Source organism: Pseudonocardia sp. 2-7 (genome assembly GCF_056341085.1).
Genome location: NZ_CP094507.1, coordinates 675,701 through 730,086, shown reverse-complemented (window position 1 = coordinate 730,086; position 54,386 = coordinate 675,701). Strand labels below are relative to the sequence as shown.

Annotated in this window: 55 protein-coding genes, 1 tRNA gene and 4 pseudogenes (1 of these 60 cut by a window edge); 32 read left to right on the top strand and 28 right to left on the bottom strand. The window is 74.5% G+C overall.

Annotated features, from left to right (window positions below; translation table 11 throughout):
• Window positions 1-84 precede the first annotated feature (84 nt).
• Entirely contained in the window at window positions 85-1,065 is a 981-nt protein-coding gene (locus MTO91_RS03725; protein ID WP_476653804.1) for a zinc-dependent alcohol dehydrogenase, read from the top strand.
• Here the strand turns inward: MTO91_RS03725 and MTO91_RS03720 are convergent.
• Entirely contained in the window at window positions 1,059-1,853 is a 795-nt protein-coding gene (locus MTO91_RS03720) for a GTP cyclohydrolase II (protein WP_476654800.1), read from the bottom strand. The genes MTO91_RS03725 and MTO91_RS03720 overlap by 7 nt on opposite strands.
• Between MTO91_RS03720 and MTO91_RS03715 the strand changes: the two genes are divergently transcribed.
• Window positions 1,755-2,465, top strand: coding sequence for a creatininase family protein (locus MTO91_RS03715; RefSeq protein ID WP_476654798.1), 711 nt, complete (start codon window positions 1,755-1,757; stop codon window positions 2,463-2,465). The two genes, MTO91_RS03720 and MTO91_RS03715, sit on opposite strands and share 99 nt — an antisense overlap.
• A gap of 75 nt (window positions 2,466-2,540) precedes the next feature.
• Here the strand turns inward: MTO91_RS03715 and MTO91_RS03710 are convergent.
• The 4 genes and pseudogenes from MTO91_RS03710 to MTO91_RS03695 form a co-directional block, all read right to left on the bottom strand.
• A pseudogene (locus MTO91_RS03710) lies at window positions 2,541-3,359 on the bottom strand (lysylphosphatidylglycerol synthase domain-containing protein); the annotation flags it as partial.
• Between the two features lie 8 nt (window positions 3,360-3,367).
• Window positions 3,368-4,192, bottom strand: a complete 825-nt coding sequence (locus tag MTO91_RS03705; RefSeq protein ID WP_476654796.1) for an SAM-dependent methyltransferase — start codon at window positions 4,190-4,192, stop codon at window positions 3,368-3,370.
• A gap of 53 nt (window positions 4,193-4,245) precedes the next feature.
• On the bottom strand, window positions 4,246-5,310 hold the full coding sequence (locus MTO91_RS03700) for a glycosyltransferase family 4 protein (RefSeq protein ID WP_312888568.1): 1,065 nt from the start codon (window positions 5,308-5,310) through the stop codon (window positions 4,246-4,248).
• Window positions 5,307-5,705, bottom strand: coding sequence for a 6-pyruvoyl trahydropterin synthase family protein (locus tag MTO91_RS03695; RefSeq protein ID WP_476653803.1), 399 nt, complete (start codon window positions 5,703-5,705; stop codon window positions 5,307-5,309). The genes MTO91_RS03700 and MTO91_RS03695 overlap by 4 nt, the downstream gene beginning before the upstream one ends.
• A 289-nt stretch (window positions 5,706-5,994) precedes the next feature.
• Between MTO91_RS03695 and MTO91_RS03690 the strand changes: the two genes are divergently transcribed.
• The gene (locus tag MTO91_RS03690; RefSeq protein ID WP_179761111.1) at window positions 5,995-6,141 is read left to right on the top strand and encodes a hypothetical protein; all 147 of its coding nucleotides are present in this window, start codon (window positions 5,995-5,997) and stop codon (window positions 6,139-6,141) included.
• A 47-nt stretch (window positions 6,142-6,188) separates the two neighbouring features.
• Here the strand turns inward: MTO91_RS03690 and MTO91_RS03685 are convergent, their stop codons facing one another.
• Window positions 6,189-7,358 carry an MFS transporter gene (locus MTO91_RS03685; RefSeq protein ID WP_476653802.1) on the bottom strand — a complete coding sequence of 390 codons (1,170 nt, stop codon included), beginning with the start codon at window positions 7,356-7,358 and terminating at the stop codon, window positions 6,189-6,191.
• Window positions 7,359-7,474: 116 nt separating this feature from the next.
• On the opposite strand from MTO91_RS03685, the gene MTO91_RS03680 reads away from it, so the two are divergent.
• Complete coding sequence (locus MTO91_RS03680) at window positions 7,475-8,044, top strand: TetR/AcrR family transcriptional regulator (protein WP_179761113.1); 570 nt, start codon at window positions 7,475-7,477, stop codon at window positions 8,042-8,044.
• A 4-nt stretch (window positions 8,045-8,048) separates the two neighbouring features.
• Here the strand turns inward: MTO91_RS03680 and MTO91_RS03675 are convergent, their stop codons facing one another.
• Window positions 8,049-9,377, bottom strand: a complete 1,329-nt coding sequence (locus MTO91_RS03675; RefSeq protein WP_476653801.1) for an MFS transporter — start codon at window positions 9,375-9,377, stop codon at window positions 8,049-8,051.
• A 338-nt stretch (window positions 9,378-9,715) separates the two neighbouring features.
• Between MTO91_RS03675 and MTO91_RS03670 the strand changes: the two genes are divergently transcribed.
• Window positions 9,716-9,788, top strand: a tRNA-Arg gene (locus tag MTO91_RS03670).
• 597 nt (window positions 9,789-10,385) lie between these two features.
• Here the strand turns inward: MTO91_RS03670 and MTO91_RS03665 are convergent.
• The 4 genes from MTO91_RS03665 to MTO91_RS03650 form a co-directional block, all read right to left on the bottom strand.
• Window positions 10,386-10,856, bottom strand: a complete 471-nt coding sequence (locus MTO91_RS03665; RefSeq protein WP_100879564.1) for a hypothetical protein — start codon at window positions 10,854-10,856, stop codon at window positions 10,386-10,388.
• A 183-nt stretch (window positions 10,857-11,039) separates the two neighbouring features.
• Window positions 11,040-11,657 (bottom strand): response regulator transcription factor, encoded by a 618-nt coding sequence (locus MTO91_RS03660; RefSeq protein ID WP_405419518.1) that lies wholly within the window; start codon window positions 11,655-11,657, stop codon window positions 11,040-11,042.
• Window positions 11,644-12,876: a sensor histidine kinase gene (locus MTO91_RS03655; RefSeq protein WP_476653800.1), complete on the bottom strand. Its 1,233-nt coding sequence runs from the start codon at window positions 12,874-12,876 to the stop codon at window positions 11,644-11,646. Before MTO91_RS03655 ends, MTO91_RS03660 begins: the two co-directional genes overlap by 14 nt.
• A gap of 23 nt (window positions 12,877-12,899) precedes the next feature.
• Window positions 12,900-13,145 (bottom strand): hypothetical protein, encoded by a 246-nt coding sequence (locus MTO91_RS03650; protein ID WP_073577552.1) that lies wholly within the window; start codon window positions 13,143-13,145, stop codon window positions 12,900-12,902.
• A gap of 136 nt (window positions 13,146-13,281) precedes the next feature.
• On the opposite strand from MTO91_RS03650, the gene MTO91_RS03645 reads away from it, so the two are divergent.
• Window positions 13,282-13,512 (top strand): hypothetical protein, encoded by a 231-nt coding sequence (locus MTO91_RS03645; protein ID WP_476653799.1) that lies wholly within the window; start codon window positions 13,282-13,284, stop codon window positions 13,510-13,512.
• Window positions 13,513-13,615: 103 nt separating this feature from the next.
• Here MTO91_RS03645 and MTO91_RS03640 read toward each other — a convergent pair whose 3' ends face one another.
• Both MTO91_RS03640 and MTO91_RS03635 read right to left on the bottom strand, forming a co-directional pair.
• Window positions 13,616-15,310 carry an AMP-binding protein gene (locus tag MTO91_RS03640; RefSeq protein WP_476653798.1) on the bottom strand — a complete coding sequence of 565 codons (1,695 nt, stop codon included), beginning with the start codon at window positions 15,308-15,310 and terminating at the stop codon, window positions 13,616-13,618.
• Between the two features lie 32 nt (window positions 15,311-15,342).
• Window positions 15,343-16,656 (bottom strand): MFS transporter, encoded by a 1,314-nt coding sequence (locus MTO91_RS03635; protein WP_476653797.1) that lies wholly within the window; start codon window positions 16,654-16,656, stop codon window positions 15,343-15,345.
• Between the two features lie 327 nt (window positions 16,657-16,983).
• Here MTO91_RS03635 and MTO91_RS03630 point away from each other — a divergent pair, with 327 nt between their 5' ends.
• The 4 genes from MTO91_RS03630 (at window position 16,984) to MTO91_RS03615 (ending at window position 19,996) form a co-directional block, all read left to right on the top strand.
• Window positions 16,984-17,832 carry a helix-turn-helix transcriptional regulator gene (locus tag MTO91_RS03630; protein ID WP_208826505.1) on the top strand — a complete coding sequence of 283 codons (849 nt, stop codon included), beginning with the start codon at window positions 16,984-16,986 and terminating at the stop codon, window positions 17,830-17,832.
• Window positions 17,833-17,993: 161 nt separating this feature from the next.
• A complete protein-coding gene (locus MTO91_RS03625; protein ID WP_062400062.1) occupies window positions 17,994-18,239 on the top strand; it encodes a hypothetical protein in 246 nt (81 codons plus the stop codon).
• A gap of 176 nt (window positions 18,240-18,415) precedes the next feature.
• Window positions 18,416-19,216: a hypothetical protein gene (locus tag MTO91_RS03620; RefSeq protein ID WP_062400060.1), complete on the top strand. Its 801-nt coding sequence runs from the start codon at window positions 18,416-18,418 to the stop codon at window positions 19,214-19,216.
• Window positions 19,217-19,321: 105 nt separating this feature from the next.
• Window positions 19,322-19,996 (top strand): class F sortase, encoded by a 675-nt coding sequence (locus tag MTO91_RS03615; RefSeq protein WP_476653796.1) that lies wholly within the window; start codon window positions 19,322-19,324, stop codon window positions 19,994-19,996.
• Window positions 19,997-20,090: 94 nt separating this feature from the next.
• Here MTO91_RS03615 and MTO91_RS03610 read toward each other — a convergent pair whose 3' ends face one another.
• A complete protein-coding gene (locus MTO91_RS03610; protein WP_476653795.1) occupies window positions 20,091-21,053 on the bottom strand; it encodes a helix-turn-helix transcriptional regulator in 963 nt (320 codons plus the stop codon).
• Between the two features lie 91 nt (window positions 21,054-21,144).
• Between MTO91_RS03610 and MTO91_RS03605 the strand changes: the two genes are divergently transcribed.
• Complete coding sequence (locus MTO91_RS03605; RefSeq protein ID WP_476653794.1) at window positions 21,145-21,726, top strand: GyrI-like domain-containing protein; 582 nt, start codon at window positions 21,145-21,147, stop codon at window positions 21,724-21,726.
• Between the two features lie 118 nt (window positions 21,727-21,844).
• Here MTO91_RS03605 and MTO91_RS03600 read toward each other — a convergent pair whose 3' ends face one another.
• Entirely contained in the window at window positions 21,845-22,672 is an 828-nt protein-coding gene (locus MTO91_RS03600) for a MerR family transcriptional regulator (RefSeq protein WP_476653793.1), read from the bottom strand.
• A 182-nt stretch (window positions 22,673-22,854) separates the two neighbouring features.
• Between MTO91_RS03600 and MTO91_RS03595 the strand changes: the two genes are divergently transcribed.
• The 6 genes and pseudogenes from MTO91_RS03595 (at window position 22,855) to MTO91_RS03570 (ending at window position 26,239) form a co-directional block, all read left to right on the top strand.
• Window positions 22,855-23,148: a nuclear transport factor 2 family protein gene (locus tag MTO91_RS03595; RefSeq protein WP_208826979.1), complete on the top strand. Its 294-nt coding sequence runs from the start codon at window positions 22,855-22,857 to the stop codon at window positions 23,146-23,148.
• Window positions 23,145-23,507: pseudogene (locus MTO91_RS03590) on the top strand (SDR family NAD(P)-dependent oxidoreductase); the annotation flags it as partial. The gene MTO91_RS03595 and the pseudogene MTO91_RS03590, both read left to right, overlap by 4 nt.
• Window positions 23,508-23,544: 37 nt before the next feature.
• Window positions 23,545-23,676, top strand: a pseudogene (locus MTO91_RS03585) (SDR family NAD(P)-dependent oxidoreductase); the annotation flags it as partial.
• A 157-nt stretch (window positions 23,677-23,833) separates the two neighbouring features.
• Window positions 23,834-24,397, top strand: a complete 564-nt coding sequence (locus MTO91_RS03580; RefSeq protein WP_405419557.1) for a zinc-binding dehydrogenase — start codon at window positions 23,834-23,836, stop codon at window positions 24,395-24,397.
• 149 nt (window positions 24,398-24,546) lie between these two features.
• Window positions 24,547-25,200: a HEAT repeat domain-containing protein gene (locus MTO91_RS03575; protein WP_208822228.1), complete on the top strand. Its 654-nt coding sequence runs from the start codon at window positions 24,547-24,549 to the stop codon at window positions 25,198-25,200.
• 25 nt (window positions 25,201-25,225) lie between these two features.
• Window positions 25,226-26,239: a MerR family DNA-binding transcriptional regulator gene (locus MTO91_RS03570; protein ID WP_476653792.1), complete on the top strand. Its 1,014-nt coding sequence runs from the start codon at window positions 25,226-25,228 to the stop codon at window positions 26,237-26,239.
• 59 nt (window positions 26,240-26,298) lie between these two features.
• Here MTO91_RS03570 and MTO91_RS03565 read toward each other — a convergent pair whose 3' ends face one another.
• A complete protein-coding gene (locus MTO91_RS03565) occupies window positions 26,299-26,691 on the bottom strand; it encodes a RidA family protein (RefSeq protein WP_208822224.1) in 393 nt (130 codons plus the stop codon).
• A gap of 89 nt (window positions 26,692-26,780) precedes the next feature.
• Between MTO91_RS03565 and MTO91_RS03560 the strand changes: the two are divergent.
• Window positions 26,781-27,377, top strand: a pseudogene (locus MTO91_RS03560) (helix-turn-helix transcriptional regulator); the annotation flags it as partial.
• Between the two features lie 103 nt (window positions 27,378-27,480).
• On the opposite strand, the gene MTO91_RS03555 reads toward MTO91_RS03560, so the two are convergent.
• Window positions 27,481-28,731, bottom strand: a complete 1,251-nt coding sequence (locus MTO91_RS03555; protein ID WP_476653791.1) for a PQQ-dependent sugar dehydrogenase — start codon at window positions 28,729-28,731, stop codon at window positions 27,481-27,483.
• Window positions 28,732-28,891: 160 nt separating this feature from the next.
• On the opposite strand from MTO91_RS03555, the gene MTO91_RS03550 reads away from it, so the two are divergent.
• Genes MTO91_RS03550 through MTO91_RS03540 form a run of 3 tightly spaced genes read left to right on the top strand, consistent with a single transcriptional unit; the run spans window position 28,892 to window position 32,787 of the window.
• Window positions 28,892-29,977, top strand: a complete 1,086-nt coding sequence (locus tag MTO91_RS03550; RefSeq protein ID WP_476653790.1) for an alcohol dehydrogenase catalytic domain-containing protein — start codon at window positions 28,892-28,894, stop codon at window positions 29,975-29,977.
• The gene (locus MTO91_RS03545) at window positions 29,974-31,590 is read left to right on the top strand and encodes a flavin-containing monooxygenase (RefSeq protein ID WP_346101809.1); all 1,617 of its coding nucleotides are present in this window, start codon (window positions 29,974-29,976) and stop codon (window positions 31,588-31,590) included. The genes MTO91_RS03550 and MTO91_RS03545 overlap by 4 nt, the downstream gene beginning before the upstream one ends.
• A gap of 12 nt (window positions 31,591-31,602) precedes the next feature.
• Complete coding sequence (locus MTO91_RS03540; protein WP_476653789.1) at window positions 31,603-32,787, top strand: serine hydrolase domain-containing protein; 1,185 nt, start codon at window positions 31,603-31,605, stop codon at window positions 32,785-32,787.
• 21 nt (window positions 32,788-32,808) lie between these two features.
• On the opposite strand, the gene MTO91_RS03535 is transcribed toward MTO91_RS03540, so the two are convergent.
• Complete coding sequence (locus MTO91_RS03535; protein ID WP_476653788.1) at window positions 32,809-35,511, bottom strand: winged helix-turn-helix domain-containing protein; 2,703 nt, start codon at window positions 35,509-35,511, stop codon at window positions 32,809-32,811.
• A gap of 68 nt (window positions 35,512-35,579) precedes the next feature.
• On the bottom strand, window positions 35,580-36,815 hold the full coding sequence (locus MTO91_RS03530; RefSeq protein ID WP_476653787.1) for a cytochrome P450 family protein: 1,236 nt from the start codon (window positions 36,813-36,815) through the stop codon (window positions 35,580-35,582).
• 139 nt (window positions 36,816-36,954) lie between these two features.
• On the opposite strand from MTO91_RS03530, the gene MTO91_RS03525 reads away from it, so the two are divergent.
• The 4 genes from MTO91_RS03525 to MTO91_RS03510 all read left to right on the top strand — a co-directional run bounded on the left by MTO91_RS03525 (window position 36,955) and on the right by MTO91_RS03510 (window position 40,191).
• On the top strand, window positions 36,955-37,467 hold the full coding sequence (locus tag MTO91_RS03525) for a hypothetical protein (RefSeq protein ID WP_405419587.1): 513 nt from the start codon (window positions 36,955-36,957) through the stop codon (window positions 37,465-37,467).
• Window positions 37,468-37,534: 67 nt separating this feature from the next.
• Entirely contained in the window at window positions 37,535-38,380 is an 846-nt protein-coding gene (locus tag MTO91_RS03520; protein WP_476653786.1) for a DUF4097 family beta strand repeat-containing protein, read from the top strand.
• 39 nt (window positions 38,381-38,419) lie between these two features.
• Window positions 38,420-39,370, top strand: coding sequence for an ATP-binding cassette domain-containing protein (locus MTO91_RS03515; RefSeq protein WP_476653785.1), 951 nt, complete (start codon window positions 38,420-38,422; stop codon window positions 39,368-39,370).
• Window positions 39,367-40,191, top strand: a complete 825-nt coding sequence (locus MTO91_RS03510) for an ABC transporter permease (RefSeq protein ID WP_476653784.1) — start codon at window positions 39,367-39,369, stop codon at window positions 40,189-40,191. Before MTO91_RS03515 ends, MTO91_RS03510 begins: the two co-directional genes overlap by 4 nt.
• A gap of 3 nt (window positions 40,192-40,194) precedes the next feature.
• Here MTO91_RS03510 and MTO91_RS03505 read toward each other — a convergent pair whose 3' ends face one another.
• On the bottom strand, window positions 40,195-41,475 hold the full coding sequence (locus MTO91_RS03505) for a cytochrome P450 family protein (RefSeq protein ID WP_100879515.1): 1,281 nt from the start codon (window positions 41,473-41,475) through the stop codon (window positions 40,195-40,197).
• A 133-nt stretch (window positions 41,476-41,608) separates the two neighbouring features.
• Here MTO91_RS03505 and MTO91_RS03500 point away from each other — a divergent pair, with 133 nt between their 5' ends.
• The 3 genes from MTO91_RS03500 to MTO91_RS03490 are packed head-to-tail and all read left to right on the top strand — an operon-like array spanning window position 41,609 to window position 43,789.
• A complete protein-coding gene (locus MTO91_RS03500; RefSeq protein ID WP_476653783.1) occupies window positions 41,609-42,595 on the top strand; it encodes a DUF808 domain-containing protein in 987 nt (328 codons plus the stop codon).
• Window positions 42,596-42,609: 14 nt separating this feature from the next.
• Entirely contained in the window at window positions 42,610-43,077 is a 468-nt protein-coding gene (locus MTO91_RS03495; RefSeq protein ID WP_405419603.1) for a cupin domain-containing protein, read from the top strand.
• 7 nt (window positions 43,078-43,084) lie between these two features.
• The gene (locus MTO91_RS03490; RefSeq protein ID WP_405419606.1) at window positions 43,085-43,789 is read left to right on the top strand and encodes a YwaF family protein; all 705 of its coding nucleotides are present in this window, start codon (window positions 43,085-43,087) and stop codon (window positions 43,787-43,789) included.
• On the opposite strand, the gene MTO91_RS03485 is transcribed toward MTO91_RS03490, so the two are convergent.
• Window positions 43,746-44,684, bottom strand: coding sequence for a LysR family transcriptional regulator (locus tag MTO91_RS03485; RefSeq protein ID WP_476653782.1), 939 nt, complete (start codon window positions 44,682-44,684; stop codon window positions 43,746-43,748). The genes MTO91_RS03490 and MTO91_RS03485 overlap by 44 nt on opposite strands.
• A 104-nt stretch (window positions 44,685-44,788) precedes the next feature.
• On the opposite strand from MTO91_RS03485, the gene MTO91_RS03480 reads away from it, so the two are divergent.
• Window positions 44,789-45,862 carry a tartrate dehydrogenase gene (locus MTO91_RS03480; protein ID WP_251786960.1) on the top strand — a complete coding sequence of 358 codons (1,074 nt, stop codon included), beginning with the start codon at window positions 44,789-44,791 and terminating at the stop codon, window positions 45,860-45,862.
• 47 nt (window positions 45,863-45,909) lie between these two features.
• On the opposite strand, the gene MTO91_RS03475 is transcribed toward MTO91_RS03480, so the two are convergent.
• Entirely contained in the window at window positions 45,910-46,326 is a 417-nt protein-coding gene (locus tag MTO91_RS03475) for a hypothetical protein (protein ID WP_476653781.1), read from the bottom strand.
• A gap of 38 nt (window positions 46,327-46,364) precedes the next feature.
• Between MTO91_RS03475 and MTO91_RS03470 the strand changes: the two genes are divergently transcribed.
• A complete protein-coding gene (locus tag MTO91_RS03470) occupies window positions 46,365-47,255 on the top strand; it encodes an alpha/beta fold hydrolase (protein WP_476653780.1) in 891 nt (296 codons plus the stop codon).
• A 10-nt stretch (window positions 47,256-47,265) separates the two neighbouring features.
• Here the strand turns inward: MTO91_RS03470 and MTO91_RS03465 are convergent, their stop codons facing one another.
• Window positions 47,266-48,987, bottom strand: a complete 1,722-nt coding sequence (locus tag MTO91_RS03465) for a sigma-54-dependent Fis family transcriptional regulator (protein ID WP_251786957.1) — start codon at window positions 48,985-48,987, stop codon at window positions 47,266-47,268.
• Window positions 48,988-49,126: 139 nt separating this feature from the next.
• On the opposite strand from MTO91_RS03465, the gene MTO91_RS03460 reads away from it, so the two are divergent.
• The gene (locus MTO91_RS03460) at window positions 49,127-50,599 is read left to right on the top strand and encodes a flavin-containing monooxygenase (RefSeq protein ID WP_405419622.1); all 1,473 of its coding nucleotides are present in this window, start codon (window positions 49,127-49,129) and stop codon (window positions 50,597-50,599) included.
• Window positions 50,600-50,633: 34 nt separating this feature from the next.
• On the top strand, window positions 50,634-51,443 hold the full coding sequence (locus MTO91_RS03455; protein WP_073577504.1) for an alpha/beta fold hydrolase: 810 nt from the start codon (window positions 50,634-50,636) through the stop codon (window positions 51,441-51,443).
• A 39-nt stretch (window positions 51,444-51,482) separates the two neighbouring features.
• On the opposite strand, the gene MTO91_RS03450 is transcribed toward MTO91_RS03455, so the two are convergent.
• The 5 genes from MTO91_RS03450 to MTO91_RS03430 all read right to left on the bottom strand — a co-directional run.
• On the bottom strand, window positions 51,483-52,418 hold the full coding sequence (locus MTO91_RS03450) for an AraC-like ligand-binding domain-containing protein (RefSeq protein WP_476653779.1): 936 nt from the start codon (window positions 52,416-52,418) through the stop codon (window positions 51,483-51,485).
• A 22-nt stretch (window positions 52,419-52,440) separates the two neighbouring features.
• On the bottom strand, window positions 52,441-52,911 hold the full coding sequence (locus MTO91_RS03445; protein WP_476653778.1) for a CBS domain-containing protein: 471 nt from the start codon (window positions 52,909-52,911) through the stop codon (window positions 52,441-52,443).
• On the bottom strand, window positions 52,908-53,882 hold the full coding sequence (locus MTO91_RS03440; protein WP_476653777.1) for an NAD(P)/FAD-dependent oxidoreductase: 975 nt from the start codon (window positions 53,880-53,882) through the stop codon (window positions 52,908-52,910). The genes MTO91_RS03445 and MTO91_RS03440 overlap by 4 nt, the downstream gene beginning before the upstream one ends.
• A complete protein-coding gene (gene fdxA / locus MTO91_RS03435) occupies window positions 53,879-54,193 on the bottom strand; it encodes a ferredoxin (RefSeq protein ID WP_405419633.1) in 315 nt (104 codons plus the stop codon). Before fdxA ends, MTO91_RS03440 begins: the two co-directional genes overlap by 4 nt.
• An 82-nt stretch (window positions 54,194-54,275) precedes the next feature.
• Window positions 54,276-54,386, bottom strand: partial view of a molybdopterin-containing oxidoreductase family protein gene (locus MTO91_RS03430; RefSeq protein WP_476653776.1) — the 3' portion only. 2,049 nt of this gene lie beyond the right edge of the window; 111 of the gene's 2,160 nt are visible here — the last part of the coding sequence; the start codon falls outside the window, past its right edge — the gene reads right to left on this strand; it ends in the stop codon at window positions 54,276-54,278.

The following is a 54,386-nucleotide window of genomic DNA, read 5'->3' as shown; positions in this document are numbered from 1 at the left end:
CTCCGCGCACCGGGCAGGCGCCCGATACGTCCGGATACTGTCAGGACCGTCGGCGCGCCGGGCGCCGGGATCGGGGACGGTGGAGTGGGGCACGAGGCACGGGCGTTCTGGCTGGCCGCGCCGGGGCACGGCGAGATCCGGACGGTGCCGGTGCCCGACCCCGGGCCCGACGAGGTGCTCGTGCGCACCCGGTACACCGCGGTCAGCCGGGGCACCGAGACCTTGGTGTTCCGCGGCGAGGTCCCGGAGTCCGAATACGAGCGGATGCGTGCCCCGTTCCAGGACGGCGGCTTCCCCGCCCCGGTGAAGTACGGCTACCTCGCGGTGGGCGAGGTCGAGCAGGGCCCGCCCGGCCTCGCCGGGCGCACCGTGTTCTGCCTGTACCCGCACCAGAGCCTGTTCGTGGTGCCCGCCGACGCGGTCACCGTCGTCCCCGACGACGTGCCCGCCGCGCGGGCCGTGCTCGCCGGCACCGTCGAGACCGCCGTGAACGCGGTGTGGGACGCCGCCCCGCTGGTCGGCGACCGGATCGCCGTCGTCGGGGCGGGGATGGTCGGGGCGTCGGTGGCCGCGGTCCTGGCCGGGCTGCCCGGCGCGCGGGTGCAGCTCGTCGACCCCGACCCGGACCGGGCCGCCGTCGCCGCGGCGCTCGGCGTCGGGTTCGCCTCTCCCGACGACGCCGAGGGCGACCGGGACCTCGTCGTGCACGCCAGCGCCACCCCGGCCGGGCTGGCCCGCTCGCTGGAGCTGCTCGCGCCGGAGGGCGAGGTGGTCGAGCTCAGCTGGTACGGCACCCGCCCGGTGCCGCTGCCGCTGGGCGGACCGTTCCACAGCCGCCGACTCACCATCCGCGCCAGCCAGGTCGGCACGGTGTCCCCGCGCCGGGCGCGCCGCGGCTACGGCGACCGGATGGCGCTGGCGCTGCGACTGCTCACCGACCCCCGGTTCGACGCCCTGGTCGGCGGCGACTGCACGCTCGACGAGCTGCCCACCGTGCTCGCCACGATGGCGGCGGGCGGGCCGCCGTCGCTGTGCCTGCGGGTGTCGCACCACGGGGGTCAGTAGCCGGTCGCGGTGTGGCCGCGCGGCGCGTCCGGCGCGGCGTCGACCTGCGGGAGGACGTGCCCGAGCCGGTCGCGCTTGGCCGTCAGGTAGCGCACGTTGTGCTCGTCGGCGGGCTCGAGCACCGGCACCAGCTCGGTGACGACGATGCCGTACCCGGTGAGCGCCTCGACCTTCGCCGGGCTGTTGGACAGCAGCCGCACCCGGCCGATCCCGAGGTGACGCAGCACGACGGCGGCGGCCCCGAAGTCGCGCACGTCGACCGGCAGGCCCAGCGCGACGGCCGAGTCGATGGTGTCCAGGCCGTCCTCGTCCTGCAGCACGTGCGTGCGGATCTTCGCGATCAGGCCGATGCCGCGGCCCTCGTGCCCGCGCAGGTAGACGATCACGCCGCGGCCCGCGCGGACGACGGCGTCGACGGCGATCGACAGCTGCGCGCCGCACTCGCAGCGACGCGCACCGAAGACGTCGCCGGTGAGGCACTCGGAGTGCATCCGCACCAGCGGCGCCTCCACGTCCGTGGGGTCGCCGTGCACCAGCGCGAGGTGCTCGGGACCGCCCTCGTACTCGCGGAAGGCGATCGCACGGAACTCCCCGTGCCGTGTGGTCAACCGGGACTCGGCGAACTCGTGTCGGTCGTCGTGCACCGTTGCTCCTCCATGATCGGGCGGGGCCGTGAGAGCCTCGCCTGCGTGAATCCCCTCCCGGCCGACACCACCGAGGACGTCCGGGAGCGGGGTGCCTCCGTGGCCCTGCTCCCGGTCGGGAGCCTCGAGCAGCACGGACCGCATCTGCCCCTGACCACCGACACCCTCGTGGCGTCCGCGGTGGCCGCCCGGATCGCGCAGGCCCACCCCGTGCGCGTCCTGCCACCCCTGACGATCTCCTGCTCCCACGAGCACGCCGCGTGGGCGGGCACCGTGAGCATCTCCGCCGCGACGCTCGGCGCGGTCGTCTCCGACGTCGCCGCCTCGCTGCGCGCCTCCGGCACCACTGCGCTGGTCCTGGTCAACGCGCACGGCGGGAACCACGTCCTGCGCAACGTCGTCCAGGAGGCCTCGGTCGGGCCGCTGCCCATGGCCCTGTTCCCCGTCTCCGAGGACTGGACCGCCGCCCGCCGGGCCGCCGGGTGCGAGACCTCCAACACCGCCGACATGCACGCCGGGGAGCTGGAGACCTCGATCCTGCTGCACACCGCCGCCGACCAGGTCCGGCCGTCGTACCGCGCCGCCGACCACGTCGCCGACGAGCGGCCGCACCTGCTCACGACCGGGCTCGCGGCCTACTCCGCCACCGGTGTGGTGGGACGGCCGTCGCTCGCCACCGCCGAGAAGGGCCGGGGCCTGCTCGACGCGCTCGTGGTCGCCTTCGAGGGCCACCTGCGGGTGCTCGCCGGGCGCTGACGGCGCGGTCGCCCGGGCCGCGCGGCGGCGCCGCAGCACCACGAGCGCGCCCGGCGCGACCCCGGCGAGCGCCAGCACCCCGTAGGCGACGGCGGCGGCGAGCCCCTCGGCGGCCGGCAGCCCGACCGCGGCGAACCCGGCCGCGGCGGCCGCCTCGCGCGGCCCCCACCCGCCGACGGTGAGCGGGACCGTCATCGCCAGCAGCGCGACCAGCAGCAACGGCAGCAGGACGGTGAGCGGTGCGGTCGCGCCGGCCGCCCGCGCGGCCAGCACGAACAACGTGAGGTGGCAGGCCAGCGCTCCGGCCGAGGTCAGCACCACCCCGGCCGCGGTGCGCGGGCGCAGCACGGTGCGCGCGTCGGACCACACCCGGCCGAGCCGGGCGCGCAGCAGCCACCCGGCCCCGCCGAGCGCGGCCACGACGGCGAGCACGGGCAGCGCCGCGCCGCCCGGGACCGCCCCGGCCGCGGCCCGCAGCAGGTCCGGCTGCAGCGCCAGGACGAGGGCGACGGCCACCACCGCGACCAGGTGCCCCGCGACCCGTTCGAACACCACGGCCCTCACCCCGGCGCCGAGGTCCCCCTCGCTGCGCCCGTGGCTGACCGCGCGGTGGACGTCGCCGAGGACCCCGGAGGGCAGCAGCGAGTTGAGGAAGGTGGCGCCGTAGCAGTCGGCGACGGCGCGTCCCGGGGTCAGGCCGAGCCCGATCGAGCGGGCGACCATCCGCCACCGCCACGCGCTGAGCACGGTCGCCACCGCGCCGAGCAGCAGCGCGGCGACGACCGCCGCCGCCCCGACGCCGCGCAGGCGCTCCAGCACCGGCCCGGCACCGACCTGCACGACCAGCACGGCGAGCAGCCCCACCCCGGCGAGCAGCCGCAGGACCGGACCCACCCGACCAATCACGACCGCTCCCCCGGCACCGCCAGCAGGTCCGTGTGCCCGACCGAGACGGTGAGCTCCCCCGCGTCGAGGGCGCGCTCGCGCCGGTCGCGGTAGGCGCCGGCGTGTGCGGCGAGGCCGGGACGCTGCGCGCACGCCGCATCGAGCCGTCCGGCCAGCCACTCGCGGAGCAGCGCGGGCCGGTCGGGGCCGAGCCGCCACGGCGAGTCGGCGGTGCGGACCCGCGCGCCGTGCCGGGCGAACGCGGCCGCCGCGGCGGCGGGGGCGTCCGGCCCGAGCATCCGGCGGCCGTTCTCGTCGCGGCGCTGGTGGTCGTCGAAGGCGGCGCCGATCTCGGCGTCGAGCGGGTCCTCGGGGTGCAGCCGGACCCGGCCGGACACGGTCAGGGTGAACAGCACGGGGCAGCCGGCGGCGGTGCAGGCCGCGGCCAGGGCGTCCATCTCCTCGGCGGTGAGCAGGTCGAGCAGCGCGGATGCGGTGACCAGCGACGTCCCGGCCAGCGCGTCGGCGCCGAGCCCGGTGAGGTCGCCGGGTCCGGCCTCGGCGGTCACCCCGCCGGGCAGCGACGCGACGGCGTGGGAGAGCACGACGGGGTCGCGGTCGTGCAGGACCCAGTGCTGGCCACCGGGCCGGTCGAGGCGCGGGGCGAGCCAGCGGCCCATCGACCCGGTGCCGCAGCCGAGGTCGCGCACCCGCAGCGGGCCCGGCGGCAGGAGGTCGCGGACGGCGTCGGCGAGCGCGGTCGAGCGGGCGTCGGCGTCGGCGGGCTCGCGCAGGGCGAGCCACTCCGGCGGGCAGACCGGGTTGCCCGCCGCACCCTGGATCGGGACGGCGGTGTGGTCGACGCGGTGGCCGGCGGGGTGGTCGGCGGCGGCGCTCACGGCAGCACCGCGCAGAGGGCGCGGGCGGTGTCGGCCCAGCCGTCGAGCCGGTCCCGGCGGTCCCGGGCGGCGGCGCGCAGGTCCGCGCGCATCCCCGGGTCGGTCAGCCAGGACCGCAGCGCGCCGGCCAGCGCGTCCTGGTCGCCGGGGTCGACGAGCAGCCCACCGTCGCCGAGCGCCTCGGACACCCCGCCGACCGCAGCGGCGATCACCGGGACGGCCCGGGCCAGCGCCTCGGTGACGACCATCCCGTAGCTCTCGGTGCGCGAGGGCAGCACGAGCAGGTCCGCGGAGGTGTAGGCGGCGTCGAGGGCGGGGCCGGTCAACGGGCCGGTGAGGGTGATCCGCCCGGCCAGGCCGTGCCGGTCCACCGCCGCGCGCACGGCCGCGGCGTGCGCGGGGTCGCGGTCGAGCGGCCCGGCCAGGCGCAACGTCCACTCCCGGTCGGCGACGCGGGCGAGGGCCTCGACCAACAGGTCGTGGCCCTTGGTCGGGGTGAGGGCCCCGACCGCGAGCAGCCGGGTACCGGCCGGGTGCGCGGACGTCATCGGGGCAGGGTCCACCCCCGGCGATGCGACGTGCACGCGGGCGAGGGGCAGCTGGTGCAGACGGACCACCCGCCGTGCCGTCCATCGGCTGGTGGTGACGACGGCGGCCGCCGCGTGCAGCGCCGCGCGCTCCCGGCCCCGGCGGTCCGCGACGACCGCCGCGGCGAGCCCGTGCTCGTCGCCCAGCGGCAGGTGCACCAGGACGACCGCGCGTACCCGGCCGGTGTGACGGGCGAGGACCCCGGGCGCGGCGCAGGCGACGAGCCCGTCGAGCAGCACCGACGCGCCGTCCGGGACACCCGTGAGCGCGGCGTCGAGCCGCTCGAGGGCGGCCCGGTCCGGATCCGGCCAGCCGCCCGCGACGGCGATCTCCCGCACCGGGCGGTCGAACGCGGCGCAGACACCGCGGTCGTAGCGGTTCCCGCCGCTCGGGGAGCGCGGGTCGTCGATCCCGGCGGGGACGACGACGTGCACCGCACGCCCCGTGGTGCGGGGCGGTGCGGGAGCCGTCACAGGTCCCGCTCGTAGCTCGCCCACGCGACGTGCGACTCGTGCAGCGTCACCGTCAGGCCGGTCAGCCCGCCGGCGTTGCCGCCGAGCTTGCCCGCACCGATGCGGTCGGCGAGCCGGTCCGCGATCGCCCGGGCCAGGAACTCGGTGGTCGTGTTGACGCCCGCGAACTCGGGGTGGTCGTCGAGGTCGCGGTGGTTGAGGTCGACGAGCGCCTCCGCGAGCTGGGCGGTGGCCAGCCCGATGTCGACGACGATCCCGTCCGGGTCCAGCTCGGGGCGCCGGAAGGTGGCGTCGACGAGGAAGGTCGCGCCGTGGCGCTGCTGCGCCGGTCCGAAGACCTCGCCGCGCAGGCTGTGCGCCACCATGACGTGGTCCCGGACGGTGATGCTGAACAAGCGGTCCTCCTGCGCGCGGCGCTCGCTGAACCGGTTGTCCAGACGAAAAGCGGGCAATGTTCATGAAAGCACCACGCCGGTGCCGCGGCGAACGAGCCGCGTCACGGGAGCGGCCCGCGCTGGTCACGCGTGTGCGCCCGGCTGCTGCGGCCCGTCACCGGTGTTGCTCCGAGCGGATGAGGCATGACACACGATGGTCACCGTTGAGGCAGCGATGTCTCAGAAGCTACTCTCGTGGTGCGAGTCGGACGGAGCAGCTTCCGAGTCGACCACTACGAGGAGGTAGCCGATGACCACCCACGAGACCCCGATGCCGTCCTGGCCCGAGACCCTGCGGGACGCCGGCCGGCGCACCGGGAACATGCTCCGCGCGATCTGGGTGGGCATCGACACCTGGAGCGCCGTCACGCACGGCCGCACCCCGGCCCGTCGCTGACCCCCGTCCCCCGGCGCGGCACGTCCGTACCGGGGGGACGCCGTCGTTCAGTCCCGGTCCGCGTCCGGCGGCGCCAGCCGCGGGTGCAGCTGCGCCCAGGCCAGCAGCCCCAGCGCGGCGGCGACGGCGAACGTCCCCGCCGTCCCGATCCGGCCGGCCAGCGCCCCGGCCAGCGGTGAACCCACCGTCTGACCGACGCCCAGGGCGAGGCACGCCCACGTCACCGCGCGCGCGGGAGCGCCCGGGAGGATGTGTGCGGCCCACAGGATGCACAGCCCGGTCAGCCCGATGTAGCCGGCGCCGAACAGGCCCGCCGAGACGACCGCGCCGGTCAGGCCCGGCTCCGGCAGGGCGAGCAGGGCGATCCCGGCCGCGAACAGGGTCCAGACGACGAGCCCGACCGTCCGCAGCCCGTACCGCTGCGCCGCCCGTCCCACCGCGCCGCCGAGCACGCCGACCACACCGATCGCACACCAGGCGACGGTGCCGACGACCGGCCCGGCGCCGAGCTCGTCGAGCCGCGCGGTCGAGAAGGTCCAGTACGGCGCGCTGACCAGCCCCAGCAGCCCGGCGACGGCCAGCAGCGGCAGCACCCGGCCGCGCCCGCGCTGCGTGGGCGCCGCCTCGGGGACCCCTCGCGGCAGCAACCACGCGGCGGCAGCGGTGACGACGACCGCGACCAGACCGAACCCGAGCCAGACGGCCCGCCAGTCCCCCGGCAGCAGCGGCGTGAACGCGGTCAGCGCGAGCCCCGCCCCGGTGCCGGTGTTCGCCCAGGCCTGTGCCCGGGTGCGCGCGAGGCCACCGACCGTCTCGACGACGAGCTGCGCGACCCCGGGTGTCGCGATGCCCGCCCCGGCCCCCGCCACCACGATCGCGGCACCGAACACCACCACGCCCGGTGCGAGGGCCATGAGCAGCAGCCCCACCGTCGCGGAGACGGCGGCCGCGATCGTGGCACCGCGCGCCGACCGCGCCGACAGCGCCGGAGCGGCGAGCAGCCCGAGGACGTAGCCGGCCGTGGAGAGCCCGCCGAGCACGCCGACCGCGGCCGGGGTCAGGCCGAACGTCTCGGTGAAGCGAGGCACGAACAGTCCGTAGGCGTAGCGGGCGACGCCGTAGCAGAGCGCGATCACCCCCGCGCCGAGCAGCGCGGTGGTCCACCAGGGCCGGTCGGTGGCGGGTGCAGGTCCGGGCCGTTCGCAGGTCGCCGTCATGCCGGTAGTGAACAGACCTGTCTGTTTGTTTGCAACTCGCGCCGACGGACAGCATCGTCTCTGCTGCTAGAGTCGCCTTCTCGGAACAGACCGTTCGGTTCATTCCAGGAGGACGCATGGCACGCACACGGCGCGGCGACGCCGGGGCGAAGGTGCTCGACGCCGCGTCCCGGCTCTTCTACCGGGACGGCATCAACGCGGTCGGGGTGGACACCGTCGCCGCCGAGGCGGGCGTCACCAAGACGGCGCTGTACACGAACTTCGGCTCGAAGGACCGGCTCGTCGTCGCCTACCTGCGGGACCGCGACCGCCGGTGGCAGGACGACGTCGACCGGATCACCGCCGACCACGCGTCGCCGCGGGACCGGATCCTCGCCGTCTTCGACGCCTACGAGACCTGGCAGTCCCGGGAGGGCTTCCGCGGCTGCGCGTTCCTCAACGCGACCTCCGAGCTGCCGCGCCTCGACCACCCGGCCCGCGAGGTCGTCCGGCACCACAAGACCGCGCTGCGCAGCTACCTGCAGACCCAGGTCGAGCGGCTGGGGACGGCCGAGCCGGCCGCGGCGCTCGCCGGGACCCTGATGATCCTCCTTGAGGGGGCGGCCGCGATGGCGGTGGTCGAGCACGGGGCGGGGCCGATCCGCGCGGCCCGGGAGGTCGCCGACGGGCTGCTCCCGGCGGCCTGAACGGTCACACCGGGACGGGTCCGTGCGGGTGCAGGTCGTCGACGACGAGCCGGTGCGCGTGGGTCCAGCCGTGCACCGAGGGGCTGGCGGTGACGACGTGTGCGTGGTCGGCGTCGTGGTCGTGGCAGTGCCGTACGAAGTCGGCGCCGGCCGTCGGCCAGACCGTGACCGCCACCCCGAGCGCGACGACGGCGAGCGCGGCGAGGACCGACCAGGTGACCGTCCAGCCGGCCGAGACCGCCAGCCAGCCGGTGAGCGGGTAGGTGAGCAGCCAGCAGGCGTGTGAGAGCGAGAACTGCGCGCTGAACAGGGCGGGCCGCTGGCCGGGCCCCGCCGAGGTGCGCAGCAGGCGACCGGTGTTGACCATGATCCACCCCGGCCCGAAGCCGACCAGCGCCCACGCGAACGCCGCGGTCGTCCACGACGGTGCGGCCGCCAGCAGCAGGGTCGCGCCGGCCGCCAGGCAGGAGACCGCCGCACCGGCCAGCATCACCGTCCGGACCGGGAGCCGCCGGGCGACCCACGGGGAGGCCAGCGCCGCCGCGGCCGTGCCCGCACCGGACACCGCGAGCAGCAGCCCGACATCGGCCTCGGTGCCGCCGAGCAGGTCGCGGACGACGTTCACCGTCGTCACCAGCGACACCACCCCCACCGCGGCGACGACGACGTTCAGCGCCAGCAGCCCCCGCAACTGCGGGACCGCCCGGAACAGCCGGACCCCGAGCAGCAGCCGGGTCGCGAAGCCGCCCTGGGCGCGGCCCGCGACCGGCGGGACGGCCGTCGACGCCACGACGACCGCGGAGAACACGAACCCGGCACAGGTGCCGACGAACAGCGTCGAGTAGCTCGTCACCGCGACGGCCGCCGCGGCCAGCAGCGGGCTCAGCACCGTCTCCGCGCTGCTCGCGAGCTGCGAGGCCGACAGCGCCCCGGCGTAGTCCCGCTCGTCGGGGACGACGTCGGGGATGACCGACTGGAACACGGGGGTGAACGTCGCCGAGGCGACCTGGAGCACCGCGACCAGGACGAACACCTGCCAGATCCCGGTCACCCAGGGCAGGACGAGCACGACCGCCGCGCGGACGACGTCCGCGCCGACCATCAGCATCCGTCGCGGGACCCGGTCGGCGACCGCGCCGACGACCGGCCCGACGACGACGTAGGCCGCCATCTTGATCGTCAGTGCCGAGCCGAGGACGAGCGCGGCCCGCTCGCCGGCCAGGTCGTAGGCGAGCAGCCCGAGCGCGACCGTCGTGAGACCGGTCCCGACCAGAGCGACGACCTGGGCCGTGAACAACCGGCGGAACCGCGTGTTCCGGAACAACGATCGCACTGGCCCTCCCCGTCGGCTGCGGGGACCGTAGAACGATTTCCCGATCGCCCCAACGGATCAGTTGCCAGCGGGGAGCAGCAGCCTCCCGGCGTGAACTGCGAGGTGGCGGCGATATCGTCCCCGCTCCACGAATCCGCAGGTCAACGCGCCTCGTGGCACCGTTCCGGCTGCGAGGAGGTCGCTGTCGCCGTGCACTCGCAGAAGCCTTCCGGTGTCGTAGTGGGCGACGTCACGACGACGATTCCCGGATTCCGCGCTGACGACGGATCCGCCGTTCCGCGGCGCGGCGGGCGGCACCGGCGGTCCGGCGGGGAGGCGTCCGGGTAGGCTCCTCTCAGGCCCTCGTAGCTCAGGGGATAGAGCACCGCTCTCCTAAAGCGGGTGCCGCAGGTTCGAATCCTGCCGGGGGCACTACACCGTGACCAGCGGCAACGCTGTTCGCGATCGCGAACGACTTCGCGCCGTGGAACGAAACCCGCCTACGCTGCGGCGGGGAAGCGCAGGTCACGGGGACACATCGAGGAGCTGCCGAGCGGCGCGTCCCGAGCCATCGTCGTCGCGGGCGTCGATCCGCTGCCGGTGCGCAGCCGCCGGCTCAGGGAGACGGCGCGGACCCGCACGGAGGCCGAGAACAGCGCTGAACTCGTGAGTCGGGCGGGGAACGGGTCCGCGGGCGCGGCCGGAACCGTGGTGCCGTGCTCGGCCCGTGTGTGCCGACCCGATCGAGCAGGCCGGGGACGCCGCGATCCTCGACACGCTGCGGTCCTGCGGCTGGGAGACGAAGGCTGCGGCATCGTCGACGGCCGCGCTCGGGGTTACCGCACGAGTTCGCCGCGGGCACCACTCACGGCAAGCACGGGTACGACTGCGTCACCTGCCTGCCGCCCGAGGCCGGCGACACCGCCGGCCGGTCCCTCGGGGAGCGGACCGGCGTAGCCGATCGCCGGTTACACCCCGTCCGCAGTGGCGGACACTCGCGACGACGTCTGCTCGGCGTGACCGAGGCGGTCAGTCCCTCTCGTGCGGTCGCGCGGCGTGGCCGGGGCGCCCGCGCGTGCGGCGCTGCTCCTTCATCTCCGCCTCCATCAGATGCCGCCGCCCACCGACCAACTCGTCGCGCACCGCGCGGTCCAGGTCCAGCGTGGTGCGGTAGTAGCCGTCGTCGTACTCCTCCACGACCTGGAAGCTCCACCGCCCCGCGACGACGTTCAGCCCGATCAGCTCGGTGGTGATCCGGTCCGCCAGGTCGTCGCGACCCATCCCCCGCAGGCCGCCGACGACCTCGTCGAGCATCTCGTCGGCGTACCCGGTCATCTGGTGGAAGGCGTAGAGGTGCCCGCGGGCCCGTTCGATCGTCTCGACGGCCTCGGCCAACTTGCCCACCGTGGCCACCGCCTCGTCCGACACACCGTCCGGTCGGCGGTGCTCCGGGGCCGGTCGGTCGTCGTCGCGGCGGTCCTGCTGGTGGTTCTCGGACATGCGGGGGTCTTCCCGGTTCCAGCGGCCGGGAACCGTCCTGCCGACTCGAGCAGGGACCGTCATCGCTCCGTCCAGACGAATTGCCCGGACCGTTCCTGCTGGTCGCGAGGCTGAACTGCGTGCGGCGGGCCGGACGGGCCGACGCCGGTGCCGGGGGGGCCGCGGTCCGGCGTCCAGCCGGTGTCAGAGCCAGCCGCGTTCGTGCGCGTGGCGCGCGGCGTCGTGGCGGGTGGCGGTGCCGGTCTTCTGCATCGCGCTGGACAGGTAGTTGCGAACGGTCCCGTGGGCGAGGTGCAGCCGGCGGGCGATGTGTGCCACGGAGTAGCCCTCGCGGGTCTCGGCGAGGGCGTCGATCTCGCGGTCGGTGAGCGGGCAGTCGTCGATCACGGATGCCTCGAGGACCTCGTGGGCGATCCACCGACGCCCGGCCCGCAGCTCGTGGACGACCGCGACGATGTCCTCGGGGTCGGCGCTCTTGCTCATGAACCCCTGCACCCCGAGCTTGAGCGCCCGGCGCAGGACACCCGGGCGGGCGTGCCGGGTGAGCATGAGCACCGCCTGCCCGGGGTGGTGTTCCCGGATCCGCGCGACGGCGTCGAGGCCGTTGGCCCCGGGCATCTCCAGGTCGACGACGAGCACGTCGGGACGGTGCTCGAGGGTCTCCCGCACGGCCCCGTCGCCGTCCTCGGCCTGGGCTACGACGACGATCGTCCCGTCCTGGGGCAGCAGCGCCGCCATCGCGGTGCGCAGCAGCTTCTCGTCGTCGGCCAGCACGATGCGGACGGGCTCAGCGCCGGTCATGGTCCCCGCCTCCCGTCGGTCGGGCCGCGCCGCCACCGCGCGTGCCCGCCCCGGGGCTCGCGAGCCGGGCCGCGACGGTGAACGTCGTCGGGGTGGTGGTCACGTCCAGGTCGCCGCCGGCCGCGGCCAGGCGGTCCCGCAGGCGGGCGAGGCCGCGCAGCTCCGGCCCGGCGTCCGCGGCGGGGGCGACCCCGTCGTTGGTGATCTCGACCCGGGTCGCCGACGTGGTGATGCGCACGGTGCTCGGGCGGGCGTGGCGGAGCAGGTTGGTCGTGGCCTCGCGCAGCACCTGGGCGAGCAGCGGGTGGGCGGGGGCGGCGCCGGGGTCGTGGTGGACCTCGACCGTGATCCCGGCGGCCTCGCCCAGCCGACGGGTGTTCTCCAGCTCGGCGGTCAGGTTGAGCTGGTGGCGCGCGTGGGCGAGCTCGCGGGTCCGGGTGAGGGCGTCGTCGACGAGTCCCCGGATCTCACCGAGCTCGGCGACGGCCGTCGCGGCGGCGTCCTCGCCGCCGCCGCGGACGAGGGTCTGCGCGTAGGCGGCCTTGAGTTTGATGACGTGCAGCGAGTGTCCGTGGATGTCGTGCAGGTCGCCCGCGAACCGCATCCGCTCGTGGGCGATCGCCAGCTCGCGCTCGGCCTCGCGGGCCCGTTCCAGACGACGCACGACGACCCACGCGTACTCGGAGACGACGATGACGCCGGCGACGAACAGGGTGCCGAACAGGGGCAGGAGCACGTACTGGCCGGCGAGGGTCACGGTGGGCGGCCGGGGCAGGAGCGCCGCGGCACCGGACGCCGCGACGACCACGGCGAGCGCACCGACCCACATCCGCCGGTGACGCGGGCGGGCGGACACCAGCAGCGACCCGATGAGCGCGAAGGGCACGAAGGTGATCGGGCTCGCGGCGCTCAGGGCCGCGACGAGCCAGTTCACCCCGGTGAAGCCCAGGGTGAACACGGCGCCGCGCGAGTAGCCGTCCAGGCTCCACTGCCGCAGCACCCCGAGGGCCAAGACCAGCCCCACGGCGACGATCAGGCCCTCCCACCAGCTGTGCGCCGTGAGCACGACACCGACCACGCACAGCGGGGCGATGGCGGCGAGGGCGGTGAGCATCGCGGCCCGGCGCGCCCGGGCGGCCGCGGTCCCCGCGGCCGCGCCGGTGTCGGCGCCATCGCTCACGACGACATCGGTCACGGCGGCGGCATCGGAGTCGGTCACGGGGCTCCCGGTGGGGCGGTCGGTCACGACCGCGTCGGCTGCGGGCGGCGCTGCTTCAGCGTGCGCCCGACCAGAGTCTTGCCGATCAGCCCCACGACGAGCACGGCGAGCGCCACCCACTGCAGGGATCCGTTCCGCAGGAAGAACGCGGTGACCGGCTCGGGCAGGACGGTGAACAGCCCGGTGTCGTAGGCGAGTCCGACGTAGGCGATGACCACGGTCACGGAGAGGACGGTGACGGCGGTGAGGACCAGGTCCAGCAGCTTCATGGTCGTCAACGGTCCGGCACGCTCCTCGGCGACGGTAGTGACACGGCGTCATGTGCTGCGGTGACCTCACGCCACTGTGCCACCGGTGCGTGCGCGGGTGCGATGGGACACGACCCGATCGACCCGAGGAGACGACATGTTCCGGTCGCACCTGCTCCGGCTCGCCGTGGGAGTGGTGTCGCTGACCGCCGTCGCCGCCTGCGGCGCCCCCGCCCCACCCGGAGCAGCCGCCGCGGCCGCGACCAGACCGCCACCACAGCTCGCCGCCGTCCACGACCAGCAGATCACCTGGCAGCCCTGCGACGGGTTCGCCACCTCGGCGGCCGACCGGGCCCTCTACGCGAACGAAGCAGTTTCCACGAAGTGAGAGAGACGGTCGGCCCGTCCCCGGCTCGCTGGCGGGACGGACCGACCGTCCGGTCCGAGGCGGCTCGGCGGACACCGCCCCGGAGCGTTCCCGGGGAGGGCGGTCAGCCCTTCAGCTCCGGGAAGTCCTCGTAGCGCCACTCCCCGCCCGCGGCCGCCCCGGCCTCGTCGCGCTCGCGGGCCCGCAGCTCCACCCGCCGGATCTTGCCCGAGATCGTCTTCGGCAGCTCGGAGAACTCGATCCGCCGCACCCGGAGGTAGGGCGCCAGGTGGTCCCGGGCGTGGGCGAAGATCGCGGCCGCGGTCTCCCGGGTCGGCTCGTGGCCGGGGGCGAGCGCGACGTAGGCCTTCGGCACGGCGAGCCGGACCGGGTCGGGCTGGGGCACCACGGCCGCCTCCAGCACCGCCGGGTGCTCGACGAGCACGCTCTCCAGCTCGAACGGCGAGATCTTGTAGTCGCTGGCCTTGAACACGTCGTCGGTGCGGCCGACGTAGAACAGGTAGCCGTCGGAGTCGCGGGTCGCGGTGTCACCGGTGTGGTAGAAGCCGCCCGCCATGGCGTCGGCGGTCTTCTCCGGCATGTCCAGGTACCCGACCATCAGGCTGGTGGGCCGCCGGGACAGGTCGATGCAGATCTCGCCCTCGGTCCCCGAGACCTCGCCGGTGGGCTCGTCGACCAGTACCACCGGGACACCGGGCAGCGGACGCCCCATCGACCCGGGCTTCACGACGGAGCCGGGCGTGTTGCCCACCGACGCCGTCGTCTCGGTCTGGCCGAACCCGTCGCGCAGGGTCAGGCCCCACTGCGCCCGGACCTGCTCGATGATCTCCGGGTTGAGCGGCTCGCCCGCCGCGATGACCTCGCGCAGCGAGCCGGGTCCGCCGGACAGGTCGGCCTTGATCAGCATCCGCCAGACCGTCGGCGGAGCGCAGAACGTGGTGACGCCCTTGTCCCGGATCTGGCCGAGCAGCGACGCCGCGTCGAAGCGGGTGTAGTTGTAGAGGAAGATCGTCGCCCCGGCGATCCACGGCGCGAAGAAGCAGCTCCACGCGTGCTTGGCCCAGCCCGGCGAGCTGATGTTGAGGTGCACGTCGCCCGGGGTGATGCCCAGCCAGTACATGGTGGACAGGTGCCCGACCGGGTACGACGTCTGGGTGTGCTCGACCAGCTTCGGCCGGCTGGTGGTGCCGGAGGTGAAGTACAGCAGGAGCCGGTCGTCGGCGGTGGTGCCCGGGTGTTCGACCGGGGCGTCGTCGACGTCGCGGGAGTCGGCGAGGTCCAGCCAGCCCTCGGCGGACCCGCCGACCGAGACGGCGGTGAGCCCGTCGAGCAGGCCGTCGAACTTGCCCGTGCAGGACGCGTCGGCGATCACGAACCGCGCTCCCCCGCGCTCCAGCCGGTCCGGCAGGTCGACGGCGCCGAGCGCGGTGGTCGTCGGCATGATCACCGCGCCGAGCTTCATCACCGCGAGCATCGACTCCCACAGCTCGACGCGGTTGCCGAGCATGACCAGCACGCTGTCCCCGCGCCCGACGCCGTGCGAGGCGAGCCAGCGGGCCACCTGGTTGGAGCGGCGGCGCAGCTCGTCGAAGGTCCAGGCGCCCTCGGCACCGTCCTCCTCGACGATGCGCAGCGCGGTCCGCGACTCGCCGTCGGCGATCACGTCGAACCAGTCGTGCGCCCACTGGAACGCGCCGTCGAACTGCGGCCAGGTGAAGTCGGCGACGGCCTTCTCGTGCTCGCCGTGCAGCGCGACGAGCCGGTCACGGGCGTCGCGGTAGATGTCGTGGTTGGCCATGGGGCGGACGACCTCCGGGTCGGTGGTGCGGGTCAGACCGTCGTCGGGGCGGTCGCGGGGCGCTCGTGCTCGAGCGCGACGTTGCGGGTCTCGTGCAGCAGCGACACGCAGACCAGGGAGATCACGCCGATCAGCGAGAGCATCACGCCGATCGCGATCGAGCCGTACGCCGCGGCCAGACCGGGCGCGACCAGCGGCGGGATCGCCCCGCCGAGGACGCCGGCGAGGTTGTAGCCGAGCCCGGCGCCGGTGTAGCGGTGCCGGGCCGAGAACAGCTCGGGCAGGAAGGAGCCCGCCGGACCGTAGGCGACCGCGAAGATCACCAAGGTCCCGCAGAGGCCGACCGCGAACGCGGTGGCGCTGCCGGTGTCGAGCAGCGGGAACAGCACCAGCGCCCAGACGATCCCGGCGACGCAGGACGTCCGGATGACCGCGCGACGCCCGAACCGGTCCGACAGCATCCCGGCGGCCACGGTCGCGAGCCCGAACACGGCGGCCGCGGCGATGCCGATGCCCAGCACCACCGGGCGGTCCAGGGCCGCACCCTGCGGGTTCGTGCCGTAGGCGGTCAGGTAGGCCGTGCCCATGTAGAAGAACGCGAACAGCATCGACAGCGCACCGGCCGACAGCAGGACCTCACGCGGCTGCGCCCGGACGGCCTCCAGGAACGGCAGCCGCTTCGAGCGGTCGAGCGCGGTCGCCTCCGCGGCCGCGCGCCGCCGGGCCTCGGCGAACGCGGGGGTCTCCTCGATGGAGAGCCGCACCCACAGCCCGACTCCGACGAGCAGGATCGACAGCAGGAACGGGATCCGCCAGCCGTAGGTCAGGAACGCGTCGTCGGTGTCACCCATGACCAACCCGGTGACCAGGAAGGTGCCCGAGGACAGCGCGAACGCGATGGCCGGGCCGAGCTGGGGGAACACGCCGTACAGGCCGCGCTTCTCCTTCGGCGCGTACTCCGCGGTCAGCAGGGTCGCACCCGCCCACTCGCCGCCGACGGCGAAGCCCTGGCAGAACCGCAGGAAGACCAGGATCAGCGGGGCCGCGACGCCGATCGTCTCCGCGCCCGGGAGCAGTCCGATCAGGACGGTCGCGATGCCCATCAGCAGCAACGTCGAGATCAGGGTCTTCTTCCGGCCGATCCGGTCGCCGTAGTGGCCGAACACGATCGCGCCGACCGGGCGGGCGAAGAACGCCACGGCGAACGTCGCGAAGGAGGCGACGGTGCCCGCGGTGGAGCCCAGGGCCGGGAAGAAGACCTTCGGGAACACCAGCGCCGCGGCCGTCCCGTAGATGAAGAAGTCGTAGAACTCGATGGTGGTGCCCGCGCAGCTGGCCGCGGCCACCCTTCTCAGTGGGACCGGTGCGGGGGTGGTGGTCATGCGTGGCTCCTCGTCGAGCGCGGCCTGGTGGGAGCACCGAGACTCGCCGCAGCGGTCCACCGTCCGCTACCAACCGAAGTCAGTGTTCGGGTCCACGGAGCGGGTCCCACGGCCCGGACGACGTGCCCGCCGCCGTGAGGTCGCCGGTGGCAGGTGACAGGCTGGAACCGACCGGGCCGATTGACGCGCCGGGGCGTGTCTGGCACAACAACCCCGCCGGGCATGACTCGTTGCACGTGACGAGGTGGTCCGGAGCCGGCGACGACGCCGCCAGGACGGGGAGGAGCACTCGTGCAGGACGACGACGCAGTCGCGCGGGCCCTGGACCGGGTCATGCCCCGGCGTCTGCACGAACTCAGCGCGACGACCGGCCTGCCCGTCGTCTTCGGCGGGACCACCCGGACGGTGGGCGACGAACAGCAGCTCTCGATCAACCAGCTGATCGGCACCTTCGGCGACTCACTGCGACTGCTCAGCGTCCTGACCGGACGCGGACTCGGCGGCGCCGCGATGGCCCGCCGGATCCCGTGCCGGGTGAGCGACTACGCCTCGACCCCCGGGATCACCCACGACTACGACCACGTCGTCGTCGAGCACGAGCGGCTCGCGTCGATCCTGGCGTACCCGATCGTCGTCCGCGGCTCGGTCCGCGGGGTGATGTACGGGGCGATGCGCGAGCACCGGCCGATCGGCGACGTCGCGGTCCGCAACGCCGGCATCGTGGCCGCCACCATCGCCCGGGACGCCACGACCCTGCTCGACCAGCACGCTCCCCCGGCCGTTGCGTACCCGGCCGCCGCGGACGCCGGGAGCCGGACCGACGCACTGCTGGAGCTCGCTGCGCTGATCGAGAGCACCGGTGACCCGGAGCTGCGCGAGAGGCTGCGCCGGATCCACACCGGCCTCGCCGGGGTGCGTCCGACCGCGGGCCGGACGGTCGGGGAGACACCCGCACTCTCCCCACGGGAGATCGAGGCGCTGCAGCACGTCGCGGTGGGCGCGACCAACGCCGAGATCGCCGCGCAGCTCGGGATCACGGTGGGGACGGTCAAGGCCTACCTGCACAGCGCGATGCGCAAGCTCGACACCCAGAACCGGGCGCGGGCGGTCATCGCGGCCCGCGCGGCGGGCCTGATCTGACCGCGGCACACGGCCGGGGCCGCCCGTGACCGGATCCCGGCAGCATGCCGCCACCGGTCCCCCCGGGGGGACCGCCGTCGCCGTGGCCCGCCGGGTCCGTCGCCGGGCCGGGGTGAACCCCTCGCGCCCCGCGCACGAACCCAGGGGTGGAGGTGAGGCGGATGCTCCTGACCCGCGACGAGTCACGGGCCCTGGAACTGCTCGACGCGCGCGAGGTGGACGTCGATCTGCTGCGCCCGGCGGTGGCCCGGCACCTGCTCGCCCTCGGCCTCATCGACGCCGACGGGAGCGTCACCGCGGCCGGCGCGGCCGCCGTCGAGGAGGTCTACGCGAGGCGGTTCGCCGACGGCGTCGCCGAGATGAAGGCCCGCATCCGGCACCACGGGCTCGGCCGCAGCGGGGGCTGAGCTCCGCCGAACACGCTCCGCTTCGCGGGACCCGGAATACGTCACCGGTAGTGATGTCCGGGCTCCGGGACATTCTTCTCCGCATTTCTCCGAACCCCCGCGCTCCGGCCGTCGAATACCGGAGCAGAGGTCGCCGGGAATCGCCCGTCGGTCGGTGTGATCCGAGGAGAACCACCATGGCGAATTCAGTACGACGTCTGATCGGTCTGGCCACGATCGGCCTGGTCGCCGCCGCGACGACCGCGCTGGGCGCCGGGGTCGCCTCCGCGCAGGAGACCCCTCCCCCGGTCGCGATGATCTCCAACCTGACCGGCAAGAGCACCTCGGTCGCGCTGGACAAGGGCTTCACCGACGCGCTGTCCTCGCTCGACGTCACCCCCGGCCCGTTCGGGTCCGCCTCGATCTCCGACGGCTCCGCGTCGTTCCCGATCACCGGTGGCAACGTGACCGTCTACAAGCCGAACGAGGTCCTGCCCTACGTGCAGGGCAGGATCGAGCACATGGGCAGCGGGCTCACCCTCACCAAGGGTGACACCGAGGTCACGCTCGACAACTTCGTGATCGACCCGGGCGACCCCGCCGTGCTGACCGGCCGGGTCCGCGCCGGCGGCCAGACCGTCGCCGAGTCGACCACCCTGTTCGACCTCAACGGCTCGACCCTGAAGCCCATCACGATCGACCAGTCGGCGGGCACCGCGACGCTGACCGGCACGACCGTCACCCTGAACGCCGGAGCCGCCGAGGCCCTGAACGGCGCCTTCAAGACCGACGCCCTCAAGGGCGGCACCACCATCGGCATCGCGACGATCGTCGTCAACACGACGAGCGGGACCATGCCGATGCCCCAGGGTGGCGTCGAGACCGGTGGTGGCAGCACCTCCGGCACCGACACGGCGCTGGTCGTGACCGGTGTCGCGCTGCTCGCCGGCTCCGCGCTGGTGCTCGTCGTCCGCCGTCGCGGCGTCCGCGGGCACTGATCCACCCCGGGTGTGCCGTCCGCACAGGCGGGCGGCACACCCGGCTCCGGTCGTGGTGGACCACCACGACCGGTTCCCCGACCGGCACCAGGACCGGAGCACCCGATGACCGCACCACACCCGTCCCGCGTCCGGCGGCTGCTCGCTCCGCTGGGCGCGCTGCTGCTGGCCGTTGCGGGTGTGGTCGTCCTGGTGTCGGCGCTGACCGCGGGCGGTCCCCCGGAGCCGGTGGCCGCGGCCGCAGGCACGGTGGGACCGGCCGTGGTGGGCACGGCGCCGGCCGGGGCCCGGCCGGTGGGCGAGGTGCTCCCGCCCTCCCCGCCCCGGTCGATCTCGATCCCGTCGATCGGGGTCGAGTCGGTCGTCGACCAGTCCGGTCTCGCTCCGGACGGCACCCTCGAGGTCCCGGCCCCGGGCCCCGGCTACGACCGGGCGTCCTGGTACCGCGGGTCGTCGGCGCCGGGCTTCCGCGGCCCGTCGGTCATCCTCGGCCACGTCGACTCGGCCGCCGAGGGACCGTCGGTGTTCTACGACCTCGGCCGGATGCGTCCGGGCGAGGACATCGTCGTGACACGGGCCGACGGGATCGCCGCGACGTTCCGCGTCGACGAGGTCCGGTCGTTTCCCAAGAATGCGTTTCCGACCGAATCCGTCTACGGCGACGTCGACCGCGCGGAACTGCGCCTGATCACCTGTGGCGGATCTTTCGACTCGAGCGCGCGGAGTTATCGGGACAACACCGTGGTGTTCGCCCATCTCGTCGGCAGCAGCCGCGGCTGATCACGACGGTCGGTCCCCGGCCGGTCTCGTGTGACCACGACGCTAGGTCCGGTTCCGGACCGCTCCTGTCCGCAACCGGCGACGGTGGCCCGCGTCACGGGTGGCGCTGCAGCGCCAGCAACTCCTCCAGCCGGACCACGACGTGCTCGCGGACCTCGTCGGGTCCGAATACCCGGAACGGAACCCCGAGCCGGAGCAGGAACTCCGCGATCCACCGGGCGTCGAAGCCGCCGACAGTGCTCAGGGTCCGGTCCGGGCCGTCGGCGCGGTGCCGCGCGATGGTGGCCGGGAGCAGGGCTCGGGTCTCGTCGAGGGAGCGGTGGATCTCGACCTCGGCGTAGGTCGCGTAGGGCGTGGTGGTGATCGCCTCCTCGACCAGCGCCGTCGCGTCGACCTCCCTGCGGCGCGGGTCCGCCGGGCCGGTGAGGGCGACGGCCGCGACGCGGTCGACCCGGAACACCCGCCAGTCCCGGCGGTCGAGATCCCAGGCGACGAGGTACCACCGGTGCGCGGTGCGGACGACCTGCTCCGGCTCCACCGCGCGGGTGCTCTCCGCCCCGCTGCGGTCGTGGTAGCGGAACCGGACCCGGTCGCGGGTCCGGGAGGCGCCGGCGAGCGCGGTCAGGGTGTCCGGGTCCACCTCGCCGGGGGCGTCCGGCCGCACCCCGGCCTCGGCGATCGCGAGGTCGAACCGGCCCAGTGCCTCGGCGGCCCGGGGCGGCAGGGACCGGCGCAGCTTGAGCAGGGCCGCCGGCGCCGCGCGTCCCTCGCCGTCGGGGTGGCTCCACGCGAGCCGGCGGAGCGCGATCGCGGTGGCCAGCGCCTCGTCGTCGTCGAGGCTCAGCGGGGGCGTCCGTGACCCGGCGACGAGCCGGTACCCGCCGAACGGTCCGGTCGACGTCTCGACGCCGTACCCGAGCTCACGCAGCTTGACGACGTCGCGGCGGACGGTCCGCTCGTGCACGCCCAGCCGGTCCGCCAGCTCGGCACCCGACCACTCCGGGCGGGTCGACAGGACCGTGAGGAGCTGGAGGAGCCGGTGCGAGGCGCTGAGCACCGTCGCAGGATAGGTCCGGGTTCCGGACGGGAACGGTCCGCAACCGCTCCTACCGTCGGCGGTACCGCGACTCTCCTTCGGAAGGACCCCGATGACCACCGACGCCGTGCCCACGACCCCGCACCTGGCCGCCGCCGACGAGCCGGAGCTGGTCGTGGCGCCCGCCACGACCTTCGTCTCGCTGCACGGCAGCGGGCGCCCCGGCACCGAGGCGTTCCACCGGGCGAAGCGGACCGTGCGCACGGTGGAGCGCGCGCTGCCTCCCGCGCGGCGGGTGCCCGGTGCCGGGGCCGTCGTGGAGATCCTCTACCGGTACCCCGAGGGCTCGGTCCCGGTCGGGATCGCGGACTTCTACCGGGTCAACCCGGTCGACGACCTGGAGTACCTGGTGCTCGCACAGGTCGACCCGGCGACGACCGACGAGGAGCTCGCCGCCGCGGCGGACGGGGCGGACGTCGAGCTGTACACGCTGCCCGAGCGCCTGGTCGTGCAGGTCCTGCACCGCGGGCCGTTCGCCGACGAGCGGCGGACCCTCGCCGAGCTGGGCTCGTTCGCCGCGGGCCACGGCCTGCGCCGGGTCGCCGACCACCACGAGATCCACCTCGATCCGTTCACCGCGAGCACGCCGCAGGACCACCTGCGGACGATCCTGCGCGACCCCGTGGCCCGGTGAGGGCCCGTCGTCCCGCCCGTGGCGGTCGACGACCCGGTGACGACGGCGGGCGATGCAGCCGGGGGCGGCCCGCCGGATGGTGACGATCGCCGTCACGATGATCGAGTTCCCGGTCCGCTCATACCGAGGGTGCGGTGGTGCCGAAGATCGGCCAACAGATCTCCGTGGCGGTGAACCGGGCCGGATCCGTGGGGGTACCCCCGAAGTAGTGTTCGCGAATGGGCCCCTGACTGCTGATCAGATGCTCGTTGACATAGATCCCCAGGGCCGCGTAACTGCGGTCGATGCCATCGTGGCCGCCCGGATGGGTGAGCACCGCGAACTCGGTCCCGGGGAGGACCTCGGCCCGGACACCCGCCGGCGGACCGACCGATGGTGGTGCGGGGACGAACAGGGTTGCGCGGCCCTGCTGTTCGAGGAACAGCGCTCTCTCGTAGAGGCCGCCCGGCACCACCGCGTCGGGCGCGCCTGCGGCCGTGGCGACAGCCCGGTGCAGTGTCCGCAGTGCCGCTGCGAACCAGTCGTCGATCTCGGAGACGTCGACGGTGGCGCTGACGGACCACACGGCGAGCGCCGGCTCGTGGCGCAACGTGACGTCGGCGGGAGGGCTCGCCGGGGCGAGCAGTTCACGCAACGCCCCCACGGTGTCACTGGTCTGCGCGAGCGCTGCCTCCATCTGCTCGAGATGGGTGGTGATGATCGCGGTGCGGGCCCCGGCGTCGTCGGTGCTCAGGAGCGCCTTGATGTCGGGGATGGACATGCCCAGGGAGCGGAACCGGCGGATGATGTGCGCATGGTCGACCTGGCCGGTGTCGTAGAAGCGGTAGCCGGTGCCGGGGTCGACATGGGCCGGTTCGAGAATGCCGATGTCGTGATAGTGGCGTAGTGCCTTACGGCTCAGACCGGTCATCAACGCGAAGTCACCGATCGAGACCTGGGCCCCCATGGCGCCCTCCTCCACGTCGCGTCGCCTGCCGGACGAGGCGATCCTGAAGCCTCCCCCCGGGGCAAGGTCAACGTCGCGGGATGCTCGCGACCACGGGTTGACCTTCCCCTGACAGGAAGCTCCATCGTGGGGCCATGTCCACAGCAGAATGGGAAGCACTCCCGGAAACCGTGCAGACGTTCATGACCGCACTCGACTCCCAGGAGTTCGATCGGGCACTCGCCACCTTCGCCTCCGACGCCGTGGTGACCGACGACGGGCGCGACCACGCGGGCACCGAGGAGATCGGGGCCTGGCTGGCGACCGCGGTCACCGAGTACACCTACACCGCCGAATTCACCGGTGCGTCCACGACCGACGGAGGCGTCGACGTCGGGCAGCATCTGGAGGGCGACTTCCCGGGCGGGGTCGTCGACCTGAACTACCGTTTCACCCTCGATGGTGCAGTGATCAGTCGGCTGGTGATCGAGCCGTGACGCGGCGATGGTTCATCACCGGTGGCACGCCCGGCAACTTCGGGATGGCCTTCGCCGAGGCGGCGCTCGACACCGGTGACCGCGTGGTGGTGACCTCCCGCCGCCCGCAGGAGCTGGCGACGTGGGCGGACCAGTTCGGTGACCGCGTTCTCGTCGTGCCGCTGGAACTGACCGACGCGGCACAGGTGCAGCGCGCGGTACGAGCGGCCGAGGAGCACTTCGGCGGTATCGACGTGCTGGTCAACAATGCCGGCCGAGGCTGGTACGGATCCATCGAGGCGATGGACGAGTCCGCGGTGCGGTCGATGTTCGAGCTGAACTTCTTCGCCGTGCTCTCCGTGACCCGCGCAGTGCTGCCGGGGATGCGCCGCCCGCGGCGACGGGTGGATCGTCACCGTGTCCTCGGTGGCCGGGCTCGTCCCGGCGCCCGGGTTCGGCTACTACAGCGCGACCAAGTTCGCCGTCGAAGCCGTCACCGATGCGCTGCACGACGAGGTCGCCGCACAGGGGATCTCCGTGCTGACCGTTGAACCGGGAGCGTTCCGCACCAACGCCTACGCCGGATTCGCCGACGAAGCCGTCGAGGAGGCGATCCCGGTGTACCACGAGATGCTGGAGCAGGTCCGGGCCGTCTTCGTCGGAATGGACGGCGTGCAGCCCGGCGACCCGCACCGCGGTGCCCGGTGTGCTCGCCGGGAACGTACGGCCGGGCGACACCGTCGCCGTCGTCGGCGCGGGCGCGGTCGGCCTCTCGGCGATCCTCACCACCGGCCTGTGGGGCGCGTCGAAGGTCATCGCGATCGACTCCAACAAGTTCCGGCTGGAGAAGGCCGTCGAGTTCGGCGCGACCGACAGCGTCGAGGTCGGGCCGGGCACCGTCGCCGACGTGACCGCGCTGACCGACGGGCTCGGCGTGGACGTGGCGATCGAGGCCGTCGGCTACCCGGAGACGCTGCTGACGGCGGCGTCGCTGGTGCGCCCGGGCGGCACGATCGCCAACGTGGGCGTCCACGGCACCCCGGTGGAGCTGCCCATGCAGGACATGTGGATCTCCAACGTCACGCTGACGATGGGCCTGGTCGACACCGTGTCCATCCCGACGCTGCTCAAGATGGTCGCGGGCGGGCGGATCCCGGCGGAGAAAATGGGCACCCACTCGTTCACCTTCGACCAGATGGACGAGGCGTACGACGTGTTCAAGAACGCCGCGGCGAACCAGGCGCTCAAGGTGGTCATCACGCCGGGCTGACGCCGATTCACCGGGGCCCCGCCCGCGTCGGGGCCCCGCACCCGGCAGCCGTCCACCGGCCGGCGGTCGCCCGGACATGTGAGGACCGCTTGCGCTCCCGGCGCGACGGACTTGACCCTGACACCGTGACAGGTACTGGGGTGGCGGTCATGACACCACCGGAGATCACCGCGTCCCTGTCCGCCGCCGACCCGTCGGTCCGGCTGCGGGCCGCGCTCGCCGCCGGGTCGGCCGCCGACCCGGACCTGCTCGACGCCCTGGTCGAGCGCTGCGGGGCGGAGCCGGACTTCTTCGTCCGCGACATGCTGTCCTGGGCGCTGACCCGGCTTCCTGCCGCGACCGTGCTGCCCCGGCTGGACGTCGAACTGGGCTCGCCGCGGCCGCGGGCCAGGGCCCAGGCGCTGCACACCCTGTCCAAGATCGCCGATCCGGCGACCGCGGACCGGGTCTCCCCCGCCCTGCTGCGCGACCCCGACGACGAGGTCGCCCGCACCGCGTGGCGCACCGCCGTCGTGCTCGTCGCCGCGGGCGGCCGTGCCGCGCTCGCCGCGGAGCTGGGTCGTCAGCTGGGCCGCGGCGACCGGGCGGTCCGGCTGAGTCTGTCCCGGGCGCTGGCCGACCTGGGTGAAGCGGCCGACGGCGTCCTCGACCGGGCCGCGACCGACCCCGACCCGGTGGTCGCGGCGCACGCACGGGCCACCCTGCTCCTGCGCGCCGATCCCGACGCCGGGTTCGACGACGCCGTGGAACAGGCCCGCCGCGTGGTCGCGCTCGGCCCGGGACACGAGGTGGCGTCGTGCTGATCGGCGCCGTACCGGGCGGGCCGCCGTGCTGATCGGGGAGGTCGCCCGACGCAGCGGGGTGAGCGTGCGGATGCTGCGCCACTACGACGCGGTCGGACTGCTGCGACCGACCGGGCGCACCGTCGGCGGCTATCGGGAGTACTCCCCCGGCGACGTCCGCAGGCTCTTCCACGTGGAGGGCCTGCGGACGCTCGGACTGTCGCTCGCCCAGGTCGGCGAGGCCCTGCACGACCCGGGTTTCGCCCCGTCGGCGCTGGTCGCGGACCTGGTCCGGGCCACCGAGGAGCGCCTAGAACGGGACCGGGAGCTGCTCGCCCGACTGCGCACCGTGGACGCCGCCGGGCCGGAGACGTGGGCGGAGGTCGTCGACGTCGTCGGGCTGCTGCGGGCGTTCGGCTCCCCGACGGCGGGGCACCGCCAGCAGGCAGCGCTGGCCGCGGGGGACTGGCCCGCGCTGCCCGCGGAGATGCTGGCCCGCACGCTGCTCGCCGAGACCGATCCGCACGCCGCGGGCGCGCTGCGCTGGGCCCTGCGCCGGACGGTGGCCCGCGCGGGCGACCCGGACGGGGCGGCCGTGGCCGCGCTCGCGGCGGGTCTGCGCTCGGGCGAGCCCGGGGTCCGGCGACGGGCGGCCGACGCGCTGACCGACGCCGCACCGGCCGCGGCCGCGGCGCTCGCCGACGCCCTGGCCGACCCGGACCCGGGGGTGCGGCGCCGCGCCGCGACGGTCGTCGGGCGGGGCGGCGGCGCCGGGGCCGTCCCGGAGCTGGTGGCGATGGTGCGCGCGGGCGTCGACGACGTCGAGGCCGCGGAGATCCTCGCGGCGCTGTCGCACGACGATCCGGTGACCTCCGGGATCGTCCTCGACGCCCTGACCCGCGACCTGGCCGGCACCGACCCCGCGACCCGGATCCGGGTCGCACAGGCCCTGGTCGAGCTGCCCGGTTCCGGCCCGGAGAAGGTACTGCGCCGGCTCGCCGACGATGCCGACCGGACCGTCGCGCTCGTCGCGGGGGCGTTCGTCCGGCGCCGCACCTGAGCGCCCCGGACCCGCCCGTGGCTACCTGCGGCCGTGGCCGGCGCAGCGGGCCCGACCGGTCAGGCCACCGCGGTCCCCTCCAGCTCGACCAGCTGGCCGGGGACCGCGAGCCGGGTCACCCCGAGCAGCGTGGTGGCCGGGGCGACATCCGACGCGCCCAGCCGGCCGGCGAGCACGCCGTGGTGACCGAGCAACTGGTCGACGTCGGTGGTGTACACGGTCAGCCGCACCAGGTCGGTCAGGCCCATGCCCGCGGCGGCGAGCACGCCCTCCAGGTTGTCCAGGCTCGTCGCCAGTTGTGCCGCCAGGTCGCCCTCGTGCAGCGGGACACCGTCCGCGCTCATCGCGGTCTGCCCCGAGCAGTACAGCGTCCGGCCGCCGGACACGAGCACCGCCTGGTCGAAGCCCATCGCCGCCGACCAGGTCACCGGGTTGATCGAGGTCCGTTCCACTGTGATCTCCGTTCGTCGTGGTCCGTGCAGCTCCAGCCTCGCCGGAGATCACGACATCTCCTGTCGGGTACGTCGGCTACGTTTCCGGCGTGCGCGCCGACCGGTTGGTCTCGCTGGTCCTGCTGCTGCGTCAGCGCGGCCGGATGCCGGCGTCCGCGCTGGCCCGCGAGCTGGAGGTGTCGACGCGCACCGTGCTGCGCGACATCGACGCGCTGTCCTCCGCCGGCGTCCCGGTGTACGCCCGGCGCGGGCCGCAGGGCGGCTTCGCGCTGCTGCCGGGCTTCCGCACCGAGCTCACCGGGCTGACCCACGACGAGTCCGTCGCGCTGCTCGTCGCCGGATCGCGGCGCGGGGTGCAGGCGTTCGGCCTCGGGTCGGCGCTCGCCTCGGCGGTGCTCAAGGTGGTCGACGCGCTGCCCGACGGGCACCCGGCCGTCGCCGTCGCGGAACGGCTGCTCGTCGACCCCGACACCGATCTCCTCGCCCGGCGTCTGCACCCCGACGAGGTGCCCGACGACGTCGCCGGACCGGTCCGGCGAGCCGTCCTGGACGGGCGCCGGCTCCGGATCCGCTATCGGGCCGCCGACGAGGAGCCGCGCTGGCGCACGGTCGACCCGGTCGGGCTCGTCACGGTCCGCGAGCAGGGCTATCTGCTGGCCACCCGGGCCGGGGAGGACCGCACCTACCCGGCTCCGGGCGGTTCAGACCCCCGGGCGCCCATTCTGTGCGTCTTGTCGGACCGTCCTGGGCTGGTGCGCGTCCTGGTGGTCGAGGACGACGACCGCGGGGTCAGCTCGGGTCGATCCGCAGGATCCGGTCGTCGTCGCCGTTCGAGGTCGTGACCAGCAGCGGACCGCCGGGCACGGCGTACACCCCGCGCAGCCGGCCGGAGTTCCCGTCGAGCGCCGCCGGGATCTCGACGTCGGAGACCGCGCCGTCGGTGCCCTCCGGGCCGACCCGCATCAGCAGCAGCTTCTGCCCGCGCAGCGCGGCGACGGCGAGCATCCCGTTCCGCTGCCCCCACGCGGCGCCGTCGAGGAACGCGGCGCCGGCCAGCGCCTCGGGCGGGCTGCCGGAGGCCCACACGGCGGGGACGGCGTCGGGGAAGCGGTCCCGGTCGGTCATCGGGACCGACTCGTCGTAGGTGGTCACCGTGCCGCCCTGCGAGGGGTCCCAGCCGTAGTTGCCGCCCGGGCGCAGCAGGTTCACCTCGTCGTCGCGGGTGGGGCCGTGCTCGGCGGTGAAGACCCGCCCGGTGCCCGGCTCGACCGCGACGCCCTGCACGTTGCGGTGCCCGGAGGTGTACACGAGCCGCTGGGCCGGGTCGGCGGCATCGGCGAAGGGATTGCCGGCCGCGGGCCCGCCGGTGGCCGGGTCGACCCGCAGCGTCTTACCGCCGAGCGAGGTGAGGTCCTGCGGGGTGGCGGGCATGGCCGCGTCGCCGGTCCCGACGACGAGCGCCCCGGTGTCGTCGACGGCGACCCGGCAGCCCGAGTGCCGTCCGCCGGAGGCGATCGGCAGTCCGCCGACCAGCGGGTCCGCGACCCGGGTCGCGGTGGCCCCGTCCGCGGACAGCGTCCACGTGACCAGCCGGACGTCGACCGGGCTCCCGTTCTCGGCGTGGGTCTGGCAGGTGGTGAACCGGTTCGACGTCGCGAAGTCGGCGTGCACGGCCAGGCCCATCAGCCCGCCCTCGCCGCGGGCGAACACGTCGCCCAGTTCGGCGGCGACCGGGGCGACCGGGGTGACCGCGGTGCCCGGGTCGAGCGAGGCGAGCAGCGACAGGCGCCCGTCCCGCTCGGTGACCAGCGCGCGCCCGTCGGGCAGCACGCCGACGCTCCAGACGTGGGAGAACCCGGCCGCGACGGTGGTGATCCGCAGACCGTCGGTCCGTGCCGGGACCGGCGCGGGCGGTGCAGGGGCCGGTGCCGTGGGCGACGCGGCACCACACCCCGCCGCGCCCATCAGGACGACGGCCGCCACCGCCGTCCCGGCGCGGCGGACACGGGATACGAGGTGATCACGGGGCACATCGGACATCCTGGCCGACACCGCCCGATCCGGCAGGGTGGTCGTCGTCGTGCAACGACCACCACCCGGCGCGGTGGGATTCCGGCCACCCGGAAGAGGGGGTCGTTCGTCCCGGACCGCTGCGACGGTCGGGCGTGACCCACCCGCTCGTCGACGGAGCTGAGCAGCCATGCCCGAGATGATGAACGCGTTCGTGATGCCGGAGGTCGGGAAGACCGCGGTCACACAGAAGCCCGTCCCCGAACCCGGCCCGGAGGAGGCGATCGTCCGCACGACGGCCGCCCTGATCTGCACCTCCGACGTCCACACCGTGAAGGGCGCCCTGCCCGTCGCCGCCGGGGTGACCCTCGGGCACGAGGCCGTCGGCGTGGTCCACGCGCTCGGCTCGGCCGTCGAGGGCTTCACCGAGGGCCAGCGCGTCGCGGTGAACGCGGTGACCCCCTGTTTCCGCTGCCACTACTGCCAGAGCGGCTTCACCAGCCAGTGCGGCGGGCCGCTCGGCGGCTACCGCTACACCGCGCAGATGGACGGCAACATGGCCGAGTACTTCGTCGTGCCCGCGGCGCAGGGCGACCTCGCGCCGATCCCGGACGAGCTGTCCGACGAGAAGGCCGCCTACTGCTGCGACATGCTCTCCACCGGTTTCCTGGGTGCCGAGCACGCCCGGATCGGGCTCGGCGAGACCGTGGCGGTGTTCGCACAGGGCCCGGTCGGGCTCTGCGCGACGATCGGCGCAGGCCGGGTGATCGCCGTCGAGGCCCGACCCGAACGCCAGGAGCTGGCCCGCCGGTTCGGCGCAGACGACGTCGTCGACTTCACCGCGGGCGACCCGGTCGACCAGATCATGGACCTGACCGGCGGCGAGGGCGTCGACGCCGCGATCGAGGCGTTCGGCTTCCCGCAGACCTTCGAGGCGTGCGTACGCGTCACCAAGGCGGGCTGGCGCGTCCCCAACATCGGCTACCACGACGAGAACCCCGAACCGCTGAAGCTGCCGCTCGACGCGTTCGGACTCGGTATGGCCGACAAGTCCATCCATCGGACTCTGCCCGGGCGGCAACACCCGGATGGCGCGGCTGTTCCAGCTACTGCTCTCCGGCCGGGTCGATCCGACCCCGATGACCACCCACCGCTTCGGCTTCGACGACATCGAGAAGGCCTTCACGATGATGCAGGACAAGTCGGACCGCATCGTCAAGCCGCTCATCACGTTCCCGTGACCCCCCGGACCGACCAGCAGGAGGGTCTCCGATGAACGACCCGACCACTCCCACCCGGACCGTCGACGCCGTCGTGCTCGGCGCCGGCGTCGCCGGGCTCTACCAGCTGCACCAGCTCCGCGAGCAGGGACTGACCGTGCAGGCGTTCGACGCCGCCGGCGACGTCGGCGGGACCTGGTGGTGGAACCGTTACCCGGGCGCCCGCTTCGACTCCGAGGGCTACATCTACCAGTACCTGTTCGACGAGAAGCTGTACAAGGACTGGTCCTGGAGCCAGAAGTTCCCCGGCCAGCCCGAGATCGAGAGCTGGCTGCACTACGTCGCCGACCGGCTCGACCTGCGCCGCGACATCCGCTTCGACACCCGTGTCACCGCCGCGCACTTCGACGAGGACCGCGACCGGTGGCTGGTCCGCACCGACCGCGGCGACGTCGTCGACTGCCAGTTCTTCGTCTCCTGCGCCGGGATGCTGTCGGCTCCGCTGCACAACATCGAGGGCGCGCAGGACTTCGCCGGGCAGCTGGCCTACAGCTCGTCCTATCCCGCCGAGGGGCTCGACCTCGCCGGGAAGCGGGTCGGCGTGATCGGTGTCGGTGCGACCGGTATCCAGATCATCCAGACGATCGCCCCCGAGGTCGGGCACCTCACGGTGTTCGCCCGCGGCCCGCAGTACGCACTGCCCATGAAGAACCCGAGCTACTCCACCGAGGACAAGGAGCGCTACCACGCCCGGTTCGACGAGCTGCGCGAGACGATCCCGCACACCTTCACCGGGTTCGAGTACGACTTCGAGCACGTGTGGGCCGACAACACCCCCGAGCAGCGTCGCGCGATCCTCGAGGAGATCTACGCCGACGGCTCGCTCAAGCTGTGGCTGGCGAGCTTCGGGGAGATGTTCTTCGACCAGGAGGTCAGCGACGAGATCTCGGAGTTCGTGCGCGAGAAGATGCGCGCGCGGCTGCGCCACGACCCGCACCTGGTCGAGACGCTCGTGCCGACCGACTACGGCTTCGGCACCCACCGCGTCCCGCTGGAGAACGGGTACTTCGAGGTCTACCACCGGGACAACGTCGACCTGGTCAACTGCCGCACGAACGCCGTCGCGCGGATCCGGCCCGAGGGCGTCGAGCTGGCCGATGGGACCGTGCACGAGTTGGACGTGCTGATCCTGGCCACCGGGTTCGACGCCGGGACCGGCGCGCTGACCCGCATCGACATCCGCGGCCGCGACGGACGCTCGCTGGCCGAGGAGTGGGGCCGCGACATCCGCACCACCATGGGCCTGGCCAAGCACGGCTACCCGAACCTGCTCACGACCGCGACCCCGCTGGCACCGTCGGCGGCGCTGTGCAACATGACCACCTGCCTGCAGCAGCAGACCGAGTGGATCACCGAGGCGATCGCGGCGCTGCGCGCCGAGGGGAAGTCGGTGATCGAGCCGACCGCAGAGGGTGAGGACGCCTGGGTCGCCCACCACGAGGAGACCGCGGGCGCGACGCTCGTGGCGAACACGACCTCCTGGTACCTGGGCTCGAACGTGCCGGGCAAACCGCGGCGCGTCCTGTCCTACATCGGTGGGGTGGGCACCTACCGGCAGAAGTGCGCCGACGAGGCCGCACACGGCTACCCCGCCTTCACCCGGACCTGAGAGGAACGCGCCATGGGAACAGCCATCCACGGCTCCGTCGACCGCGCCGCCGTCGACGCGGTGCTGCGCAACGGCGTCGACGGCGGGGCGGTGCCGCACGTCGCGGCGATCGTCGCCGACCGCGACGGCGTGCTCTACGAGGGCGGCGCGGGCCCCGCGACCGTCGGTGGGACCGGCGGCGACGTCGGTGCCGGCACCCAGTTCCGGATCATGTCGATGACCAAGATGGTCGCGACGACCGCGGCGCTGCAGCTGCGCGACGCCGGGACACTCGACCTCGACGCCCCGGTCACCGAGTACCGGCCGGAGTTCGCCGAGGTCCAGGTCCTCGACGGCTTCGACGGCGACACCCCGCGGCTGCGGGCGCCCCGGACCCCGGCGACCGTCCGGCACCTGATCACCCACACCACCGGCCTGGGCTACTGGTTCTTCGACGCCGACCTCGCCCGCTACGAGCAGGTCACCGGGACGCCGAACGTGCTGGGCGGTCTCGGTGCGTTCCGCGCGCCGATGCTGCACGATCCGGGCGAACGGTTCACCTACGGCATCAACACCGACTGGCTCGGCAAGGTCGTCGAGACCGTCGCCGGGGCCGGCCTCGACGTCGTGGTCAAGGACCGCATCACCGGCCCGTTGGGCATGGACGACACGATGTTCCTGCTCGACGGGGCGCGCACCGCGAACGCGGTGACCGTGCACGTCCCGGGCGAGGACGGCGGGTGGGTCTCGGCAGGTGAGCTGCTGCCGCAGGAGCCGGAGTGGTGGGCGGGCGGGCACGGCCTGTACTCGACCCCGCGCGACTACGTCCGCTTCCAGCGGGCGCTGCTGCGCGGCGGCGAGCTCGACGGCGAGCGGATCCTGTCGCCGGCGTCCGTCGACGAGGCGTTCAGCAACCAGATCGGCGAGCTGGACTTCCCGCCCGCGATCCCGTCGGCCGACCCGGCGATCACCTTCCCGTTCGACGCCGGGCCCGGCTGGAAGTGGGGACACGGCCTGCTGCTCAACACCGCCGACGTCCCGGGTGGTCGCCGGGCAGGCTCCGGCGCGTGGGCGGGCCTGTTCAACACCCACTTCTGGGTCGACCGCACCGCCGGCGTCTGCGCGTCGATCTACACGAACTCGCTGCCGTTCGTGTCGCCCGGGGCGTTCGCGCTCTACGGCGAGTTCGAGCAGGCGGTCTACGCCTCGCTCCGGTGACGCACCGGCCCGCCGCCGCGGTCAGCCGAGCAGGCCGCGGCGGCGGGCCACCGACACGGCCTCGGTGCGGTTGCGCACGCCGAGCGCGCCGTAGATGTGCTTCAGGTACCACTTCACGGTGTTGACGGTGACGCCGAGCCCGTCGGCGATACCGCGGTTGTCCCGGCCGAGGTCGAGCATCACGAGGATCTCCCGCTCCCGCGCGGTCAGCCCGGCCTCCTCGGCCGATCCGGCCGCGGCGGCCCCGCCGTCGAGCAGCGACGCCAGCCGATCCGGCGCCGGATCGCCCGCACCGTCGGTCGCCACGCGTGCCCGCAGCCGGGCGACGACCGCACGGACCTCGCGCCCACCGTCGAGGACCAGCTGGGGGGCGCCGGCGGTCACCGCCCGTTCCAGCGCCGGGGCCAGGATCCGCTCGGCCGCGAGCCGCCGTGACGCGCTCTCCAGCACCCCGGCCAGGCGTACGGTCAGCTCGGTCTCCTCCCGCACCCGGCCCCGGCGGCGGGCCTCGGCGGCGAGCTCCTCCAACAGCGCGATCGCGCGGTCGGTCTCGCCCTCGGCCGCGAGCACCGCGGCCAGCGCGGCGACGCGGACGGAGTCCACCCGGACGGCGATCCCGCCGTCGAGGTCGGCGCCGGTCGGCAGCTCCTGCGCGGCCCGGCGGGCCTGCCGGATGCGGCCGCGGACGATCAACTGGTCGATCCGCTCCGCGCCGACGGCGGCCCGCAGCCGGGGCAGCCCGAGCCGGTCCGCGACCCGGGCCCCCTCGGCGAGCAGCTCGGCCGACTCGTCCCCGGCGCCGGTTGCGGCCCGGATCCGGGCCAGCAGCGCGTAGCTGGCGACCATGAAGTCGACGACGCCGCTCTCCGCGCCCAGCTCCGCGCTCTCGGTCAGCAGCCGCTCTGCCTCCTCGCGCTCGCCCCGCAGGTGGCACAGCTCCCCCAGCAGCGCCCCGGCGAGCTGTGCGGCGTGCGAGCGCCGCCCGGCCATCTCCCGGGCCAGCGCCACCGCGTCGCGCAGCTGCCGTTCGGCCCCGTCGACGTCGAGGGTCGACAGCGCGGCGATCCCGGCGAAACAGCGGCCGTAGACCCCGGCGAACGGTCCGCCGGCGCGGTCGTGGACGCGGCGTGCCCACCGCTGACGCTCCCGGGCGCGCTCGAAACGTCCCGCGTGCAGGTCGCAGAAGGACTGGATGTTCGCCGCGACCGCGACCACCCACGGCCGGTACACGAGTGACCGGTCCAGGCTGCGCCGGACCAGCAGCTCGGCGCGGTCGGTGCGGTCGGCGTAGACGTCGATGCACGCCTGTACGACGTCGGCCTCGCTGTGCAACTCGTCGTGGGCGTCGTCGGCCGGCAGCGCCGCGCGCAGGACGTCGAGCGTGGCCTGCGCGGCGTCGCTGCGTTGCAGCAGGCAGTTCGCCCAGGCCACGGCCATCAGCAGCCGCGGACGCCCGTCGACGGCGGTCGGCGGCAGCCGACGGACCAGCCCGAGCAGGCTCACCATCCGGCTGTGCTCGACCAGCGGCATGGCGTGCCGTTCGACGAGGTCGGTGGCCCCGGCGACGTCGCCGCCCGCGAGCGCGTGGACGACGGCCTCGGTGACCAGGTCGTGCCCGGCGAACCAGGCCGAGGCACGCCGGTGCAGCTCCGCGGCCCGGCCCGGGCGGTCGCGCTCCAGCCTGCGGCGCAGGTACTCGGCGAACAGGTGGTGGTAGCGGAACCACTCCCGCTCGGGATCCAGCGCCCGCAGGAACAGGTCCCGCGACTCCAGCTCGGCCAGTGCCGCCCCGCCGTCGGGCCGCCCTGCCAGCGCCCCGGCGAGGCCGCCGCAGAGCCGGTCGCACACCGAGGTCGCCAGCAGCAGGTCGAGCAGGTCGGCGGGCAGCGCGTCGAGCACGTTCTCCGCGAGGTACTCCCCCACCGAGTGGTGGCGGCCGGAGAAGCCGCGGATCAGCGTCTCCGGGTCGTCGGTGTCGCGCAGCGACAGCGACGCCAGCTGCAGGGCCGCGACCCAGCCGTCGGTCCCCTCCGACAGCCGGGCGACGTCGTCGCCACCCAGGCACAGTCCGTTCAGCTCGACCAGGAACTCCCGGGTCTCGACCAGGTCGAAGCGCAGGGCGTCGGCGTCGATCTCGGTGAGCCGGGCGCCGACCCGCAACCGGCTCAGCGGCAGCCGTGGCCGACGGCGGCTGGTCAGCACGACGACCAGGTTCGGCGGGGCGAGGTCGAGCAGCTGCATCAGCGTGCGGTGCACCTCGGGGCTCTCGACGAGGTGCCAGTCGTCGAGAGCCAGGACGAAGGGCCCGGGGTGCGCGCCGAGGATCTCCAGCAGGGCCGAGACCGTGTACGTGCGGGTGTCCTCGGCGTTCTGCTCGATGAGCCCGAGCAGGTCGTCGACCGAGGCGGGGTCGGGCAGGACCCCGCGGACGGTGCCCAGCAGGTGCGAGAGGAACCAGTGCGGTGTGTCGTCGTCGCGGTGCAGACCCATCCAGGCGACGGTGGCGCCGCGGGCGTGGAGCATCTGGAGCCACTGGACGGCCACGGTGGTCTTGCCGTACCCGGCCGGGGCGTGGATGACGGTCAGCGGGCGCGGCCCCTCCCGGTCGAGCAGGTCGGTCAGCCGCCGCCGGGCGATGACCTTGTGGACATGGCCGGGGCCGCGGAAACCCGCGGGCCGGGCCGGATCGTCGTGGACCGCCCGCACCGCCGACGTCGCCGTCATCCCCGACCGCCCCCGCTCCGGTCCGACACCCGGCCGCCGCGGCGCGACCGGTGACCCACATCACTGTCTCAGGACGGCGGTGGATGCGCGCCACCCGAACGGGTGGGGACCGGGTTCACCCGCACCTCCACCGCGCCGGTCCGCACGAACCCCAGGTCGGCGGGGCCGTCGGCGGGTTCGGCGAGGCGGAGGGCGGGGAACCGGGTGACCAGCGCTCGCAGCCCGATCTCGAGCTCGGTACGGGCCAGCGCGGCCCCCAGGCAGTAGTGGGCGCCCTGGCCGAACCCGAGGTGCCCCTCACCGCGGCCCGGGTCCCGGGTCACGTCGAGCTCGTCGGGCCGGTCGTACCGGCGCGGGTCGAAGTTCGCGGTGACCAGCCCGGCCGTCACCGACTCCCCCGCCGCGATCCGGGTGTCGCCGACGACGACGTCGGCGCTCGCGTACCGGGGCGTGCTCACCGGGACCGCGCCGCAGGTCCGCACGATCTCGTGCACCGCGGTGGGCCACCGCCACGGCTCGGCGCGCAGCGTCGCGAGCTGGTCGGGGCGGGTCAGCAGGGCCAGCGTCGACCGGGACAGCACGTGCGCGGTCGTCTCGAACCCGGCGACGACCAGGTCGAACAGCAGGACGTCCAGCTCGTCGGCGGTGAGCCGGTCGCCGTCGTCGTGCACCGCGACGAGCACGTCGACCAGGTCGTCGCGCGGGTCGGCCCGCCGGGCCGCGACGAGCTCGTGGATCTGTGCGACGACGGCGCGCGCCACGTCGGGCATCCGCTCCGGGTCGGGTGCGACGAGCAGGGCGGCCAGCTCCCGCCAGAGTCCGCGCTGCTCCACCGGGACGCCGACGAGCTCGCAGATCACCGCGATCGGCAGCGCGCGGAACACCGTGGGCAGCAGGTCGACCGGGCTGCCGTCGGCGCCGGCGGCCGCGACGTCGTCGAGCAGCTCGGCGGTGAGCTGCTCCACGCGCGGGCGCAGCGCGGCGACCCGGCGCACGGTGAACGCCCGCGAGACGAGCCGGCGCAGCCGGGCGTGGTCGGAGCCGTCGCGGACGAGCAGGCCCCGGCCGAGGTGGTCGAGCTCCGGCGGCAGCCCGAGCCCCGTCAGGAGCGGGCCCATGACGTCCCCGGCGCCGGGCACCCCGGTGGGGTCGTTGCGGAACCGCGGGTCGAGGAGCAGGGCGTGCACGTCGTCGTACCGGGTGACGAGCGACGCCGCGACCATCGGCGACTCCGGCATCGCCACGACGGGCCCCTGTTCACGCAGGCGCCCGAAGGCGGCGACCGGGCAGGTGGTGCGGTCCACGACGTACTCCCTCGACGGCGTCAGCAGGTCCGGTCCATCGGACACCGTGCCGTCGCGGCAGGGTCAAGCCCGCGGCGCCGACCGACCTCCGTGGCGCCACTCCCTTGACGATGGCGCCATCGTGCGCCATCGTTGCGCCATGGAGTTGGACGGATATGTCGACCGCCTGCGCACCGAGTTCGCCGCACTGGGCGAGGCCGCGGGCGAGGACACGCGGGCGGCCGCGGAACGGCTGCTCACGCCCCTGACGTCGACGACCCGCCTGGTCCTGCTCGAGGCGCTGGCCGCGGCGGCCGACGAGATCACCCTCGAGCTCGCACCGGGGTCGGTGCACGTGCGGCTGCGCGGCAGCGACCCCGAGTTCGTCGTCACCGCAGGGTCGGCCCCGCCGTCGGCACCCCCGGCGACGGAGGCGCCACCCGTGGCGCCATCGCCACCGGCGGGCGCCGACGGCGAGTCCGGGCCGGTCGCCCGGATCAACTTCCGGCCGCCGGAGACGCTCAAGACCCGGATCGAGGAGGCCGCCGGGCGGGACGGCCTCAGCGTGAACACCTGGCTGACCCGTGTGGCCGCGGCCGCGCTGGACCGCCCCGCCACCGCGCCCGACCGTCCCGACGCCGCCCGCCGCGGCCGCGTCGGCTGGTTCGGCTGAGCCACACGACCTCTGCCACCCACCCCTGACTCACGGCGTCACCGCGACGCCGAGGAGGCGATGCCCCGTGCCCACCTATGACACCCCCGAGCCCGTCACCGCGATCGTGGACCTCGCCATCGGCGAGCTGCGGGTGACCGCGTCGGACCGCACCGACACCGTCGTCGAGGTCCGCAGCTCCGACGCCGACCGCGCCCACGCCGACCGGGTCCGGGTCGAGCTGACCGGGCGGGAGCTGCGCGTCACCGGCCCGCAGCTCGGGCTGCTGCAGAAGCTCACCCCGCGCACCCCCGGCCGCTCGATCGAGGTCGGGATCGCCCTGCCCGCCGGGTCGGCTCTGACCGCCGCCACCACCTACGGCGGGATCGTCGTCGAGGGCCCGCTCGGGGCCTGCGAGGCCCGCACCCGTTTCGGCGACGTCCGCGTCGACGACGCCGCCTCCGCCGACCTGAGCACCGGCTTCGGTCACGTCCGGATCGGCGGAACCGTCACCGGGGACGCCACGGTCCGCTCCGACCACGGCGGCATGCAGATCCACCGCGTCGGCGGAACCGCGACGCTCAGCAGCAAGCACGGCGGCATCCGCGCCGACGAGCTGACCGGCGACGCCGAGCTGACCGGCACGCACGGCCCCATCGACGTCGACGAGCTCGGCGCGGGCGCCCGCGTGCGCACCGCCTACGGCGACGTCCGGCTCGGCCGCGTCCACCGCGGCGAGGTGTCGCTGACCAGCACGCACGGCCGGCTGGAGATCGGCGTCGCGCAGGGCAGCGCCGCCTGGCTCGACCTCGACACCACCGGCCGGGTCGGCAACGACCTCGCACCGCGCGAGGCCCCGGACGGCGACGCCGTCGACACCGTCGCCGTGCACGCCCGGTCCCGCGAGGGCGACATCGTCGTCCGCCGCGCCTGAGCACCGCCGTCCACCGTCACCACCACGAGAGGAACCACCGTGCCCACACCCCCGCCCGCCGTCGCCGTCGCCGCCCTGCACAAGTCCTACGGCGACCACGCCGTGCTCCGCGGCATCGACCTCGACGTCCCCGCCGGGACCGTGCTCGCCCTGCTCGGCCCGAACGGCGCCGGCAAGACCACCCTGGTCCGGATCCTGTCGACGCTGCTCGCGCCGGACTCCGGCCGGATCCGCATCGCCGGGAGGGACCCGGCGACCGACCCCGACGGCGTCCGCGCCGCGATCGGGGTGACCGGCCAGTTCTCCGCCGTCGACGGCCTGCTGACCGGGGCGGAGAACCTGCGGCTCATGGCCGACCTGCACCACCTGCCCCGCGGGCGGCGCCGGGAACGGGTACGCGAGCTGCTCGACCGGTTCGACCTCGCCGACGCCGCGGACCGCCGGGCCGGGACCTACTCCGGCGGGATACGCCGGAGGCTGGACCTGGCCATGACGCTGGTCTCCGACCCGCAGGTGCTGTTCCTCGACGAGCCGACCACCGGGCTGGACCCGCGCAGCCGCCGCGGCCTGTGGGACGCCGTGCGCGACCTCGTCGGCCGCGGCGTGACCGTGCTGCTGACCACCCAGTACCTGGAGGAGGCCGACCAGCTCGCCGACGAGGTGGCCGTCCTGGACGGGGGCCGGCTCGTCGCCCGCGGCACCCCGGCGCAGCTCAAGGCCCGGGTCCCCGGCGGGCACGTGCGCCTGCGCTTCGCCGACGACGACGCCCTCGCCGCCGCCCGCACCGTGCTGCCCGCCGCCGTCGCCGACACCGCCGCGGTGACGCTGCAGCTGCCCGCCGCCGGGGCCCGCGACCTGCGGGACCTGCTGGACCGCCTCGCCGGGACCGGGGTGGAACCCGAGGAGCTGACCACCCACACCCCCGACCTCGACGACGTCTTCCTGGCCCTCACCGGCCACCCGATCACCCCGGAGGTGGCCGCGTCATGAGCGCCGCCGTCATGGACACCACCGCCCTCGACCGTCCCCGCCTGCTCACCGACTCGGTGACGATGCTGCGCCGCCGCATCCGGCACCTGCGCCGCTACCCCTCGCTGACGATCATGCTGATCGCCCAGCCGCTGGTGTTCCTGCTGCTGTTCGTCTACGTCCTGGGCGGCACGATGGGCGCCGGACTGGGCGGTGACCGCGACGACTACCTGGCCTTCGTCACCCCCGCGGTGCTGCTGCTGACCGTCGCGAGCGTCGCGATGGGCACCGCCATCGGGGTCGCCACCGACATGACCGAGGGCGTCGTCGCCCGCTTCCGGACGATGGCGATCGCCCGGTCCAGCGTCCTCACCGGGCACGTCGTCGGCGCGTTCGTGCAGACCGCGGTCGGTCTGGTCGTCGTGCTCGGGGTGGCGCTGGCGCTCGGTTTCCGCAGCGGTGCCGGACCGCTCGCCTGGCTGGGCGTCGCCGGGATGTTGATCCTGCTCACGGTCGCCCTGACCTGGCTGACCGTGGCCCTCGGGCTCGCCGCCGCCAGTGTGGAGACGGCCAGCAACACCCCGATGTTCCTGATGCTGCTGCCGTTCCTGGGCAGCGGGTTCGTGCCGGTGGACTCGATGCCGGCCGGGCTGCGGTGGTTCGCGGAGTACCAGCCGTTCACCCCGGTCATCGACACCCTGCGCGGTCTGCTCGGTGCCGGGCCCGGCAGCGGGGCCGGGCTCGGCGCCGACGCCGCGCTCGCCGTCGGCTGGTGCGTGGTGATCACCGTCGGGAGCCTGCTGTGGTCGCGCCGGCTCTACGAGACCCGCGCGGCGCGCTGAGCGTCAGCCTTCCGGCGGGCGGTCGACGTGGACGGGCAGGGCGGGCAGCCGCTCGAACCCCAGCCGCGACGGGCCGTCCGCCGGTTCGGCGAGCCGGAGCCCCGGGAAGCGTGTGACCAGCGCCGACAGCACGACCTCGACCTCCTGGCGGGCCAGCGCGGCGCCGAGGCAGTAGTGCGCGCCGTGCCCGAACCCGAGGTGCCCCTCGCCGCGTCCGGGGTCGCGGCGCACGTCCAGCTCGTCGGGCCGGTCGACGACGCGTGGGTCGAAGTTCGCCGGCAGCAGGCCGGGCAGCACCGCGGTCCCGGCGGGCACCGGTGTCCCGGCGATCTCGGTGTCCTCGGCCGCGTAGCGCGGGGCCCCGGCCGGGATCGGGCCGCAGGTGCGGACCAGCTCGTGCACCGCCGTCGGCCACAGCTGCGGGTCCGCCCGCAGCGCGGCGAGCTCGCCCGGGCGGCTGAGCAGTGCGAGGGTGCCCTTGGCCAGCACGTGCGCGGTCGTCTCGAACCCGGCGACGGTCAGGTTCACCGTCATGTCGACGAGCTCCTGCTCCGAGAGCCGGTCGCCGTCCTCGTCGTGCGCCGCGACCAGCCCGGACAGCAGGTCGCCGGCAGGCTCCCGGCGACGGGCCTCGATCAGGTCCCGGACGTGGGCGACCATCCCCCGGGCGACGTCGGGCATCCGCGCGGGGTCGGGCTGGATCAGCAGCCGGGCGAACTCCCGCCAGCGGTCCCGGTCGCCCTCCGGCACGCCGACGAGCTCGCAGATGACCGCGATCGGCACCGGGTAGGCCAGCGCCTCCACCAGGTCGACCGGGGTGCCGTCGGCACCGGCCGCGGCGACGTCGTCGAGCAGGCCGTCGACGATCGCCCCGACGCGGGGGCGCAGCCCGTTCACCCGGCGCACCGTGAACGCCCGCGACACCAGCCGGCGCAGCCGCGCGTGGTCCTCGCCGTCGCGGCCCAGCATCGGACGGCGGAGCAGGTCGAGGTCCTCGGGCAGCCCGATCAGGCCGGTCTGGGCGTTGCGCAGGAAGTTCTCCGCCTCCGGCACCGCGGCGGCGTCGTGCCGGAAGCGGTCGTCGGTGAGCATCGCGCGGACCTCGGCGTGCCGGGTCACCATCAGCCCCTGTTGGGTCGGCCGCCCGGGCACCTCCAGCGGGATCTCGACGGCCGCGGCCACCTCGCGCAGCGCGGAGAAGCCGGCGACCGGGTCCGACGGGTCCACGGTGTCCGGGCCTGCGGTCGTCGCGGTCGGCGCGGCGGTGGTCGTGTCCTCTGCCATGGGCCCAGTCGACACCGTGCCGCCGCGGCACGGTCAAGCCCCGCGATCGGGCGGGTTCGGTCCCGTTCGTCCCGCTCTCCCCGTAGGCTCCGCGCGTGCGCACGGATTCGGCCATGCAACGGACGGTGACCCGGTGAGCGGACTGTTCGCCCTGCTCGACGACGTCGCGGCGCTGGTGCGCCTGACGACGGCCTCCCTCGACGACGTCGCCGGCGCGGCCGGGCGCGCGGGGGCCAAGGCCGCGGGTGTGGTCGTCGACGACGCCGCGGTCACCCCCCGCTACGTGCAGGGGCTCAAGCCCGAACGCGAACTGTCGATCATCTGGCGGATCGCCAGGGGCTCGCTGATCAACAAGATCGTGTTCATCCTGCCGGTCGCGCTGATCCTCTCCCAGTTCGCGCCGTGGCTGCTGACACCGATCCTGATGGTCGGCGGCTGCTACCTGGCCTACGAGGGCGCGGAGAAGCTCTGGGAGTACTTCTCCGGGCACTCCGAGCATCCCGAGGAGCGCGACGAGAAGGCCGCCACCGACCCGGCCGAACACGAGCGGACCGTCGTCTCCGGCGCCGTGCGCACCGACTTCATCCTCTCGGCCGAGATCATGGTCATCGCGCTGAACGAGGTGGCGGCCGAGGGCATCGTGTCCCGGGCGATCATCCTGGCCGTCGTCGCCGTCGCGATCACCGCGCTCGTCTACGGCGCGGTCGCGCTCATCGTGAAGATGGACGACGCCGGCCTGGCCCTGGCGAAGCGCGGCTCCGGCCCCGTCGCGTCGTTCGGGCGCGGGCTGGTGAAGGCCATGCCGATCGTGCTGACGACGCTGTCGGTCGTCGGCGTCGCGGCGATGCTGTGGGTCGGCGGGCACATCCTGCTCGTCGGGATGGATGAGCTGGGCTTCTCCCCGATCTACGACCTGGTGCACCATCTGGAGGTGGCCGTCGCCGACGCGACCGGTGCGCTGGGCGGGTTCCTGGGCTGGCTCACCAACACCGTCGGCTCGGCGATCCTCGGGGTCGTGGTCGGCGCGGTGATCGTCGCCGTGGCGCACCTGGTGCCGAAGCGGAAGAAGAAGAACGACACCGACGACGACGCCGAGGCCGCCGGGACCGCCGGCGCCTGAGCCGGGAGGCCGCCGTGAGCCGCATCGAGATGCCGTCCGGCGAGACGATCGACGTGCTGCACAGCGGCGCCCCGGCCTTCGAGTTCGAGGCCGTCGTACCGCCCGGGGTGGCCGGTCCCCCGCCGCACCGGCACCGGGGCGCCACCGAGTCGTTCACCGTGCTCGAGGGCGTCCTGCGGGTACGGGCCGGGGGCTGGACGAGCCTGCTGCACCCCGGCGACGGGATCGTGGTGCCGCCAGGCGTCACGCACTCGTTCGGCAACGGGGGCGACGGCCCGGTGCGCGTGCGCACCGTCGAGACCCCCGCCGGGCCCCTGGAGGAGCAGTTCCGGATCCTGGCGACGGCCGGGCGACTGCCGCCGCTGCGCCGCCTCGCGCGACTCAACGTCGCCCACGACCTGGACTTCTCCCTCGCCGGGATCCCCGACGCGGTGCAGCGCCCGCTGTGGCGGTTGCTCGCGGCGCTGCCCGGTCCGTCATGATCGGGCGATGGGAGACACCGGCGTCTTCGTGCCCTACGGCGCGACCCACTGGGCCGCGCTGACCGTCGGGGTCCTCGGCGCCGTCGCGCTGGTGGCCCTGGGACGACGGCTGCGCGGCACCCCCGCCGAGCCGGGCGTCTCGCGGGCGTTCGCCGTCGTGGTCGTCGTGCTGCTGGTGCCGCTGCAGCTGCGGCTGCTGACCCCGCAGACCTTCGACGTGCACATCTCGCTGCCGCTGCAGCTGTCGGACCTGTCGTGGATCACCGCCGCGGTCGCCCTGTGGACACGGCGCTGGTGGGCGTGCGCACCGCTGTACTACTGGGGTCTCACGCTGACCCCGCAGGCGCTGCTCACCCCGGCCACCGACTCCCCCGACTTCCCGCACGTCGCGTTCCTGCACTTCTGGGCGCTGCACCTGCTGGTGACGTGGGCCGCGGTGTACCTGACCTGGGGCACCGGGGTGCGGCCGACCTGGCGCGGGATGGCCGTGACGCTGGCGGCCACGATCGCCTGGGCGGCGGTGGTGCTGCCGTTCAACCTGGCCGCGGGCACCAACTACGGCTTCCTCGCCCACAAGCCGACCAACGCCTCCGCGCTGGACCTGCTGGGTCCGTGGCCGGTCTACCTGGTCGTCGAGTTCGTGCTGGTCGCGGTGGGGTGGGCGGTGATCACGTGGCCGTGGACGCGGCGGCGGGAACGGGAGCCGGCCTGACCGGCAGCCGCTCCGCCAGCCCGTCGACGAGGTGGTCGAGCACCGCGCGGACCCGCCGGGGCGGGTCCGCACCGTGCACCGCCAGCAGGTCCGCCGACGGCGTCGGGATGTCCGCCAGCACCTGCACCAGCTCCCCCGACGCGAGCAGCGGCGCCACCTGCCACAGCGAGCGCATCACCAGCCCGCGGCCGGCCCGGCACCACGCCGTCGCGACCTCGCCGTCGTTGCAGGTCATCGCGCCCGTCACGCGGACCCCGGCGGCGTCGGCGTCGGTCCCGAAACGCCAGTGGGCGTAGGCGGTGTCGTTCTCCCGGATCACGATGCAGTCGTGTCCTGCCAGGTCGGCGGGGGTGCGCGGGGCGCCGCGGCGGCCCAGGTACGACGGCGCCGCGCACACCACGCGCCGGTTGCGGTGCAGAACCCGGGCGTGCAACCGCGAGTCGGGCAGCGGTCCGACACGCACCGCGAAGTCGTAGCCGGACCCGCCGACGGCGACCGGCAGGTGTGACAGTTCCAGGTCGATGCGCAGATCCGGGTTGGCCGCCTCGAACGTGCCGAGCAGCGGCGCGACGTGCGCCCGGCCGAACCCCATCGACGAGTGCACCGCGATCCGCCCGTGCAGCCCCGAGCGACGCCGGCCGATCTCGTCCTCCAGGTCGTCGATCCGGCCCAGCACGTCGCGGGCGCCCTCGGCGTAGCGGCGGCCCTCGTCGGTCAGGGTGAGACGTCGGGTGGACCGGTTGACCAGGCGGACGCCCAGACGTCGTTCCAGGCGGGCGAGGCGCTTGCTGACCGCCGACACCGACACACCCCACTGGCGCGCCACCTCGGTCAGCGTGCCCGCGGCGGCGACCCCGGCGAAGAAGCGCAGGTCGTCGAGCTCGGGCAGCTCCACACCCACTCCTTTCCCCTACGGAAAGACTGTCCGGTCCGGACGACGGTTCACCGCGTCCGGTTCGCCGATCAGGATAGAAGCAACCGAGTCGAGGAGGACACGACATGACCGCGCACCGCATCGCCGTCATCCCGGGCGACGGGATCGGCAAGGAGGTCGTCCCGGAGGGCGTCCGCGTGCTGACCGCGGCCGCGGAGCGGTTCGGGATCGGGCTGGAGTTCACCGAGTTCGGCTTCGCGAGCGCCGACCACTGGCTCGAGCACGGCACGATGCTGCCCGAGGACTGGTTCGAGCAGCTGCGCGGCTTCGACGCGTTGTTCTTCGGCGCCGTCGGGTGGCCGGAGGTGCTGCCCGACCACGTGTCGCTGTGGGGCAGCCTGCTGCAGTTCCGCCGCCGCTTCGACCAGTACGTCAACCTGCGCCCGGCCCGGCTGCTGCCCGGCGTCGCCGCCCCGCTCGCCGGCCGCTCTCCCGGCGACATCGACATGCTGATCGTCCGGGAGAACACCGAGGGCGAGTACTCGTCGGTGGGCGGGCGGATGTTCTCCGGCACCGACCGCGAGATCGTGATCCAGGAGACCGTCATGACGCGCACCGGCGTCGACCGGATCCTGCGCTACGCCTTCGAGCTCGCGCGGCGGCACCCGAACCGGCACCTGACCTCGGCGACGAAGTCCAACGGCATCGCGATCACCATGCCGTACTGGGACGAGCGGGTCGCGGCGATGGCGGCGCAGTACCCCGACGTCGACGTCGACTCCTCCCACATCGACATCCTGGCGGCGCGGTTCGTGATGAGCCCGGAGCGCTTCGACGTCGTGGTCGCCAGCAACCTGTTCGGCGACATCCTGTCCGACCTCGGGCCGGCCTGCACCGGGACGATCGGCATCGCGCCGAGCGCGAACATCAACCCGGAGCGGGAGTTCCCGAGCCTGTTCGAGCCGGTGCACGGGTCCGCACCGGACATCGCCGGGAAGGGCGTCGCGAACCCGGTCGGCCAGATCTGGTGCGGGTCGATGATGCTGGAGCACCTCGGCGAGCACGAGGCCGCGGCGGCCGTGCTGGCCGCGGTCGAGGACGTCGTCGGGCGGGGCGGCGCGACCGTCACCCCGGACCTGGGCGGCACCGCGACGACCGCCGAGCTGGGCGCGGCGATCGCCGAGGTCGTGCGGGGATGAGCCCGTCCCGACCCGGCCGGCGCGCCCCGGCGGCAGGGCGTCGCGGCTCAGCCCGCGAGGAGCGCGACCAGGCGACGGGCCGCGTCGGGCGGCAGCCTGCGACGGCCGCGCAGGTGCCGGAACACCGGCGCGAGCACCGGGTCGGCCAGCAGCTCGGCCCGCGGCACCGGCCGTCCGACCGGCACGACGACGCCCGCCGCGTGCCGTCCCCCGGGGTGCGGCTCGGCGGGACCGGTGAACGCGAACAGCGCCGTCACGCCGCCGCCCGGCCCGGTGCGGTAGACCGCGGCCCGGTCGCCCGGCGCGGTCCCCGCCAGGCAGCAGGGCTCCGGGGGCGGGTCGGCGACCTCGTCGGCGTCCCAGAGCAGGACGGTGTCCGGCAGCGCGGCGCCGGGTCGCACGGGGTCGGTCGGCTCGGGGTCGGTCGGTACGGGGTCGGTCGGCACGGGGCTCGGCAGCGGCATGCCGCCCGTCCTACCCCAGCCCACGGGGGTCCGGCACGATGAGCCCGCGGACCCTGCTGCCCGCCCCGTTCACCGCCCGCACGGTCGACGCGGCGGGGACGGCGGTGCACACCGTGACCGGCGGATCCGGGCCGCCGCTGCTGCTCCTGCACGGCTACCCGCAGACCCACGCGATCTGGCACCGGGTCGCGCCGTTGCTCGCCGACCGGTTCACCGTCGTCGCGACCGACCTGCGCGGCTACGGCGACAGCGCCAAGCCGCCCCCGGGTCCGGACGACGCCGCCTACGCCAAGCATGCCATGGCCGCCGACCAGCTCGCCGTCATGCGGGAGCTGGGGTTCGACCGGTTCGCCGTCGCCGGGCACGACCGCGGCGGCCGGGTCGCGCACCGGCTGGCCCTCGACGCACCGGACGCGGTGTCGGCGCTGGCGGTGCTCGACATCGTCCCGACCCGGCACGCGTTCGACACCGCCGACGCCGGCTTCGGGCTGGGCTACTGGCACTGGTTCTTCCTCACCGCCCCGGCCGGGATCCCGGAGCGGCTCATCGGGGGCGACCCGGAGTTCTGGATCACCGCCCGGATGCGGTCGCGCCACCACGGCGGCACCCCGTTCGACGACCGCGCCGTCGCCGAGTACGTCCGCTGCTTCGCCGACCCGGCCGCGATCGCCGCGTCGTCCGCCGACTACCGCGCCGCGGCCGGGATCGACCGCGTCCACGACGACGCGGACGCCGGCCGACGGGTGACCGCGCCGCTGCTGGCGCTGTGGGGCACGCACTCCTTCGTCGGGCGGTCCTACGACGTCCCCGCGGTGTGGGCCGGCTACGCCACGGACGTGCACGGGACGGCCCTGGACGCCGACCACTACCTGCCCGAGGAGCGCCCCGAGGAGGTGGCGCGGGAGCTGACCGCGTTCCTGACGGGGTGATGCGGCCCGCTCAGTCCGTGATCCGGTACTGCGCGATCTTCCGGTAGAGCGTCGACCGGGCCACCCCCAGCGCCGCGGCCGCGGCGGCCCGGTTCCCGTCGGTGTCGCGCAGCGCGGCGACGATCGCGTCCCGCTCGGCGCGGTCCACCGCCCGCAACGTCCCGGACGGCGCGCTCTGGCAGGACTCGGGCAGGTCGGTCGCCTCGACCACGCCCACCGGCCGCCGGCCCAGGGCCGCGGTCAGCGCGTCGCGCAGCTCGGTCACGTTCCCCGGCCACGGATGCCTGCTCACCGTCCGCAGCGCCCCGGCGGACAGCCGCACGTCGCGACCGGGGGCGAGCTCGGCGAGCAGCGCGGCGACCAGACCGGGGAGGTCGCCGGGGCGGCCGCGCAGCGGCGGGACCGGCACCGACACCCGGAACCGGGCCAGCACGGCGTCGCGGACGGGGTCGGGGACGGCGGTGTCCGCGCGGGTGCCGGCCGTCGGCAGACCCCCGCGCGCGACGGCGGGCGGCACCCCGGCGTCGCGCCGGTCGAGGTCGCGCAGCAGCACCAGCGCCCGCCGCCCGGCCCGCCGGACGCGGTCCTCGAGATCGGCGCCGTCGTCGTCCGGGCCGACCTCGACGACCGGGCCGGGCCAGGAGTCCGTGACCAGCCGCGCCCGGCCGGAGCCGGGCTCGCCGGTGACCAGCAGCGGTTCCCCCGCCCCCAGCGCCCCGGCGACGGCGGCCCGCGCCGCCCGCCAGGCCGGGCTCACCCCGCCGGCGTCGGACCGCGGGGTCGCCGCGACCGGTCCGGCGGGACCGCCGCCGTCGGGCTCGCGCAGCAGCGTCACCACCGCCACCAGGCCGGCGACCGACCCGCCGACCGGGACGACCGCGCCGCGCAGCCGCGCCCGCGTCCCCGACGGCAGGTCCACCCGGTCGTCGACGCCGGGGCCGCGGAGCAGCAGGAACCGGGCGTGGTCGGTGAGCGCGGCGTGGTCGCCCGCGTCGAGCAGGGTCTGCATCGCGGTGTTCGCCAGCACCGTGCGGCGCCCGACGGCGAGCACCGCCCGCCGGGTGCGGGACTCGGTGCGGGCGTAGGCGTCGAACAGGGCCTGCTGGGCGGGGTCGCGGTCGTGCAGCAGGGCGTCGGAGATGCGCGCGGCCGCGGAGCGCACCAGCGACAGCAGCAGCGGCGAGGAGTGCTCGGCGCGGCAGGACAGGTCGAGTACCGCCTCGATCCGCCCGGTCGCCGGGTCGCGCACCGGGGCGCCGGCGCAGGCGTAGTCGTGGAGCTGCTCGACGAAGTGCTCGGCGCCGACGATGTGCACCGGCCGGCCGGACTCCAGCACGGTCCCGACCCCGTTGGTGCCCACCGCGCCCTCGGCGTAGCCGAACCCGGCGGCGAACGCGTTGACGTCCGCGGACCGGGCGATCACCGCGTCGGTGTCCAGCCGCACCAGCAGCCGGGCCCGGTGGTCGGTGAGCGCGACGCACACCCCGATCCCGGCGACCTGCTCGACCAGTTGCTCCATCACCGGGCGCGCGCAGCGGACCAGCCGGGAGCCGGTGTCGAGGTCGGGGTGGAACCGGTTCACGATCATCGCCGGGTCCACCCCGCCCGCGATGCTGCGCCGCCACGACGCGACGACGTGGCCGGGCACGCCGGGCAACGCGACGTCGGGCCGGTCGAGCAGCTCGGCCCGCGCGGACACGAGCTCGCGGCGGCGTGCGAGCAGATCCCCCATCGACGCACCTCTCTGTGCTCGTCCTCACATGATGCGTCACCGGTCAACACCCGCCGGTGTCCGAAGTTCGGACACCCGAGGAACCGACCGATCGTCCTAGCGTCGGGAGACCGTCGTCACACCCACACCCGGAGGACACATGGCCGCCACGACCACCGAGCACGTCGACGTCCTGATCGTCGGGGCCGGGGTGTCCGGCATCGGCGCCGCGCACCGGCTGCGGGAGGAGTTCCCGGAGCGGAGCTTCGTGCTGCTGGAGGCCCAGGACGCCCCCGGTGGGACCTGGTGGACGCACCGCTTCCCGGGTGCCCGCTCGGACAGCGACCTGTTCACCTACGGCTACCGGCACAAGCCGTGGAAGGGACCGTCGATCGCAGCGGGCGGGGAGATCCTGTCCTACCTCCGCGAGGTCATCGACGAGGACGACCTCGCCGGGCACATCCGCTACCACCACCGCGTCACCGCGCTGAGCTGGTCCTCGGAGGAGAACCTCTGGACCGCGGACGTCACGCGCACCGACACCGGCGAGACCCTGCGGATGACCGCGTCGTTCCTGTGGATGTGCCAGGGCTACTACAACCACGACGAGCCCTACACCCCGGAGTGGCCGGGCACCGAGCGCTTCGCCGGGACGGTCGTGCACCCGCAGTCCTGGCCGTCGGACCTCGACGTCACGGGGAAGAAGGTGCTGGTCATCGGATCCGGCGCGACCGCGGCGACGGTCGTCCCGGCGACGGCCGCGACCGCCGAGCACGTGACGATGCTGCAGCGCTCGCCGTCGTACTGGTTCCCGGCGCCGACCGTGCACGAGCTCGCGACGATGCTGGAGCCGCTCGACCTGCCCGGCGAGTGGACCCACGAGATCCTGCGCCGCACCTACGTCCAGCAGCTCGACTGGCTGGCGACCACCGGCCGCGACGACCCGGACGCGCTGCACGAGTTCCTGGTCGAGTCCATCCGGCCGCTGCTGCCCGAGGGCACCGACGTCGAGAAGCACTTCGTCCCCCGCTACCGGCCGTGGCAGCAGCGCATCGCGTTCGTGCCCGACGGCGACTTCTTCGCCGCGATGCGCGAGGGGAAGGCCTCGGTCGTCACCGACACCATCTCCGAGTTCACCGAGAAGGGCGTGCAGGTCTCCTCCGGCGAGGTGATCGAGGCCGACGTCGTCGTCACCGCCACGGGCTTCGACCTGGCGGTGTTCGGCGACATCCCCTTCACCGTCGACGGCGAGCCGGTCGACTTCACCCGGCACGTCACCTGGCGCGGTCTGATGATCAGCGACATCCCGAACATGGCCTACGCCTTCGGGTACTTCCGGCACAGCTGGACGCTGCGGATCGACCTGGTCAACGACCTGATCGGCCGCATCCTGGCGCGCATGGACGAGCGGGGGGACCGGGTCGTCGTGCCCACGCTGCGGGCCCAGGACGCCGACATGCCACGGCTGCCGTGGGTCTCGGAGGACAACTTCAACCCCGGCTACATCGGACGCTCCCAGCACCGCATGTTCGGGCAGGGCGACCGCGAGCCCTGGACCCACATGCACGAGCACGACGTCGACCGGGTCGAGCTGCCGAAGGCCGACCTCGACGACGGCCTGCAGTACCGCTGACCCCGACCGACCGCACACCCCGAGGAGAACCACCGTGCCCCGCATCCCCGTGTCCACCGGCGTCGAGCTGAACTACGAGACCGCAGGCGACGGCGACCCCCTGCTCATGATCATGGGTACGTCCGGCGCGATCCCGCTGTGGGGCGAGCTCGCGCACCGGCTGGCCCAGACCCATCGGGTCATCACCGTCGACAACCGGGGGCTGGGCGGCAGCGACCGCGGCTCCGGGCCGATCACGGTCGGCTCGATGGCCGCCGACACGTCCGCGCTGCTCGACGCCCTGGAGATCCCGCGCGCGCACCTGCTCGGCTGGTCGCTGGGCTCGGCCGTCGCACAGGAGATGGCGCTGGCCCGCCCCGAGCAGGTCGCCTCGCAGGTCCTCTACGGCACCTGGGGCCGCACCGACGGCTTCCAGCGCGCAGTGCTCACCGCGCTGCGCCTGCCCTACGTGCACCGTGACATGGAGTCCGCACTGGCCGCGTCGGGGCTCGCGTTCTCCCCACAGGCCCTCGACGACCCGAACGTGGGCGCCCTGCTGGAGGCGCTGCTGCCGGCGTTCCCGCAGGACGAGGCGCAGATGCAGGTGACCGTCGAGCAGTGGGACGCCGACCTCGTGCACGACACCCTCGACCGGCTGGACGCGATTACGGCACCGACGCTGGTCGTGGTCGGCGAGCAGGACCTGCTGACCCCGCACTGGCAGTCCCGCGCGGTGGCCGAGCGCATCCCGGGCGCCCGGTTCGAGCTGGTCACCGGGCCGGGGTCCAGCCACTGCATGCACCTGGAGCGGCCCGAGGACCTGACGAAGCTGGTCACCGGGTTCCTCGGCGAACAGCGGATCTGAACGGAGCGGCCGGGCGGACCCTCCCCGCCCGGCCGGCCATCAGGACTCGCGGTGCGCCTTGGGGGACCGCCCGAACCGGTTCCGGAAGGCCCGGCTGAACGCCGCCGGGTCCGGCATGCCCCATCGCGCGCCGATCGCGCCTACCCCGACGTGGGCGGACTCCGGCCGGCGCAGGTCGGTCCACGCGCCCTGCAGGCGTTCCTCGCGGATGGCCCCGGCCACCGTGGTGCCCTCCTCGGCGAACAGCTTGTGCAGGTAGCTCACCGAGATCGCGCAGGCGGCGGCGACACCCGCGGGGTCGAGGTCACGGTCGGCGATGTGCTCGCGGATGTGCCCGCGGGCCCGCGCGACGTGCAGGTTCTCCGGCGCGGACGCGGGCACGGTGCTGCGGACCAGCGCGACGAACACGTCCCCGATGGTCCGTGCGACGGCCTCCTGCGCGGCCACGGGGACGTCGTCGCCGATCGCCCGGTCCAGCGAGGACAGCAGCGGCGGCAGCATCGCGCCGACGCCGCGACGGCCGTCGAGGGCGACCGCGGTGGCCTCGGCCATCTCCGCCCGGGACAGCGGCAGCGCGCTCTTGGGATGCAGGCAGACCTGGTACTCGAAGCTGTCGGTGGTGACGAAGGTGAACGGCCTGCTGCTGTCGTAGATCACGAACTCGCCGGGGCCGATCACCGCCTCCCGCCCGTCCTGTGCGACGAGTGTGCGGCCACGGCGGGCCAGCGCGATCTGCAGATAGTCCTCGTCTGCGGCGCGAACCTGGCCTACCGTCCTGTCGAAGCGGTGTGGAACCGAGGAGATCCGCCGCAGATGCGTGCCGGACACCGACGAGGCGGTGACCCGTCCGGAGACCAACCCGGTGGTGGACGGTGTCACGTCCAGCGCGACGAACTGGTCGCACACCGTCGCGCGCCAGAAGTCCAGGCGGTCGGTCTCGGCCACGGTGGTGGTGTCGATCGTGACCAATGCCATACCCGAGCATCGCACGTGGACGTCACGGACGTGTTGCTCCGATGTGAGGAGATCGTCGCGCGGCCCGCTCGGCCGCCCGGGCCCGCACCCCCTCGTCCGTACAGAAGCCGGCCCCGGACCGCTTGAGGCAGAGCAGACCGAGCAACCGGCCGTGCCCGTCGACGACGGCGAGCCGCCTGCGCCCCTCGGCCCGCATCCGGTCGCGCGTCGCGGTCGCCGGCGCGGTGGGGGCGACGGTGCGCCCGGCCAGCGTGCCGAGCCAGCGGACCGGCGCCGCGGCGGGACGGCCGGCGAGGTCGCCGCGCTCCACCACAGCCAGCAGCACACCCCGGTCGACGACGAGCAGCGCGTGCACGTGGTCGTCGCGGAACACCTCCCGGGCCTGGTGCACCGTGGTGGTGCGCCCGCACGTGCGGGGGTGTCCGATCATCGCCGCGCCGGTGCTGCCGGGGGCCCGCCCCACCCCGGACCGATCGGGCGCCGCGCCGGTCATGCCGCGTCGCTCGAGTGTCCGGGCACCACCGGGAGGTCGGGCCGCACCAGCGGAACGAGGTTGTTGACCGCCAGCGCGGCCTCGCCGAAACCGACCGAGATCAGCCGGACCTTGCCCTCGAAGTCGGTGATGTCCCCGGCCGCGAACACCCGGGGCAGCGTCGTGCGCATCGACCGGTCGACGGCGATGTGCCGGCGGCTCATCCCGATCCCCCAGCTCGACAGCGCCGCGAGGTCGGCCTTGAACCCCAGCGCGGCGACGATCTCGTCGACCCGCAGGGTCTCGACGCCGTCCGGGCCGGACACGTCGACCTCGGAGACGCGGCCGTCGCCGCGGACGTCGTGCACCTCGTAGGGGGTCAGGATCCGCACCGACGAGGCGCGCAGCTCGGTCACGCTGCGCTCGTGCGCGCGGAAGGCGTCCCGGCGGTGCACCAGGGTCACCGAGGCGGCCAGCGGCTCCAGGCACAGCGCCCAGTCCACCGCGGAGTCCCCGCCGCCGACGATCAGCACGTCCGTGCCCGTCAGATCGGCCGGGCGCGGCACCGCGTAGCGCAGCCCGCGCCCGACGAAGTCGCCGCCCGCGGGCAGCGGGCGCGGGGTGAACCGGCCCATGCCGCCGGTGACCAGCAGCGCACCCGCCCGGACCCGCACGCCGCGGTCGGTGGTGACGGCGACGCCGTCGTCGAACTGCTCCAGCTCCACGGCGTCGTGCCCGAGCAGGTAGGTCGGCTCGGCCAGGGCTGCCTGCTCGACCAGGGAGTCGACCAGGTCCTGCGCCCGGACCCGGGGGAAGCCCGCGACGTCGAACACCGGCTTCTCCGGGTAGAGCACCGACATCTGCCCGCCCAGCTGGTCGAGCGCGTCGACGACGACCACGGACAGCCCGCGGAAGCCCGCGTAGTACGTGGCGTAGAGCCCGGTCGGCCCGGCGCCGACGACGACCAGGTCGGCGGTGAGCTCGCCGCTCATCGTGGCCTCCGCTGCGCGACGATCGGGTGGTCGCCGTCGGCGGGATCGGCGTCCTCGCCGCCGCCGGAGAAGCCCTGCTCGCGCACGAACAGCGCGTTGGCCTCGACGAAGTCCTGGTGCTCCGGGGGCATCCTGTGCTCCCAGTGGATGGCCTCGCTGGGGCAGGCGGGCATGCACTTGCCGCAGTCGACGCACTCGTCGGGGTGGATGTACATCATCCGCTCGCCGGGGTAGATGCAGTCGACCGGACACTCCTCCATGCAGGAGCGGTCCTGGATGTCGATGCAGGCCTCGGTGACGACGTAGGCCACGAGTCTTTCCTCCGATGTGGACGGTCGGGGTGGGGCACGGCCCGGCCGGGCCGAGAAGGGCGATCCGGCCGGGCCGTGCGGCTCAGGCGGTCTCGACCTCGACGAGCGTGTCGGAGAACGTGGGCGCGTTGCCCAGGTCGCCGAACACTGTCGGGTTGACCGCGGCCAGGGTGGTGCCGGCCTTGGAGTTCTT

What these genes read in the sequence shown, in the direction of transcription:
- MTO91_RS03685 (WP_476653802.1), bottom strand. Translation starts at nt 7,358, where the DNA reads ATGACGGCGACCTGCGAACGGCCCGGACCTGCACCCGCCACCGACCGG.
- MTO91_RS03550 (WP_476653790.1), top strand. Translation starts at nt 28,892, where the DNA reads ATGCCCGAGATGATGAACGCGTTCGTGATGCCGGAGGTCGGGAAGACC.
- MTO91_RS03445 (WP_476653778.1), bottom strand. Translation starts at nt 52,911, where the DNA reads ATGACCGGCGCGGCGCCCGATCGGTCCGGGGTGGGGCGGGCCCCCGGC.
- MTO91_RS03460 (WP_405419622.1), top strand. Translation starts at nt 49,127, where the DNA reads ATGGCCGCCACGACCACCGAGCACGTCGACGTCCTGATCGTCGGGGCC.
- MTO91_RS03665 (WP_100879564.1), bottom strand. Translation starts at nt 10,856, where the DNA reads ATGTCCGAGAACCACCAGCAGGACCGCCGCGACGACGACCGACCGGCC.
- MTO91_RS03465 (WP_251786957.1), bottom strand. Translation starts at nt 48,987, where the DNA reads ATGGGGGATCTGCTCGCACGCCGCCGCGAGCTCGTGTCCGCGCGGGCC.
- MTO91_RS03555 (WP_476653791.1), bottom strand. Translation starts at nt 28,731, where the DNA reads ATGTCCGATGTGCCCCGTGATCACCTCGTATCCCGTGTCCGCCGCGCC.
- MTO91_RS03505 (WP_100879515.1), bottom strand. Translation starts at nt 41,475, where the DNA reads ATGGCAGAGGACACGACCACCGCCGCGCCGACCGCGACGACCGCAGGC.
- MTO91_RS03510 (WP_476653784.1), top strand. Translation starts at nt 39,367, where the DNA reads ATGAGCGCCGCCGTCATGGACACCACCGCCCTCGACCGTCCCCGCCTG.
- MTO91_RS03645 (WP_476653799.1), top strand. Translation starts at nt 13,282, where the DNA reads ATGTTCCGGTCGCACCTGCTCCGGCTCGCCGTGGGAGTGGTGTCGCTG.
- MTO91_RS03475 (WP_476653781.1), bottom strand. Translation starts at nt 46,326, where the DNA reads ATGCCGCTGCCGAGCCCCGTGCCGACCGACCCCGTACCGACCGACCCC.
- MTO91_RS03680 (WP_179761113.1), top strand. Translation starts at nt 7,475, where the DNA reads ATGGCACGCACACGGCGCGGCGACGCCGGGGCGAAGGTGCTCGACGCC.
- MTO91_RS03625 (WP_062400062.1), top strand. Translation starts at nt 17,994, where the DNA reads ATGCTCCTGACCCGCGACGAGTCACGGGCCCTGGAACTGCTCGACGCG.
- MTO91_RS03660 (WP_405419518.1), bottom strand. Translation starts at nt 11,657, where the DNA reads ATGACCGGCGCTGAGCCCGTCCGCATCGTGCTGGCCGACGACGAGAAG.
- MTO91_RS03470 (WP_476653780.1), top strand. Translation starts at nt 46,365, where the DNA reads ATGAGCCCGCGGACCCTGCTGCCCGCCCCGTTCACCGCCCGCACGGTC.
- MTO91_RS03490 (WP_405419606.1), top strand. Translation starts at nt 43,085, where the DNA reads ATGGGAGACACCGGCGTCTTCGTGCCCTACGGCGCGACCCACTGGGCC.
- MTO91_RS03450 (WP_476653779.1), bottom strand. Translation starts at nt 52,418, where the DNA reads ATGGCATTGGTCACGATCGACACCACCACCGTGGCCGAGACCGACCGC.
- MTO91_RS03535 (WP_476653788.1), bottom strand. Translation starts at nt 35,511, where the DNA reads ATGACGGCGACGTCGGCGGTGCGGGCGGTCCACGACGATCCGGCCCGG.
- MTO91_RS03615 (WP_476653796.1), top strand. Translation starts at nt 19,322, where the DNA reads ATGACCGCACCACACCCGTCCCGCGTCCGGCGGCTGCTCGCTCCGCTG.
- MTO91_RS03545 (WP_346101809.1), top strand. Translation starts at nt 29,974, where the DNA reads ATGAACGACCCGACCACTCCCACCCGGACCGTCGACGCCGTCGTGCTC.
- MTO91_RS03690 (WP_179761111.1), top strand. Translation starts at nt 5,995, where the DNA reads ATGACCACCCACGAGACCCCGATGCCGTCCTGGCCCGAGACCCTGCGG.
- MTO91_RS03540 (WP_476653789.1), top strand. Translation starts at nt 31,603, where the DNA reads ATGGGAACAGCCATCCACGGCTCCGTCGACCGCGCCGCCGTCGACGCG.
- MTO91_RS03525 (WP_405419587.1), top strand. Translation starts at nt 36,955, where the DNA reads ATGGAGTTGGACGGATATGTCGACCGCCTGCGCACCGAGTTCGCCGCA.
- MTO91_RS03575 (WP_208822228.1), top strand. Translation starts at nt 24,547, where the DNA reads ATGACACCACCGGAGATCACCGCGTCCCTGTCCGCCGCCGACCCGTCG.
- MTO91_RS03720 (WP_476654800.1), bottom strand. Translation starts at nt 1,853, where the DNA reads ATGCGGTCCGTGCTGCTCGAGGCTCCCGACCGGGAGCAGGGCCACGGA.
- MTO91_RS03605 (WP_476653794.1), top strand. Translation starts at nt 21,145, where the DNA reads ATGACCACCGACGCCGTGCCCACGACCCCGCACCTGGCCGCCGCCGAC.
- MTO91_RS03620 (WP_062400060.1), top strand. Translation starts at nt 18,416, where the DNA reads ATGGCGAATTCAGTACGACGTCTGATCGGTCTGGCCACGATCGGCCTG.
- MTO91_RS03600 (WP_476653793.1), bottom strand. Translation starts at nt 22,672, where the DNA reads ATGGGGGCCCAGGTCTCGATCGGTGACTTCGCGTTGATGACCGGTCTG.
- MTO91_RS03480 (WP_251786960.1), top strand. Translation starts at nt 44,789, where the DNA reads ATGACCGCGCACCGCATCGCCGTCATCCCGGGCGACGGGATCGGCAAG.
- MTO91_RS03595 (WP_208826979.1), top strand. Translation starts at nt 22,855, where the DNA reads ATGACCGCACTCGACTCCCAGGAGTTCGATCGGGCACTCGCCACCTTC.
- MTO91_RS03440 (WP_476653777.1), bottom strand. Translation starts at nt 53,882, where the DNA reads ATGAGCGGCGAGCTCACCGCCGACCTGGTCGTCGTCGGCGCCGGGCCG.
- MTO91_RS03640 (WP_476653798.1), bottom strand. Translation starts at nt 15,310, where the DNA reads ATGGCCAACCACGACATCTACCGCGACGCCCGTGACCGGCTCGTCGCG.
- MTO91_RS03650 (WP_073577552.1), bottom strand. Translation starts at nt 13,145, where the DNA reads ATGAAGCTGCTGGACCTGGTCCTCACCGCCGTCACCGTCCTCTCCGTG.